50 protein-coding genes (2 of these 50 running past the window's edge) are annotated in these 57,671 nt (G+C 63.7%); 13 read left to right on the top strand and 37 right to left on the bottom strand.

Annotated elements, in window-relative coordinates; all coding sequences use genetic code 11:
- The 6 genes from FFS21_RS06685 to FFS21_RS06660 all read right to left on the bottom strand — a co-directional run.
- Positions 1-461 carry the 5' portion of an amino acid ABC transporter ATP-binding protein gene (locus FFS21_RS06685; protein ID WP_137924127.1) on the bottom strand. 274 nt of this gene lie to the left of the window's left edge, so the window shows 461 of its 735 coding nt (coding positions 1-461); it begins with the start codon at positions 459-461; its stop codon lies beyond the left edge, outside the window.
- Positions 458-1,141 (bottom strand): glutamate/aspartate ABC transporter permease GltK, encoded by a 684-nt coding sequence (gltK, locus tag FFS21_RS06680; protein ID WP_137924126.1) that lies wholly within the window; start codon positions 1,139-1,141, stop codon positions 458-460. Before gltK ends, FFS21_RS06685 begins: the two co-directional genes overlap by 4 nt.
- A gap of 11 nt (positions 1,142-1,152) precedes the next feature.
- The gene (locus tag FFS21_RS06675; protein WP_137924125.1) at positions 1,153-1,881 is read right to left on the bottom strand and encodes an amino acid ABC transporter permease; all 729 of its coding nucleotides are present in this window, start codon (positions 1,879-1,881) and stop codon (positions 1,153-1,155) included.
- A 65-nt stretch (positions 1,882-1,946) separates the two neighbouring features.
- Positions 1,947-2,846 (bottom strand): glutamate/aspartate ABC transporter substrate-binding protein, encoded by a 900-nt coding sequence (locus FFS21_RS06670; RefSeq protein WP_137924124.1) that lies wholly within the window; start codon positions 2,844-2,846, stop codon positions 1,947-1,949.
- A gap of 312 nt (positions 2,847-3,158) precedes the next feature.
- The gene (locus tag FFS21_RS06665) at positions 3,159-4,475 is read right to left on the bottom strand and encodes a Glu/Leu/Phe/Val family dehydrogenase (protein ID WP_137924123.1); all 1,317 of its coding nucleotides are present in this window, start codon (positions 4,473-4,475) and stop codon (positions 3,159-3,161) included.
- 137 nt (positions 4,476-4,612) lie between these two features.
- A complete protein-coding gene (locus FFS21_RS06660; protein WP_137924122.1) occupies positions 4,613-5,572 on the bottom strand; it encodes a LysR substrate-binding domain-containing protein in 960 nt (319 codons plus the stop codon).
- Positions 5,573-5,717: 145 nt separating this feature from the next.
- Between FFS21_RS06660 and FFS21_RS06655 the strand changes: the two genes are divergently transcribed.
- Positions 5,718-6,176 (top strand): Lrp/AsnC family transcriptional regulator, encoded by a 459-nt coding sequence (locus FFS21_RS06655; protein ID WP_137924121.1) that lies wholly within the window; start codon positions 5,718-5,720, stop codon positions 6,174-6,176.
- A gap of 10 nt (positions 6,177-6,186) precedes the next feature.
- On the opposite strand, the gene FFS21_RS06650 is transcribed toward FFS21_RS06655, so the two are convergent.
- The 4 genes from FFS21_RS06650 to FFS21_RS06635 form a co-directional block, all read right to left on the bottom strand.
- Entirely contained in the window at positions 6,187-6,960 is a 774-nt protein-coding gene (locus FFS21_RS06650; protein ID WP_137924120.1) for an ABC transporter permease, read from the bottom strand.
- A 2-nt stretch (positions 6,961-6,962) separates the two neighbouring features.
- Positions 6,963-7,820 carry an ABC transporter ATP-binding protein gene (locus FFS21_RS06645; protein ID WP_137924119.1) on the bottom strand — a complete coding sequence of 286 codons (858 nt, stop codon included), beginning with the start codon at positions 7,818-7,820 and terminating at the stop codon, positions 6,963-6,965.
- Positions 7,817-8,875: an ABC transporter substrate-binding protein gene (locus FFS21_RS06640; RefSeq protein ID WP_137924118.1), complete on the bottom strand. Its 1,059-nt coding sequence runs from the start codon at positions 8,873-8,875 to the stop codon at positions 7,817-7,819. Before FFS21_RS06640 ends, FFS21_RS06645 begins: the two co-directional genes overlap by 4 nt.
- A gap of 195 nt (positions 8,876-9,070) precedes the next feature.
- Positions 9,071-10,963 carry an ABCB family ABC transporter ATP-binding protein/permease gene (locus FFS21_RS06635; RefSeq protein ID WP_137924117.1) on the bottom strand — a complete coding sequence of 631 codons (1,893 nt, stop codon included), beginning with the start codon at positions 10,961-10,963 and terminating at the stop codon, positions 9,071-9,073.
- Positions 10,964-11,074: 111 nt separating this feature from the next.
- On the opposite strand from FFS21_RS06635, the gene FFS21_RS06630 reads away from it, so the two are divergent.
- Positions 11,075-11,479 (top strand): acyl-CoA thioesterase, encoded by a 405-nt coding sequence (locus FFS21_RS06630; protein WP_137924148.1) that lies wholly within the window; start codon positions 11,075-11,077, stop codon positions 11,477-11,479.
- Between the two features lie 73 nt (positions 11,480-11,552).
- On the opposite strand, the gene FFS21_RS06625 is transcribed toward FFS21_RS06630, so the two are convergent.
- From FFS21_RS06625 to clsB, 7 genes are all read right to left on the bottom strand, one after another.
- Entirely contained in the window at positions 11,553-12,329 is a 777-nt protein-coding gene (locus FFS21_RS06625; RefSeq protein WP_137924116.1) for an enoyl-CoA hydratase, read from the bottom strand.
- A 35-nt stretch (positions 12,330-12,364) separates the two neighbouring features.
- Positions 12,365-13,321, bottom strand: a complete 957-nt coding sequence (locus FFS21_RS06620) for a DegV family protein (RefSeq protein WP_137924115.1) — start codon at positions 13,319-13,321, stop codon at positions 12,365-12,367.
- A 124-nt stretch (positions 13,322-13,445) separates the two neighbouring features.
- The gene (locus FFS21_RS06615) at positions 13,446-14,645 is read right to left on the bottom strand and encodes an acetyl-CoA C-acyltransferase (RefSeq protein WP_137924147.1); all 1,200 of its coding nucleotides are present in this window, start codon (positions 14,643-14,645) and stop codon (positions 13,446-13,448) included.
- A gap of 20 nt (positions 14,646-14,665) precedes the next feature.
- Positions 14,666-17,092 carry a 3-hydroxyacyl-CoA dehydrogenase/enoyl-CoA hydratase family protein gene (locus tag FFS21_RS06610; protein WP_137924114.1) on the bottom strand — a complete coding sequence of 809 codons (2,427 nt, stop codon included), beginning with the start codon at positions 17,090-17,092 and terminating at the stop codon, positions 14,666-14,668.
- Between the two features lie 102 nt (positions 17,093-17,194).
- Entirely contained in the window at positions 17,195-18,982 is a 1,788-nt protein-coding gene (locus FFS21_RS06605) for an acyl-CoA dehydrogenase C-terminal domain-containing protein (protein WP_137924113.1), read from the bottom strand.
- A gap of 89 nt (positions 18,983-19,071) precedes the next feature.
- Positions 19,072-19,662 carry a TetR/AcrR family transcriptional regulator gene (locus tag FFS21_RS06600; RefSeq protein ID WP_130391262.1) on the bottom strand — a complete coding sequence of 197 codons (591 nt, stop codon included), beginning with the start codon at positions 19,660-19,662 and terminating at the stop codon, positions 19,072-19,074.
- Positions 19,663-20,028: 366 nt separating this feature from the next.
- Entirely contained in the window at positions 20,029-21,399 is a 1,371-nt protein-coding gene (gene clsB, locus FFS21_RS06595; RefSeq protein ID WP_137924112.1) for a cardiolipin synthase ClsB, read from the bottom strand.
- A gap of 93 nt (positions 21,400-21,492) precedes the next feature.
- Here clsB and mobB point away from each other — a divergent pair, with 93 nt between their 5' ends.
- A complete protein-coding gene (gene mobB / locus FFS21_RS06590) occupies positions 21,493-22,005 on the top strand; it encodes a molybdopterin-guanine dinucleotide biosynthesis protein B (protein WP_137924111.1) in 513 nt (170 codons plus the stop codon).
- 29 nt (positions 22,006-22,034) lie between these two features.
- On the opposite strand, the gene FFS21_RS06585 is transcribed toward mobB, so the two are convergent.
- The 16 genes from FFS21_RS06585 to FFS21_RS06510 all read right to left on the bottom strand — a co-directional run bounded on the left by FFS21_RS06585 (position 22,035) and on the right by FFS21_RS06510 (position 41,353).
- On the bottom strand, positions 22,035-22,790 hold the full coding sequence (locus FFS21_RS06585) for an endonuclease/exonuclease/phosphatase family protein (protein ID WP_137924110.1): 756 nt from the start codon (positions 22,788-22,790) through the stop codon (positions 22,035-22,037).
- A complete protein-coding gene (nudB, locus tag FFS21_RS06580; RefSeq protein WP_137924109.1) occupies positions 22,787-23,272 on the bottom strand; it encodes a dihydroneopterin triphosphate diphosphatase in 486 nt (161 codons plus the stop codon). The genes FFS21_RS06585 and nudB overlap by 4 nt, the downstream gene beginning before the upstream one ends.
- 107 nt (positions 23,273-23,379) lie before the next feature.
- Positions 23,380-24,345, bottom strand: a complete 966-nt coding sequence (locus FFS21_RS06575; protein WP_137924108.1) for a hypothetical protein — start codon at positions 24,343-24,345, stop codon at positions 23,380-23,382.
- Between the two features lie 200 nt (positions 24,346-24,545).
- Positions 24,546-26,354, bottom strand: a complete 1,809-nt coding sequence (gene aspS, locus FFS21_RS06570) for an aspartate--tRNA ligase (protein WP_137924107.1) — start codon at positions 26,352-26,354, stop codon at positions 24,546-24,548.
- Between the two features lie 49 nt (positions 26,355-26,403).
- A complete protein-coding gene (locus FFS21_RS06565; protein ID WP_137924106.1) occupies positions 26,404-27,099 on the bottom strand; it encodes a DUF502 domain-containing protein in 696 nt (231 codons plus the stop codon).
- A 13-nt stretch (positions 27,100-27,112) separates the two neighbouring features.
- The gene (locus FFS21_RS06560) at positions 27,113-27,433 is read right to left on the bottom strand and encodes an FmdB family zinc ribbon protein (RefSeq protein WP_137924105.1); all 321 of its coding nucleotides are present in this window, start codon (positions 27,431-27,433) and stop codon (positions 27,113-27,115) included.
- Positions 27,434-27,644: 211 nt separating this feature from the next.
- Entirely contained in the window at positions 27,645-29,081 is a 1,437-nt protein-coding gene (locus FFS21_RS06555) for a high affinity choline transporter 1 (RefSeq protein WP_137924104.1), read from the bottom strand.
- A 284-nt stretch (positions 29,082-29,365) separates the two neighbouring features.
- On the bottom strand, positions 29,366-30,943 hold the full coding sequence (gene ubiB, locus FFS21_RS06550) for a ubiquinone biosynthesis regulatory protein kinase UbiB (RefSeq protein ID WP_137924103.1): 1,578 nt from the start codon (positions 30,941-30,943) through the stop codon (positions 29,366-29,368).
- A 71-nt stretch (positions 30,944-31,014) separates the two neighbouring features.
- On the bottom strand, positions 31,015-31,686 hold the full coding sequence (locus FFS21_RS06545; protein WP_137924102.1) for a ubiquinone biosynthesis accessory factor UbiJ: 672 nt from the start codon (positions 31,684-31,686) through the stop codon (positions 31,015-31,017).
- A gap of 117 nt (positions 31,687-31,803) precedes the next feature.
- Positions 31,804-32,808 carry a Tim44 domain-containing protein gene (locus tag FFS21_RS06540; protein WP_137924101.1) on the bottom strand — a complete coding sequence of 335 codons (1,005 nt, stop codon included), beginning with the start codon at positions 32,806-32,808 and terminating at the stop codon, positions 31,804-31,806.
- Between the two features lie 50 nt (positions 32,809-32,858).
- Positions 32,859-33,590, bottom strand: a complete 732-nt coding sequence (gene ubiE / locus FFS21_RS06535) for a bifunctional demethylmenaquinone methyltransferase/2-methoxy-6-polyprenyl-1,4-benzoquinol methylase UbiE (protein WP_137924100.1) — start codon at positions 33,588-33,590, stop codon at positions 32,859-32,861.
- A 22-nt stretch (positions 33,591-33,612) separates the two neighbouring features.
- Complete coding sequence (locus tag FFS21_RS06530; protein WP_137924099.1) at positions 33,613-34,029, bottom strand: gamma-butyrobetaine hydroxylase family protein; 417 nt, start codon at positions 34,027-34,029, stop codon at positions 33,613-33,615.
- 21 nt (positions 34,030-34,050) lie between these two features.
- Positions 34,051-35,940 carry an ABC transporter ATP-binding protein/permease gene (locus FFS21_RS06525; RefSeq protein WP_137924098.1) on the bottom strand — a complete coding sequence of 630 codons (1,890 nt, stop codon included), beginning with the start codon at positions 35,938-35,940 and terminating at the stop codon, positions 34,051-34,053.
- Between the two features lie 160 nt (positions 35,941-36,100).
- Positions 36,101-36,535 (bottom strand): HIT family protein, encoded by a 435-nt coding sequence (locus FFS21_RS06520; RefSeq protein WP_137924097.1) that lies wholly within the window; start codon positions 36,533-36,535, stop codon positions 36,101-36,103.
- Between the two features lie 88 nt (positions 36,536-36,623).
- Positions 36,624-40,598: a DUF3683 domain-containing protein gene (locus FFS21_RS06515; RefSeq protein WP_137924096.1), complete on the bottom strand. Its 3,975-nt coding sequence runs from the start codon at positions 40,596-40,598 to the stop codon at positions 36,624-36,626.
- 176 nt (positions 40,599-40,774) lie between these two features.
- On the bottom strand, positions 40,775-41,353 hold the full coding sequence (locus tag FFS21_RS06510) for a YqaA family protein (protein ID WP_137924095.1): 579 nt from the start codon (positions 41,351-41,353) through the stop codon (positions 40,775-40,777).
- A 255-nt stretch (positions 41,354-41,608) separates the two neighbouring features.
- Here FFS21_RS06510 and FFS21_RS06505 point away from each other — a divergent pair, with 255 nt between their 5' ends.
- From FFS21_RS06505 to FFS21_RS06470, 8 genes are all read left to right on the top strand, one after another.
- Positions 41,609-42,103 (top strand): (2Fe-2S)-binding protein, encoded by a 495-nt coding sequence (locus FFS21_RS06505; protein ID WP_137924094.1) that lies wholly within the window; start codon positions 41,609-41,611, stop codon positions 42,101-42,103.
- A gap of 10 nt (positions 42,104-42,113) precedes the next feature.
- A complete protein-coding gene (locus tag FFS21_RS06500) occupies positions 42,114-44,498 on the top strand; it encodes a xanthine dehydrogenase family protein molybdopterin-binding subunit (RefSeq protein ID WP_137924093.1) in 2,385 nt (794 codons plus the stop codon).
- An 11-nt stretch (positions 44,499-44,509) separates the two neighbouring features.
- Positions 44,510-45,310 carry an FAD binding domain-containing protein gene (locus FFS21_RS06495; protein WP_137924092.1) on the top strand — a complete coding sequence of 267 codons (801 nt, stop codon included), beginning with the start codon at positions 44,510-44,512 and terminating at the stop codon, positions 45,308-45,310.
- Positions 45,311-45,500: 190 nt separating this feature from the next.
- Positions 45,501-46,394 (top strand): AAA family ATPase, encoded by an 894-nt coding sequence (locus FFS21_RS06490; protein ID WP_137924091.1) that lies wholly within the window; start codon positions 45,501-45,503, stop codon positions 46,392-46,394.
- Position 46,395: 1 nt separating this feature from the next.
- Positions 46,396-47,673, top strand: a complete 1,278-nt coding sequence (locus FFS21_RS06485) for a vWA domain-containing protein (protein WP_249359185.1) — start codon at positions 46,396-46,398, stop codon at positions 47,671-47,673.
- Positions 47,603-48,154 carry an SRPBCC family protein gene (locus FFS21_RS06480; RefSeq protein ID WP_137924089.1) on the top strand — a complete coding sequence of 184 codons (552 nt, stop codon included), beginning with the start codon at positions 47,603-47,605 and terminating at the stop codon, positions 48,152-48,154. Before FFS21_RS06485 ends, FFS21_RS06480 begins: the two co-directional genes overlap by 71 nt.
- Positions 48,127-49,182 (top strand): XdhC family protein, encoded by a 1,056-nt coding sequence (locus FFS21_RS06475; RefSeq protein WP_137924088.1) that lies wholly within the window; start codon positions 48,127-48,129, stop codon positions 49,180-49,182. The genes FFS21_RS06480 and FFS21_RS06475 overlap by 28 nt, the downstream gene beginning before the upstream one ends.
- Entirely contained in the window at positions 49,179-49,784 is a 606-nt protein-coding gene (locus FFS21_RS06470) for a nucleotidyltransferase family protein (protein WP_137924087.1), read from the top strand. Before FFS21_RS06475 ends, FFS21_RS06470 begins: the two co-directional genes overlap by 4 nt.
- Before the next feature lie 170 nt (positions 49,785-49,954).
- On the opposite strand, the gene otsA is transcribed toward FFS21_RS06470, so the two are convergent.
- The 3 genes from otsA to otsB all read right to left on the bottom strand — a co-directional run bounded on the left by otsA (position 49,955) and on the right by otsB (position 54,043).
- Positions 49,955-51,349 carry an alpha,alpha-trehalose-phosphate synthase (UDP-forming) gene (otsA, locus tag FFS21_RS06465; RefSeq protein WP_137924086.1) on the bottom strand — a complete coding sequence of 465 codons (1,395 nt, stop codon included), beginning with the start codon at positions 51,347-51,349 and terminating at the stop codon, positions 49,955-49,957.
- Positions 51,350-51,380: 31 nt separating this feature from the next.
- Complete coding sequence (locus FFS21_RS06460) at positions 51,381-53,138, bottom strand: glycoside hydrolase family 15 protein (RefSeq protein ID WP_137924146.1); 1,758 nt, start codon at positions 53,136-53,138, stop codon at positions 51,381-51,383.
- Positions 53,139-53,251: 113 nt separating this feature from the next.
- Positions 53,252-54,043, bottom strand: a complete 792-nt coding sequence (otsB, locus tag FFS21_RS06455; protein WP_137924085.1) for a trehalose-phosphatase — start codon at positions 54,041-54,043, stop codon at positions 53,252-53,254.
- 187 nt (positions 54,044-54,230) lie between these two features.
- On the opposite strand from otsB, the gene ilvA reads away from it, so the two are divergent.
- On the top strand, positions 54,231-55,766 hold the full coding sequence (gene ilvA, locus FFS21_RS06450) for a threonine ammonia-lyase, biosynthetic (RefSeq protein ID WP_137924084.1): 1,536 nt from the start codon (positions 54,231-54,233) through the stop codon (positions 55,764-55,766).
- 8 nt (positions 55,767-55,774) lie between these two features.
- Positions 55,775-56,608, top strand: coding sequence for an NADPH-dependent 7-cyano-7-deazaguanine reductase QueF (queF, locus tag FFS21_RS06445; protein ID WP_137924083.1), 834 nt, complete (start codon positions 55,775-55,777; stop codon positions 56,606-56,608).
- A 154-nt stretch (positions 56,609-56,762) separates the two neighbouring features.
- Here queF and FFS21_RS06440 read toward each other — a convergent pair whose 3' ends face one another.
- Positions 56,763-57,671, bottom strand: partial view of a carbohydrate porin gene (locus FFS21_RS06440; protein ID WP_502705155.1) — the 3' portion only. 393 nt of this gene lie beyond the right edge of the window; 909 of the gene's 1,302 nt are visible here — the last part of the coding sequence; its start codon lies beyond the right edge, outside the window; the stop codon is at positions 56,763-56,765.

The raw sequence follows: 57,671 nt of genomic DNA, 5'->3' as shown, positions 1-57,671 counted from the left end.
TCCATCGACAGCGCGCGCGCAATGGCCACTCGCTGCTGCTGGCCACCTGACAGTTGACCCGGATACTTGTCGGCCTGGCTCTTCAGACCCACGCGCTCCAGGTACTTCATGCCCTTGGCGTTGGCTTCGTCCTTCGAGCGGCCCAGCACCTTCATCTGCGCGATGGTCAGGTTCTCGGTGATCGACAGGTGCGGGAACAGTTCGAAGTTCTGGAACACCATGCCCACGCGCGAGCGCAGCTTGGGCAGGTTCGTCTTCGGGTTGCCCACCGACGTGCCATCCACGAGGATGTCGCCCTTCTGGAACGGCTCCAGCGCGTTCACGGTCTTGATCAGCGTCGACTTGCCCGAGCCCGACGGACCGCACACCACCACCACTTCGCCCTTGGCCACCTTGGTGGTGCAATCGGTCAGCACCTGGAAGGCGCCGTACCACTTGGAAACGTTATTAATTTCGATCATACGGCCACCTTTTTCTGATAACGCTTGACCAGCAGCGAAGCGGAAAAACAAATGATGAAGTACACGAGACCAGCAAACAACAGCATCTCCACGATGCGGCCGTCACGCTCGCCAATACCGTAAGCCTGGCCGAAGAAGTCTGCCAGCGCGCTCACGTAGACCAGCGACGTATCCTGGAACAGGATGATGCCTTGCGTCAGCAGCAGCGGCACCATGTTGCGGAACGCCTGCGGCAGGATCACCAGCCGCATGGTCTGACCATAGGTCATGCCCAGTGCCTGGGCCGCGAACATCTGGCCACGCGACACGCTCTGGATACCGGCGCGGATAATTTCCGAGTAGTACGCGGCCTCGAACAGCGAGAACGCGATCAGCGCGGAGGTCATGCGCAGGTCGGATGCCGCCGAGAGGTTGAACACCTTCTGCAGCAACTGCGGAATGATCAGGAAGAACCACAGCAGCACCATCACCAGCGGGATGGACCGAAACAGCGTCACGTACCCCTGTGCAAACCAGTTCAGTGCCTTGATCGACGACAAACGCATCATCGCCAGGATCGTGCCCCAGACGATGCCGACGATCACCGCCGTCACCGTGATCTTGAGCGAAACGGCCATACCCTCGCCCAGCACATGCAGCGTGGAGTAATTGATGGAGCTGAAATCGAATTCGTATGCCATGTTGCAGCTCCTTACTTCGTGCCGATGAAGCCCGGCACGCGGGTACGGCGTTCCACCCAGCGCATCAGGAACATCACCGTGAAGTTGATCAGCGCGTACAGCAGCGTGACCGCGATGAACGATTCATACGGACGCGCGGTGTAGTCCACCAGCTGGCGGCCCTGTGCGGCCAGTTCCAGCAGGCCGATCGTCGATGCCACGGCCGAGTTCTTGAAGATGTTCAGGAACTCGGAGGTGATCGGCGGCACGATGACGCGGAAGGCCATCGGCAGCAGCACGTGGCGGTACGTCTGCGCCAGCGTGAAACCCATGGCCAGGCCAGCGTTCTTCTGGCCGCGCGGCAGCGAATTGATCCCCGAGCGCACCTGTTCGCAAACCCGGGCGGCCGTGAAGGTGCCCAGGCAGATCATGGCTGCCAGGAACTGCTGGGTGAACGGGTTCATCTGCTTGATGGCTTCGCCGCCCGGCAGCAGCTCGGGTCCGACGAAGTACCAGATGAACAGCTGCACCAGCAGCGGAATATTTCGGAAGATTTCGACGTAAGTGGCGGCAAACCCCGACAGCCACTTGTTCGGGACCGTGCGCAGCACGCCCAGCACCGAGCCGAGAACAAGGGCGATCACCCACGACGACAGGCCCAGCGCGATCGTGACCTTGAGACCGGAAATCATCCAGTCCAGGTACGTCTCGTTGGAAGCGGCCTGCTCGAGGAAGACTCCCCAGTGAAAAGCGTAATCCATAGTGCGTCCTCAAAAAGAAACGGAAGGACTGCTCCTTCCGTTTCGCACTGCGCCAATCGCAACGATCAGTCGAGTGCCTTGTCGTTCGGGGTCTTGAAGAGCGCCTTCATATCTTCGGACAACGGGAAGTCCAGGTTCAGGCCCTTGGGCGGGACCGGTTGCTGGAACCACTTCGCGTACATCGTGTTGATCGAACCATCCTTCATCAGGCCGGCGATCACGGTGTCGGAGATCTTCTTGAACGGTGCGTCATCCTTGCGGATCATGCAGCCGTACGATTCACGCGACTGCGGCTTGCCCACGACGATCCAGTCTGCCGGGTTCTTGGCCTTGGCGCGTTCGCCGAACAGCAGCGCGTCGTCCATCATGAACGCCACGGCACGGCCCGATTCCAGCGTCAGGAACGACTGGCCATGGTCCTTGGTGCTGATGATATTCATGCCCAGCTTCTGGTCATCGTTCATCTTGCGCAGCAGGCGCTCGGACGTGGTGCCAGCGGTGGTCACCACGTTCTTGCCCTTCAGGTCGGCCCAGTCCTTGATGCCGCCGTCCTTCTTCACCATGATGCGCGTGCCGATGATGAAGATGCTGTTCGTGAACGATGCCTGCTTCTGGCGTTCCAGGTTGTTCGTGGTCGAGCCGCACTCGATATCGATCGTGCCGTTCTGCAGCAGCGTGATGCGGTTCTGCGACGTGATCGGAATTTCCTTGACCTGCAGGTTCGGCAGCTTCAACTGATCCTTGATGGCTTCCACGATCTTCATATTGATATCGTAGGAATACCCAACCTGACGGACACCGCCGAGGTTGTAGTTGAAGGGAATCGAGGAGTCCCGCACGCCCAGCGTGATGACACCCGTTTCCTTGATCTTCTGCAGCGTACCCGTCAGCGGCTCAGCTGCTTGCGCGCTTGCGCACAACACCCCTGCCGCAATCATCAGGCCTGCCAACTTGGCAACATTCATAACATCTCCTTGACCATGAAGAGAAAGGCGGGACTGTAACAGACTGCCCCACCGGCGAAACAGTATTGCTTAGCTCGTCACTCAAGACAACGGGTTTTTCCCCTAACTGGTGCCAATTCAGCGATGGTTTAGCTGCGTTGCGCCAAAATGAGACACAAGTGCGCACCGATTGTTGCCGCCGCTTCAAACCGTTGATGACAAAAAAACGCGGCAACCGGAGTCATCCGATCGCCGCGTTGCGGGCTTCACCGAAGCGGGGAATTTTGCTGCATTGCAGCAGCGTCAAATCCCGGCTTCATGAATCGTCCTCCATCAAGGATAGAGGCCGCGCATCTCGCGCGCCTGCAGGATCCGCGTGCAGGCGACGATGAACGCGGCCGTCCGCAGCGTGACCTTGTTGTCCTGGGCAACCTGCCAGATCGCCCGGAAAGCCTCTTGCATGATTCGTACCAGCCGGTCATTGATCTCCTCTTCGGTCCAGAAGAAGCTGGAGAAATCCTGCACCCATTCAAAATAGGACACGGTCACGCCGCCTGCATTGGCAATCACGTCCGGGCAAACCAGAATATTGCGCTCGCGCAGGATGTCGTCGGCCTGTGGAGTGGTCGGGCCGTTGGCGCCCTCGATCACCAGCTTGGCCGTGATGCGCGGTGCGTTCTCGGCGGTGATCTGGCCTTCCAGCGCGGCCGGGATCAGGATGTCGCACTCCACATCCCAGAACTGGTCACCCTTGAGGACTTCGGCCTGGAAGCCGTCGATCGTGCCGCTGTGCGATGCGTATTCCATCATTGCCGGCACGTCCAGACCCGCCGGGTTGAACAGCGTGGTGCGGTGATCCTGCACCGCCACCACCTTGGCGCCGGCTTCATGGAACAGCTTGGCGGCCACAGCGCCCACATTGCCGAAGCCCTGCACGGCCACGCGCGCACCCTTGACGTCCATGCCCAGGTTGCGGGCGGCTTCCGAACCCACCACGAACACGCCACGGCCGGTGGCTTCATGGCGGCCCAGCGAGCCACCCAGCGAGATCGGCTTGCCGGTCACCACGCCGGTGGCCGTGCTGCCCGAATTCATCGAATAGGTGTCCATCATCCAGGCCATGACCTGGGCGTTGGTATTCACGTCAGGCGCCGGAATGTCCTTGTTCGGACCGATGATGATGTTGATTTCACTGGTGTAGCGACGGGTCAGGCGTTCCAGCTCGCCGTGCGACAGCGTGCGCGGATCCACGCGGATGCCACCCTTGGCACCGCCGTAGGGCACGTTCACCGCCGCGTTCTTCACCGACATCCATGCCGACAGCGCCATCACCTCGGACAGCGTCACGTCCTGGTGGAAACGCACGCCGCCCTTGCCCGGGCCGCGCGACAGGTTGTGCTGCACCCGGTAACCCTCGTAGTGGGCGATGGTGCCGTTGTCCAGTTCGATGGGTACGTCGACGATCAGCGCGCGCTTGGGGCGCTTCAGCGTTTCCACCCAGCGCGCCAGCGAGCCCAGGTAGGGCGTGACACGATCGACTTGCTGCAGGTAGATGCCCCACGGGCCGAGGTCGTCGGCTTTCAGGTAGGAAGGCAGGGCGTGGGCATGCGAGACATTCGAGACGTTTTGCGTCGGTGCTGCGGAAGACATCGTTGAGTTCCGAGTGAAGGTGACACGGAGGATATCGGCGCTGCCCTGCCCCAATCCAATGCCGTTTCATCATCCCGCCTCCGCAGGTTATGCAAGCCTCGCATAACCTTGGCGCCCCTTCCTGGCACCTTGCGGTTTCACGCGTCCGACGCCGGCGCCGTCAGTGCGGCCCAGATGCGGTCCACGAACTGGCGTTTGCGGCGCGACTGGCCGCCGCGCCGTTCGGTCCCGTTATCGGAAGGTCGCTCGCGATAGAGCCGGATTTCCATATCGATCGATTGCGGCAGCCCGCGCGCCGCCTCGGCCCGCACCAGACGGCCGGCGGCCACGTCTTCACGCACCGTGCTTTCCGGCAAGAATGCCATGCCGTGTCCGGCCAGCGCCATCGCCTTGAGCGCCTCGGCCATATCGGTTTCGTAGCATTTGTCGAGCTTGAGCGTATCGGCGGACTCCGCCAGCAGCATGTCCACCATCCGGCCCAGAAACGCATTGGGCGTGTAACTCAGGAATGGCACTGGCTTCTTGTCCGTACCCGGCAGCCGGAACAGCGGGCGACCCGTGGCATCGGGCACGCTGTAAGGCGACAGCCGTTCGGTGCCGAGCACGAGCATGTCGTAGTGCGCCGGATCGAGCTGGATGGCCTGGCGCGGATGGTGATAGACCATGACGAGGTCGCAGCCGCCTTCCACCAGCATCAGCACCGCATCGTGGACATTGAGCGCGCGCAGGCGGCATGGCAGTGTGCCGACCTTGCGCTCCACGCCCTTGAGCCATTCGGGGAAGAACGTCAGCGACAACGTGTGCGGGACGGCGAATTCCAGCACCTGCGCATTGGCCGACCGCTGCCCGCGCATCAGCGCACGGGTCTCGCTGACCTGCGCCAGCATCGCCAGTGCCTGCTCGTAGAACACCTTGCCCGCCGAGGTCAGGCTCGTGGGGTAACTGGACCGGTCGATCAGCTCGGTGCCCACCCACGCCTCCAATGACTGGATGCGGCGCGAGAACGCCGGCTGCGTGACATGCCGCAGTTCCGCCGAGCGCGAGAAGCTGTGCGTCTCGGCCAGGCTGACGAAGTCTTCAAGCCATTTGATTTCCATGGCGCGGATTATCGCCTGCGTCCACGTCCCGCGCAGCACGGACGCCGCCATCGACAATATTTTTCTGCCTCCGCCCCCTCCGTTGGAACAGGATTACAATCTGCGCGGGTTTTGGATCGAAATTTTCAGGTTTGCAGGAAATCCCATGGACCGCTATGACCGCCAGATCCTGGAGATCCTCCAGGAAGATGCCGCTGTGCCTGTTGCCGAGATCGGCGAACGCGTGGGGCTGACGTCGACGCCATGCTGGCGCCGCATCCAGAAGCTCGAAGAATCCGGCGTCGTGCGAAAGCGCGTGGCGCTGCTCGATGCGGCCAAGCTCAATGTTGGCGTGACGGTTTTTGTCTCGATCCGCACCAACCAGCACAACGTGAAATGGCTCAAGGCGTTTCACGGACTCGTGGCATCGATTCCGGAAGTGACCGAGTTCTACCGCATGGCGGGCGATACCGACTACCTGTTGCGCGTGGTGGTGCCGGATATCGCCGCTTATGACACCGTGTACAAGAAACTGATCCAGGGCGTAGAACTGGCCGATGTCAGTTCGAGCTTCGCGATGGAACAGATCAAGTACACGACGGCGTTGCCGCTGGATTACGCCTGATCAACCACGGCTATCCACGATGGGCCCAGCTCGTCATGCGTTTTTCGAGCACGGCGAACAGTTCGTACATCAGCATCGCCATCACCGCGATCACGACGAGGCCGGCAAACGCCAGTGGCATTTTCATCGCGGAGCCGGCCGATACCAGCAGGTAGCCGATGCCTTCGTTCGCCGCGCTCATTTCCGAAACGGTCGTGCCGACGAAGGCCAGCGTGATCGCCACCTTGAGCGAGGCGAAGAAGAACGGCATCGCGCGGGGCAGACCCACCTTGATCAGCACATCGCGACGCTTGGCACCCAGCACGCGCAGCACGTCTTCAAGTTCCGGTTCGAGCGTGGCGAGACCCGTGGCAATGTTCACCATGATCGGGAAGAACGAGATCAGGAACGCCGTGATGATCGCGGGACCGGCACCGAGGCCGAGCCACACCACGAGGATCGGCACGAATGCGGCTTTCGGCAATGCATTGAACGCCGTCATCAGCGGATACGTGGCCGCGTAAGCGAGCCGCGACGATCCGAGCAGCATGCCCAGCAGTACGCCTACGACGATGGCGAGGCCGAAGCCCACCATGGTCGTCCAGAACGTGCGCCATGCATGCGTGGCGATCACGCCGCCGTACTCGCCCAGCGAAGCCACGATGGCCGACGGGCTCGGCAGGATGAAGTCCGAGACGTTGAAGATGAGGCATGCCCCCTGCCACAACAGCAGGAACGTACCCAGCAGAATCCACGGGGCCACGCGCTGCACGCGCCTGGCCTGAAGAGAGGACATCGTCGCCATGATCAGTGTTGTCCCCGGTTATGCCCGATCTTCTCGCGCAGTTCATGCACGCGTTCGGCAAAGGGTTCGGTGTAGGTGATGTCGAGCGGACGCGGACGCGGCAGGTCGATCTCGCGGCGCAGCAGAATACGGCCCGGACGCGGGCTCATCACGTAGACGGTATCGGCCAGGAACACGGCCTCGCGCAGATCGTGCGTGACGAGAATCACGTTGAAGCGCTGCGCCTGCCAGAGATCGCGCAGCACGCACCACAGCTCTTCTCGCGTGAAGGCATCTAGCGCACCGAACGGTTCATCGAGCAGCAGCATGCGCGGCTCGTGAATCAGCGCGCGGCAGATCGATGCGCGTTGCTGCATGCCACCTGACAGTTGCCACGGATACTTGTCCTCGTAGCCGGACAGGCCCACGGTCTTCAGCAGCATGCGCGCACGTTCCACGTACTCGTCGCGCTTCTTGCGCATGGTGGATCGATACGGCTCGACGATCTCCAGCGGCAGCATCACGTTGTCGAGCGTGGTGCGCCACGGCAGCAGCGTGGGCGCCTGGAATGCCATGCCCACCTGCTTGAGCGGGCCAGTGACCTTGGTGCCATTGATGCTGACCACGCCGCGCGTCGGCTGGCGCAAGCCGGTAGCGAGCTTCATGAACGTGGACTTGCCGCAGCCCGAGGGTCCCACGATGGCGATGAATTCACCTTCTGCAGCCTGCAGCGAAATATCCTCGACTGCGAACTCGCCGCGACGCGCGAGTTCATCGTCATAGGCCAGCCATACGCGATTGAAATCGACGAATGGCTGGCCGCCACCCGCATCGGCCGGTGACCCGCCCGAGGCGGGCATCAGTGCTTCTCTTGCCATCATCGCAGCACGTCCAGTTCGGCGGCAGACGGCAGATAGGCGTCGGTCCACAGCGTATCGGGATTGATACGGCCCTTGGTGCCGAAGGCATCGGCCACCTGCGAAGCCATCAGCGACAGGCGCGGCTTGTTCACGCGGCCAAAGCCCTCGGCCTTGGCATCCGGCGACTTCACCACGCTGTCGAGCGCCAACTTCAGGCGCTTGACCTCCAGCTTCTCGTCGATGATGCCGTCACGCGCCTTCACGGCCTTGATGCCTTCTTCCGGATGCGCGATCACGTCCTTGGCCGATTTCGCAAAGGCGCGCAGGAATGCCTTGACCGCTTCGGGGTTGCTCTTCAGGAACTGTTCCGATGCGATGATCGCGTTGCCGTAGAGCTTCACGCCGAACTGCGGATACGGCAGCACCACGATGTCCTCATCCTTCACGCCACGCGCGTTCAGGTTCAGGATCGACGTGAAAGAGAAACCGGTGATGGCATCGAGATCGCCACGCGTCAGCATCGTTTCGCGCAGCGTGGGGTCCATCGCCTGCCAGTTGAACGATGCCGCCTGCAGGCCGTTGGCCTTGGCGAAGATCGGGAAGGCACGACGGCCCGCGTCGAACACCGGCGCACCGAGCTTCTTGCCCGTCAGGTCCTTCGGCGCCTTGATGCCCGACTTCTTCAGCGCCAGCACGGCGGCGGGCGTGTTGTTGTAGACCATCATCACGGCCACTGGCTTGTTCTTGGCATCGGGGTTGTTGCCGTAGAACTCCATCACCGAAGCCAGGTCGGCAAAGCCCATGTCATACGTGCCCGATGCCACGCGGTTGACCACATTGCCCGAGCCGTTGCCCGCGTCGATCGACACATCGAGCTTCTCGTTCTTGAAGTAGCCCTTCTGCTCGCCGAGCAGGAACAGTGCGGCCGGACCTTCGAAACGCCAGTCGAGCTGGAAGCGGACTTTCGTCGCGGCTTGCGCCTGCGCGGTGCCCACGCAGAGTGTCGACAGCACCATCGCGGTGCCTGCCGTGGTGCACAGTTTCAGAAATTGGCGACGCAGAGCGAATTGCAGCATGGACCTTCTCCAGTTTTTATCTATCTGGAGGGTGCTTTTTGCAAGGGTCGTGCCAGCCTTTGCAGGGGGCATGCCGCACCGGCGCGATGCATGGGCGCGGTGCATTGACGACCCATGATTGTGCGCACGCATCTGTACGCGCAGGTTGCCGTCATCGATTGTCGACAATCGATGACGGCGCGCTTCAGAGAAACGTCAGGCGTCCTGCGTCTCGTCGCCTGCGTCGATGGCGAGCGCATCGGCATCGGGCACACCCTGCGCGGCATTACGCGCCTGGATCTGCCACATGCCTGCATAGCGGCCATTGGCGCGCATCAGTTCGGCGTGCGTGCCGCGCTCGACGATGCGGCCATGATCCATCACCAGGATCTGATCGGCATGCACCACCGTCGACAACCGATGCGCGATCAGCAGCGTGGTGCGGTTCTGCGCCAGGCGCATCAGTTCGGACTGGATGGCCTGTTCGGTGCGCGAATCCAGCGCCGAGGTGGCTTCGTCGAACACCAGGATCGGCGGATTCTTGAGCAGCGTGCGCGCGATGGCCACGCGTTGCTTCTCGCCACCGGACAGCTTGAGCCCACGCTCGCCCACAGGTGTGTCGTACCCCTGCGGCAACTCGCTGATGAAATGATCGATCTGCGCGGCGCGCGCGGCCTCGATTACCTCGTCGCGCGTGGCTTCGGGCCGGCCATAGGCAATGTTGTAGTAGATGCTGTCGTTGAACAGCACGGTGTCTTGCGGCACGATGCCGATCGATGCGCGCAGGCTCGCTTGCGTGACCTTGCGGGTATCCTGCCCATCGATCTCGATCCCACCCCGACTCACGTCATAGAAGCGGAACAGCAGCCGCGCCAGCGTGGACTTGCCCGAGCCACTGTGCCCGACCACCGCCGTGGTGGTGCCCGCGGCAATCGTGAAATCCACATCGTCGAGAATCGTGCGGTTCGACTCGTAGCCAAACCCCACATGGCGGAAGCGCACTTCCGCACCGTCCACGCGCAGCGGTGCGGCACCGGGGGCATCGGCCACTTCCTGGTTCGTACCCAGCAGCACGAACATGCGATCCATGTCGGTGGTGGCCTGCTTGATTTCGCGATAGATCACACCAAGGAAATTCAGCGGGATATAAAGCTGGATCATCAACGTGTTGACCAGCACGAGGTCGCCCAGCGTCAGCTTGCCCGCCGCCACGCCCACCGTGGCACGCCACAGGATCAGGATCAGCCCGACGGCGATGATCGTCTGCTGACCGAAATTCAGCAGCGACAGCGAGTTCTGCGAGCGGATGGCGGCCGTGCGATACGTGCGCAGGTTTTCGTCGTAGCGGCGCGCCTCGTATTCCTCGTTACCGAAGTATTTGACGGTTTCAAAGTTCAGCAGCGAATCGATGGCCTTCTGGTTGGCGCGCGAGTCCAGCTCGTTCATCTTGCGGCGGAAGTGCGTGCGCCACTCGGTCACGATGATCGTGAACGCGATATACGCCACCAGCGCGCACAGCGTAATCGCCGCGAACCAGATGTCGTAGTGCAGCAGCAGAAAGCCGATGACCAGCGACATCTCCACCAGCGTGGGCAGGATGCTGTACAGCGAGTACGAGATCAGCGACTGGATGCCGCGCGTGCCGCGCTCGATATCGCGGCTCATGCCGCCCGTCTGCCGGTCCAGGTGGAATCGCAGCGACAGCGCATGCAGATGGCGGAACACCTGCAACGCGATTTCGCGCACCGCGCTCTGCGTGACCTTGGCAAAGAGGATCTCGCGCAACTCGGTGAACAACGTGCCGGAGAGACGCAGCATGCCGTACGCGACGATCAGCCCGGCGGGCACCACGAGCAGCGCCGTGGCGTTGCCCGGCGCGATGTTCATCGTATCGACGAGCTTCTTCATCAACACGGGCACGCCGAGGTTGGCAACCTTGGCGGCAACCAGGCAGGTCAGCGCCAGGATCACTCGCCACTTGTAGTGCCAGACGTAAGGCAGCAGGTTGCGAACGGTCTGCCAGTCGCTGCGGGGCGCGCCAGCGCCCTTGAACAGGGAGTTTGCCGGCTCGGCGGGGGCGGGCTCGGCGGTCGTGGAATAGCGGCGCATACGTTAGAATTCAGGCCAATGCCGCGATTGTCGCAGAGATCGTCAGGTCCGGCAGTTCATCGTCACTGCCTCATGAATTCGCCGTACTTCCCGCTTTCCGCCATCGCCGACATGTCCACATCCGCCCCCATCTCCGAATTGCCCGCCGGCAAGAACCCCGCTCTGCGCGTCGTCCCCATGCCCGCCGATGCCAATGTGCACGGCGACGTGTTCGGCGGCTGGATCATGGCGCAGGTCGATATCGCCGGTTCGATTCCCGCCGTCGAACGTGCCCAGGGCCGCGTGGCCACGGTGGCCGTCAACTCGTTCCTGTTCAAGCACCCCGTGTTCGTGGGCGATCTGGTCAGCTTCTACGCCGACGTGGTCAAGACCGGCCGCACATCGATCACGGTGGAAGTGGCCGTCTACGCGCAACGCATGCGCCACAGCCATGAGATCGTCAAGGTGACGGAAGCCACGCTGACGTATGTGGCAACGGATGAGAGCCGGATGCCGCGGGTGTTGCCTACGGCTTGAGGTGGGATTGATTTGTTCCCCTCTCCCGCAAGGCGGGAGAGGGGCGAACGCCGAGCGGTAGTTTCAAACCGCCTCAATCAAACTTCGAAAAATCCGGCTTCCTCTTCTCGAAGAATGCCGTGAATGCTTCCTTGGCTTCCGGTGCCAGCAGCATGCGGCGGAACACCTCGCCTTCCTCGTTCATTTTCTTCTCGACAGCCGGTACGTCGTCGCCCTTCATCAGCCGCTTGGTCTCACGCAGCGACGATGCAGGCAGCGCGGCGAGCTTGCCCGCTTGCTGGCGCACATAGTCCGACAGCTCGGCAACCGGCAACACCTTCGTGACGAGTCCGATGGCATGCGCTTCCTGCGCGCTGAATGCCTCGCCCAGCAGCAGCTTTTCGGCGGCGCGCTGGTAACCCAGCAAACGCGGCAGCAGCAGGCTCGATGCGGCTTCCGGGCACAGGCCCAGTTGCGCGAACGGCAGCGACAGCTTGGCCGTCTCCGATGCATAGACCAGATCGCAATGCAGCAGCAGCGTGGTGCCGATGCCCACTGCCGCGCCGCTGACCGATGCCACCACCGGCTTGGTGGCGTGGCTGATGGCGTGCAGGAACTGGAACACCGGTGCGGGTGCGCCGCCTTCGCCGTGGGTCGGCGGGCGTTTCATGAAGTCTTCGAGGTCGTTGCCGGCCGTGAAGATCTCCGGCTTGCCTTCGATCACGATCACGCGCACGGCGTTGTCGGTCTCGGCGGCGCGCAGCGCGTCGGCCATGGTCTGGTACATCGCGGCCGTGATCGCGTTCTTCTTGTCGATGCGGTCGAAACCAATGGTCAGGACGCCCTGTTCGATGCGGGTGGCAATGCTCATGTCTTCCTCGTCTCGTCGGTATCAGGTTGCGCCGCTCACACAAACGGTGGCGGCATGTCGGAAAGATAACTGAGTCCGAACGCGCCGGCGCCCACATTGAGCGCAACAGTCAGACTCATCGGCGCGAGCATCAGCTCCACGCCATGTCGTTTGGCAGTATTGGCCAGCGATTGCCACGCGGGCCACGACTCCACCTCGTCGATATCGCCCGCATACGCGGCACCTACCGCCGGCGTCAGCAAGGCACCGGCGCGGATGCAGGCTTCCACATGGCCCAGCAGGCGGCGAATGCCATCCTCGGAGCCGCGCACCTTGGCAATGGCATCGGTCTCGCCGCGATGCATATGGATCACGGGCCGGATATTGAACGCGCTGCCGAGCATGTAGCGGCCCCACGTGATGCTGTTCTCGCCCTTCAGCTTGGCGCGCGTGTACATGTACAGCAGTTCGTTCGGGATCAGGAACATGTGCGCGGCATCGCGCAATCGATTCTCCACCGCATCCACCACGGCGGCGGCACTCGCGCCCTCGGCCAGCATGCGCGCGGCCTCGCGCACGATCAACGCCTGTCCCGGCCCGATGGCGCCGGTATCGATCACGGTCAGGTCGAACAGCCCGCTGCGGCCCGCGTCCTTGCGCAGCTTGAAACTGCGCGCCACAGTACCCACCACGGCGCCATTGGCGTTTGCGTAAAACTTGCTGCGGCTGCTCGCAATCGTCAGCAGGATCGCGCGATCGCAACCGGCCACCACATTGCGCAGCAAATGGTCTTCAAGCTCGCGTTCGAGCAGCGGAATGGATTCGGCATAGTGGTCCTGCTTGCCGACCAGATATTGCCGATACAGATCGGGCAGTGCAACTTCATCGCGCGTATCGGCGATGAACTGATCCCCCGCGCGGATGCGAAAGGGAATGGTGCGGACGCCAAGCGCGTCCATCATCGCGCGCGGCATGTCGCATGCCGCGTCGGCCAGAATGGCTGTCTCCTGCATATTGTTATGTTCCTCCGGGTCAGTGCGTCAACGTGTTGGCATCTTCGTGTCCATACATTTCTTCATCTGATCGAAGGTAGGGGCGAATCTCATCACTGCCTTGAGATTCGCCCCACTGGCGCGTTTAAACGCGCTCGAAGATTCCGGCTGCGCCCATGCCCGTACCGACGCACATGGTCACCATGCCGTACTTGAGGTTGTGGCGACGCAGCGCGTGCACTACGGTGGCCGAACGGATTGCACCGGTGGCACCCAGCGGATGGCCCAACGCAATCGCACCGCCCATACGGTTCACGCGCGACGGATCGAGTTCCAGGTCACGCATCACTGCCAGCGACTGCGCAGCGAATGCCTCGTTCAGTTCGATCCACTCGATCTGGTCCTGCGTCAGGCCACCGGCCTTCAGTGCCGCAGGAATCGCAGCCTTCGGACCAATCCCCATGATCTCCGGCGGCACACCACGCACCGCGAACGATACGAAGCGGGCCAGCGGCACGAGGTTGAACTGCTTGAGGATCTTCTCGGAAACCAGGATCAGCGCGCCAGCACCATCCGATGTCTGCGAGCTGTTGCCAGCCGTGACGCTGCCCTTGTTGGCGAACACCGCACGCAGCTTGCCCAGTCCTTCCACCGACGTGTCGGGACGCGGACCTTCGTCGAGCGATACCGTGCGTGTCTTCACACCCACCTGGCCCGAAGCCAGATCCGGGAATTTCTCGACGACTTCGATCGGCGTGATCTCGTCGTTGAACTCGCCAGCCTGTTGCGCGGCGATGGCTTTCTGGTGCGACGCCAGCGAGAACGCGTCCTGATCTTCGCGGCTCACCTTCCACTGCGTGGCAACCTTCTCGGCGGTCAGGCCCATGCCGTAGGCAATGCCCACGTTCTCGTCGCGCTCGAAGATCGACGGCGACATCGACGGCGAGTTGCCCATCATCGGCACCATGCTCATCGATTCCACGCCTGCGGCGATCATCACATCGGACTCGCCCACGCGGATGCGGTCAGCCGCCATTGCCACAGCCGACAGGCCCGAGGCGCAGAAACGGTTCACGGTGATGCCGCCCACCGTATTCGGCAGGCCAGCCAGCAGCGCGCCGATACGCGCCACGTTCAGGCCCTGCTGCGCTTCAGGAATCGCGCAGCCAACAATGGCGTCTTCGATCAGCGCCGGGTCCAGGTTCGGCACCTGTGCCACGGCAGCCTTCAGGATGGTGGCAAGCAGGTCGTCGGGACGGGTGTTGCGGAAGGCGCCCTTGGGAGCCTTGCCAATCGGCGAACGGGTAGCCGCAACGATATACGCGTCTTGCAGTTGTTTCATGATGTCGGTTCCTCGTTGGCGGATTAGTTGCGCACTGGCTTGCCGGTCTGCAGCATGCCCATGACGCGCTCCTGCGTCTTGCCCGTGCCCAGCAGGTCGATGAAGGCCTTGCGTTCCAGCGCCAGCAGCCACTCTTCGCTCACCAGCGAGCCCGCCTCCACATCACCGCCGCACACCACTTCCGCGATGCGCGAGGCGATCGTGAAATCGTGCGCCGAGATGAAGTTGCCGTCGCGCATGTTCACCAGCGATGCCTTGATCGTGGCGATGCCCGAACGGCCCGCCACCGGAATCAACTGGCCCGGCAGCGGCGCACGATAACCGGCGTTAGCCATTGCGCGCACTTCGCTCTGTGCCACGTACAGCAGTTCGTGCACGTTGTAGACGATGGTGTCCGTGGGCTGCACGTAGCCGATCTTCTGCGCGTCCAGCGCCGAGGTCGAGACCTTGGCCATCGCCGCCGCCTGGAAGCGGTTGGTCAGGAAGTTCAGGTAGTTCGTGCTGCCAGCTGCCTGCGCAGCCTTGGCCGCGGCAATCGCGGCTTCCTTGAGGCCACCACCGGCCGGCACCAGACCCACGCCCACTTCCACCAGGCCGACATAGCTTTCCAGCGCCACCACGCGCTTGGCCGAATGCAGCATCAGTTCGCAGCCGCCGCCGAGCGCGATGCCCGACACCGCCGGAATCACCGGCACTGCCGCGTACTTCACGCGCATCAGCGTGTCCTGGAATTTCTTCACGAACGGTTCGATGCCCTTGGCACCGCCCATCATGAATTGCGGCATGGCCGATTCCAGATTGGCACCGGCCGAGAACGGACCACCGGGTGCGCCGAGCTGCAGCGACGTGGGCTGCCACACGACCAGACCCTTGTATTCGGCTTCGGCCAGTTCCACGGCGCGCACGAGCGAGTCGAGCACATCCGGGCCAATCGTGTTCATCTTGCTCTTGAACGAGATGATCAGCACATCGTCGGCACCATCGCTGGTCCAGATACGCGCACCGTCGTTCTCTTCGATCGTCTTGCCCGACTTGCGCGGATCTGCGGCGTCCGTGCCCTTGAGCGCGGCACGGAACACCTGGCGCTCGTACACGGGCAGCGCGGCGCGCTTGACGAAGCTGCTCGTCGCCGGCGACCACGAACCTTGCGCACCGTGCACACCGCCGTTGTCGGCGACGGCACCATCGAATACCCATGCGGGCAGCGGCACGTTAGCGAGTGCCTTGCCGGCTTCGATATCTTCCTTGACCCACTGCGCCACCTGCTTCCAGCCGGCAGCCTGCCAGTCTTCGAACGGACCCGAGTTCCAGCCGAAGCCCCAGCGAATCGCCAGGTCCACATCGGCGGCCGAACCGGCGATCTGTTCGAGGTAGACGGCGATGTACTGGAACACATCGCGGAACACGCTCCACAGGAACTGCGCCTGCGGATTGGTGGATTCGCGAAGCAGCTTGATGCGCTCGGCCGGTTCCTTCTTGAGCATGCGCACGACGATCTCGTCGGCCTTCTTGCCCGATTCCACATACTGGCCGGTCTTGGCGTCGAGCACCTTGATGGCCTTGCCATCCTTCTTGTAGAAACCCGCGCCAGTCTTCTGGCCCAGCGCGCCCGCATCGACCAGCCCCTTTAGCACGGCCGGCGTCTTGTACACGGAGGCAAACGGATCGCCGCCCAGGCCATCCTGCATCGTCTTGATGACGTGCGCCATCGTGTCCAGGCCCACCACGTCGGCGGTGCGGAACGTGGCGGACTTGGCACGGCCCAGCTTGGTGCCGGTCAGGTCATCGACGATATCGAACGGAATGCCGAACTTTTCGGCTTCGGCAAACACGGCCAGGATCGAGAAGATCCCCACGCGGTTGGCGATGAAGTTGGGCGTGTCCTTGGCACGCACCACACCCTTGCCGAGCGTGGTGGTCAGGAACGATTCCAGGCGGTCCAGGATCGCGGGCTGCGTCGTCGCAGTCGGGATCAGTTCCACCAGATGCATGTAGCGCGGCGGGTTGAAGAAGTGCACACCGCAGAAGCGCGACTTCAGTTCCGCATCGAAGCCATCGGACAGCGACGTGATCGACAAACCCGACGTATTGGTCGCGAAGATCGCGTGCGGTGCCAGATGCGGCGCTACCTTCTTGTAGAGGTCGTGCTTCCAGTCCATGCGCTCGGCGATCGCTTCGATCACCACATCGCATTCCTTGAGCAGTTCGACGTCGTCTTCGTAGTTGGCCGCGCGGATCAGGCCCGCTTCGTCCTTGATGCCGAGCGGTGCCGGCGACAGCTTCTTGAGATTCTCGATGGCGCGAAGGGCAATGCCACTCTTCGGGCCTTCCTTCGCGGGCAGGTCGAACAGCACCACGGGCACGCGGGCGTTGACGAGGTGGGCCGCAATCTGTGCACCCATGACGCCGGCGCCGAGTACGGCAACCTTCTTGACGATGAAATTGGACATGCGCGCTCCTTGGGTATCGTGAGCGTTTTGAGGAGAGAGTCGCGTTATTCCCCTCTCCCGCCTTGCGGGAGAGGGGAGCAAACCGTCAGGAGAAGAAACGTCTTAGAACAAATCCGCGTCCAGCGCCATCAGCGTGGCCGAACCGGCGCGGGCCTTGCGGATTTCGCCGGCGGTTTCGGGCAGCAGCTTGGCAAAGTAGAAGCGTGCCGTGGCCAGCTTGGTCACGTAGAACTTGTCGCCGCTGTCTTGCTTCTCCAGCGCGATCTTGGCCATGCGGGCCCAGAAGTAGGCAAAGACCAGGTGACCCACCACGCGCAGGTACGGCACGGCTGCGGCGCCCACTTCGTCAGGGTTGCCCATGGCCTTCATGCCGATTTCCATGGTCAGCTTCTGCACCTTGTCGCCGATGTCGGCCAGCGGGTTCACAAACTCCTGCATGGCTTCATTCGTGCCTTCCTCTTCCACGAACTGCTGCACGATCTTGCCGAACACCTTCATCTTGGCGCCCATGTCGCCCAGGATCTTGCGGCCCAGCAGATCCAGTGCCTGGATCGTGTTGGTGCCTTCGTAGATCATGTTGATGCGGGCATCGCGCACGTACTGCTCCATGCCCCACTCGGAGATGTAGCCGTGGCCGCCGAAGATCTGCATGCCTTCGTTCGTCGACGTGAATGCATTGTCGGTCAGGAAGGCCTTGATGACCGGGGTCAGCAGCGCCACGAGGTCACCAGCTTCCTTGCGCACGGCGGCATCGGGGTGCGACAGTTCGCGGTCGATCTGCAGCGCGGTCCAGTAGCTGAACGCGCGGCCACCTTCGGCATACGCTTTCTGCGTCAGCAGCATGCGACGCACGTCCGGGTGAACGATGATCGGGTCGGCGGCCTTGTCCGGCGCCTTCGGGCCCGTCAACGCGCGCATCTGCAGGCGGTCCTTCGCGTAGGCCAGCGAGTTCTGGTAGGCCACTTCGGTCAGGCCCAAGCCCTGCGCGCCCACGCCCAGGCGTGCGGCGTTCATCATCACGAACATCGCGTTCAGGCCCTTGTTGGCCTCGCCCACCAGCCAGCCGCGCGCGCCATCCAGGTTCATCACGCAAGTAGCGTTGCCGTGGATGCCCATCTTGTGTTCGATCGAGCCGCACTTGATACCGTTGCGCTCGCCCGGATTGCCGCTGGCATCGGGGATGAACTTCGGCACGACGAACAGCGAGATGCCCTTGGTGCCTTGCGGCGCGTCCGGCAGACGGGCCAGCACCAGGTGGATGATGTTCTCGGCCAGGTCGTGTTCGCCTGCCGAGATGAAGATCTTGGTGCCCGAGATGGCGTACGAGCCATCGGCCTGCGGCTCGGCCTTCGAGCGCAACATGCCGAGGTCCGTGCCGCAATGCGGTTCGGTCAGGCACATCGTGCCCGTCCACACACCGGATACCAGCTTGGTCAGGTAGGTCTGCTTGAGTTCCGGCGTGCCGTGCGCATGCAGCGCTTCATACGCGCCGTGCGAGAGACCCGGGTACATCGTCCACGCCTGGCCTGCCGAGTTCAGCATCTCGTACAGCGCGTTGTTGATGATGATGGGCAGGCCCTGGCCGCCGTATTCCGGATCGCAGGCCAGTGCGGGCCAGCCGGCTTCCACGTACTGCTGGTAGGCTTCCTTGAAGCCCTTGGGCGCGCGCACCACGCCATCGCCCACGTACGTGCAACCTTCGCGGTCGCCCGGCTGGTTCAGCGGGAACACCACGTCGGCGCAGAACTTGCCGGCTTCCTCGATGACCTGGTTGATGGTGTCCGCGTCGATGTCCGCGTGTTGCGGCATCGCCTTGAGTTCGGCTTCGGCGCCGAGCATTTCGTGGAGCACGAACTGCATGTCGCGCAACGGTGCGGTGTACTGGCCCATCAAAGACTCCTTGGAGGTTTTCAATGCCGCCACACGCGCATGCCGCACGCCCCTTGAAGAGGCGGTTGCGACCGTTGCCCGGGGGCGGCTCAGGTTCGGTAGGACTGAATCAGTTTATTGAGCGCGACCATGGCAAGCTCGGCACTGTCCGGCAGGCGCAGGAAACGAGCGTCGTGATGCAAGCCTAGTTCAAGGCTGTACATCTCGAACAGCATCAGTCGCGGATCGCAATCCGCGCGCAGGTGCCCCTCTTCCCTTGCCTGGTCGATCGCACGCATCAGCGCGGCCCGCCAGATCGTGACGCTCTTGACGAGCTCGTCACGTACCGGGCTTTCCGCGCGATCGTCGTACTCGACCGCCCCGCTGATGTAGATGCAACCCGTGGTCACTTCCTGGATGCGCTTTTCCATCCAGCGACGCACCATCGACCACAGGCGAGGCAAACCACGCGGCTCCAGCAGCGAGGGATAGAACACCTCCTGCTCGAACCGGCGGTGATACTCGCGCACCACTTCCACCTGCAGGTCTTCGCGCGAACCAAAATGCGCGAACACGCCGCTCTTGCTCATCTGCATGCGTTCCGCGAGCAGGCCGATGGTCAGCCCTTCCAGCCCGTCGCGGGACGACAGTTCCAGTGCGGCATCGAGAATCGCCACGCGCGTCATCTCGCCCTTGCGCAAGGGCGCGGGCGCGGCGGCGGATTCAAGACGAACTGACTGGTGTCGCATGGTTATCTCTCCGTTCTCGACAACACCCACCTGGGTGCTGCCTTTTTCAGCCCAACTCTGCCTGAGGCAGGCATCACGACAGCGTCGAGCCATCGTAATTGCACGAAGTCTAAGCCAAAAAAGAACGGTCGTTCAGATTATTCTGGCGGGGCCGACTGGCATCAAGCTTTTAATTAGATCGGGGTTTCTAAACGCCCGGCATCGCGCGCTTAATTTGCGGCGCAATGCAGCAATTGCTGAAAACCCCGTGGATTCAGGGCCGGCACGCCGACGTTTTCTTCGCGGTGTGCGGCAGGGCAGCATGTTACCGCGATGCCTTCAATAACGCCCCGTGACCCCGGCAATCACGACGCCCAGACGCAACACGTAGTAGGCCGCCCAATTGGCAAATCGCCGCACACGCGGCAGCCTGGCGTGTACCTCGGGCACCACACGCGCACTGCGTTGCGCCATGGCCCGCTCCAGCCGCTCGCGCAGTTCGTTCGCAAACCCCGCGTCATAAACGGCCACGTTGGCCTCGCGCGCCAGCAGCAGGCTGAAGGGGTCCATGTTGCTGGATCCGACCGTCGCCCAGATATCGTCCACCACGGCCACCTTGGCGTGCAGGAAACTCTCTTCGTACTCGTAGATTTCCACACCGGCTTCCAGCAGCGTGGCGTAGAGCGCGTGCGTGGCGTAGTGCTGCAGCTTGTACTCGACCATGCCCTGCAACAGCAGCCGCACGCGCACACCGCGCTTGCGGCAGGCCAGGAGCGCACGGCGCATCTTGTGGCCGGGCAGGAAATACGCGTTGGCCAGAATCACGTCATGGCGTGCGGCACCCAGCGCATAGAGGTATTCGCGCTCGATGGTGCGTCGGTTGCGCAGGTTGTCGCGCATCAGCAGCGATGCCGCCACCCCATCCGGCTGGATATCGCCGCGCGCGTGCCGAGCCGCGCGGGCCAGTGTCTCGACCTCGGAAAACGCGCTAGCGGTCTCGCGCAGCCCCCTGCGCTGTGCGATGCGGAACCAGAGCCGCGCCGCCGCCAGTGCGATCTGCGACACCAGCGGGCCGCGCACGCGCACTGCAAAGTCGAAGCGTGGCCCCAGGTCCGGGAGATGGATCGGGCCGTGGTTGTGATCGTCGATGATGTTGATGCCGCCGACGAAGGCCATCTTGCCGTCGATGATGGCCAGCTTGCGATGCAGCCGGCGCAGATGCCGCCGCGCCAGTTTGAAACCGCGCAGCGGTCCGTACACTTCCAGCTTCACGCCGCCGTCGCGCAAGCGCTGAACGAGCGCGACGGGCATGTCTCCGGCGCCGAAGCCATCGACGATCAACCGCGTATCCACGCCTCGCTGCGCCGCCGCAACCAGCGCGTCGGTCACCCGGGCACCGATGTCGTCATCGGCATAGATATAGGTTTCGATCACGACGTGGACCTGCGCGGCTTCGATGGCCTCGATCAGTGCGGGGAAGAAGTCTGTCCCGTTGCAGAGCAGATCCACCCGGTTGCCCGGTACGGGGCTGCCGCGCCGCCGCATCCAGTGCATGAGCCGGGCCTTGGCCCGGGCGCCAGCGGCGCCGATCTCGTGAACGGATGTGGGAATGCCTGCCGGCGATGGGGCATGCGGCCCTGGCGCGTCCGGAATTTCGGACGGGGGCGTCTTCGGCGAATCGGATTCGGCGCGATCGTAGATCCGTGACATGGCTCGATTATCGACCAATGGGCGGCTCCTGCACATGGCCCGTGCCAACTCTGCTATTGTCAGTGCATTCTGACGCCCAAAAGAGAACGCATTGTGAAGGTATTCGGTATCACGGGTTCATCGGGCAGCGGCAAGACCACGCTGCTGGACCAGCTGATTCCCCGTTTCGTGGCCGATGGCCTGCGCGTGGCGGGCATCAAGCATACGCACCATGGTTTCGATCCCGACACGCCGGGCAAGGATTCGTGGCGCATGCGCCAGGGCGGTTGCGAGAACGTGGTACTGGTAGGCGCGCGGCACCTGACGTTGATGCGGCACTACCCCGAAGACAAACCCTCGCCAGAGATTGGCGAGGCGCTGGCCGTGCTCCCGCCAGACACCGATCTCGTCGTGGTCGAAGGCTACAAGTGGAGCGATTTCCCCAAGCTCGAAATCTATCGGCCCGCCAACGGCAAGGCGCCCCTGTGGACCGAAGTGCCCGGCGTGGTGGCCGTTGCCACCGATGCGCAAGCCGAGGTCGAAACACAGACCACGCTACCCGTGATCGACCTGAGCGACGTGGACGCGATCTATCACTGGATTCGCGACTACCTGGCGTCGCACTAAGCTCGCACCAGGCTCGCACTGACGGGGCGCTACGCCTCGGGTATCGCCATGCGATGGGCCAGTTCCGCCATCAACGGCACATGGTCCGAGCGCTCCGCCCATTCGCGGCCGGTCAGCGCCTGCGTTCGCTCGATCGCAAACCCGCGCACGTAGATGCGGTCGAGTTGCCACCACGGCATATGGCTCGGGAACGTGTGGATGCGTCCGTTCTTGGCGTGCGCGGACTCCACGGCATTGAGCGTATTGCAGATCTTGGCGTCGAGCCGGTGATTCCAGTCGTTGAAGTCGCCCGCGATCACCAGCGGCGCGGTGTCCGGCACCACGGCACGCACGCGCTCGACCAATGCACTGGCCTGCCTTACGCGGCTACGCGCGAACAGTCCGAAATGGACGCAGATCAGGTGCGCCTCCACCCCGTTGATATCCGCCACCGCATGCAGTAGCCCGCGCTGCTCGAAGCGATGGTCCGAGATATCGAGGTTCTCCGACATCAGGATCGGATGGCGCGACAGGATCGCATTGCCATGATGGCCGTGCTCATACACTGCGTTGCGTCCATAGACCGAGTGCGGGTAGGCATCCGTGGCAAGGTAGTTGAGCTGGGTGTGGTCGGGATCGAATAGTTCGGCTGCAATCAACCGGTCATTGCGGTCCTGCACTTCCTGCAGGAAGACGATGTCGGCGTCCATGGCCTGCAGCCCAGTGCGCACGCTCTGGATGCGTGGCTTGCCGGAGAAGCCCTTCACGCCCTTGTGGATGTTGTAGGTGACGACGCGCAGCTTCATCGCGCCACCCCGCCTTCCAGCGTGCGGTCAAGCTTGCCGGCCTGCGTGCGCCACGCCAGTTGCCGCACCGCCTCTGCATTGCTGCTCGAAAAACAGCGCTCGGCAGCGGTTTGCCAGGGCAGCCACTCATACCGGGTATGTTCGCGCGGCGCCAGTGTTACCGGCACCGGTGCCGGCACGCACAAGCCAAACCAGTGCTCGGTATTGCGCACAATGCCGGAGGCGTAGCGATGGCGCCACTGCGGATAGATTTCGTAGTCGATCGTGTGGTGCCAGTCGGTCAGTTCGAAGCTCGCGGCCACGATGCCGGTTTCCTCGGCCACCTCGCGAGCGGCCGTGACAGCCAGCGGTTCGTCGTCGGCATCAAGGCTGCCCGTGACCGATTGCCAGAAACCAGGCCGGTCGGCACGCTCGATCAACAGGACTTGCAGGTCTGGCGTATGAATGACGACCAGTACCGATTCGGGAATCTTGTAGCGCATGGGGCGGCGGAAGAGACAGACCCCAAGCATAGCGCAGCGGCGCTGGGTTGGTGTGTAGGCGCCTGTCCGATTACTGTCTAGTTACCGCGATGTGGAATGGCGACGCCTCAGGCCGCAGTCTGTTCGCCCGGCTGGCGCGGCGACAGATAGTGGGTATCAGACGCCGCAGGCGGTTGACGCGGCACTTCGCTCTCGGTGCCCGCCCCCTCATGCAGCCAGGTATCAAAGACCTGGGGTGAATCGCCATGGCCCCATGCCGCCCGCAGTTGCTGCATCAGCGGTGCCAGCGTCCGGGTATAGCGCTGGGACGCCACGTGCGCATGCTGGGCCAGCGCATCCGTGCTTTCGCGCACCTGCGCGGCGAGTTCCGCACGTTCCTGGGCGATTTCCTTTTCGCGCACGCCAAGCTGGTTGTACTTCTGGATCAGGAAGCGCTGGTAGTCGCCCGCCTCCACACCCTGTGCGGCCTGGGCGTTGACCTGCTCGAACCGCATCACGATGCTGGCCGTTTCCTGTTCGACATGCGCGGCCTCGGCAATCCGCTCCTGCAATGCGTCCTGCAGACGCAGGGCTTCGCGGCGATGGGTCTGCAGACGCGTGGCTTCGTCGTCGAACGTGCGCTGTGCGCCCAGGTAAGCCTGCACCACGGGCTGCGGCGCCACTACCAGCAGCGGATCGGCACCGCCGGCGCGGCGTCCCGAAAGCAGTGCATCCTCAGGCAGGCGCAGGTTGCCGACATCTTCCAGCCACCGGCCGCGCGCCATCACCGTGGCAACGGTGTCCAGCGCCAGCTTGCGCAGTGCCTCGGCACGCTGTGCCTCCACCGGTTCGCCGTCCCGATCTGCGTCGGCGGCCACGGCATTCGCCCCCTGCACGGCATGGGCGATGTCAGGCACACATGCGGCCACGGTGGTGGCCACCGATTCCGACATGGCCTGTGCGGACCTGCGCACCGCGCGGCGCAGTTCGAAGCGCGCCACCAGCATTACCAGCAGGCCGGCCACGAGCCAGGTCAGAATGGTCTCGGCATGGGCCAGAAGAAAGGCCCGGATCAGTTCGGTATCGAGTTGCATTGGTCTTGTCCTCCCACGTCGCGGCTGGCCTTTCGGGTGGGCCGGCTTCGCGCGTATCCGGGGAGAAGACATTCACCGTCGCAGCTTCGTTCCTGCTGGTAACAAATGGAAACGCATCCTTGCGCGGAAAACAAAAAAGCCGCGCAGTAGCGCGGCTTTCCTGTCAGCGGATGAAACACAGGGCCGATACCCGATTCGCCTTAGGCCGTGGTCTTCGGCTCCTGCGCGCGCAGGCGGATATGCAGCTCGCGCAGTTGCTTCTCGTCGACCGAGCTCGGGGCCTGCGTCAGCAGATCCTGGGCGCGCTGCGTCTTCGGGAAGGCGATCACGTCGCGGATCGAATCGGCGCCAGCCATCATCGTCACGATACGGTCCAGGCCGAAGGCCAGGCCACCGTGCGGCGGCGCGCCATATTGCAGCGCGTCGAGCAGGTAGCCAAACTTGGCGCGGGCTTCCTCGGCACCGATCTTCAGTGCGCGGAACACCTTGCTCTGCACGTCTTCACGGTAGATACGGACCGAACCGCCGCCCATTTCCCAACCGTTCAGCACCATGTCGTAAGCCTTGGCGATGCACTTGCCCGGATCGGTTTCCAGGTATTGCATGTGCTCGTCCTTCGGGCTCGTGAACGGGTGGTGCATCGCCACCCAGCGTGCGTCTTCCTCGTCGTACTCGAACATCGGGAAATCGATCACCCACAGCGGCTTCCAGGTGTCCTCGAACAGGCCCGTGCTCTTGCCGAATTCCGAATGGCCGATCTTCAGGCGCAGCGCGCCGATGGCGTCGTTCACCACCTTGGCCTTGTCTGCGCCAAAGAAGATGATGTCGCCGTCCTGGGCGCCGGTGCGCTTCAGGATTTCGGCAAGCGCCGCATCGTGCAGGTTCTTCACGATCGGCGATTGCAGGCCGTCGCGGCCCTTGGCCACTTCGTTCACCTTGATCCACGCCAGGCCCTTGGCGCCATAGATCGCCACGAACTGCGTGTAGGCATCGATTTCACCGCGCGAGATGGCGTGGCCACCCGGCACGCGCAGACCCACCACGCGACCGTTATCGCTGTTGGCCGGACCCGAGAACACCTTGAAGTCGACGTCCTTCATCACTTCGGTCAGCTCGGTGAATTCCAGCTTCACGCGCAGGTCCGGCTTGTCCGAACCGAAGCGGGCCATGGCTTCGCGGAACTCCATCACCGGGAACTTGGAAACCAGGTCCACGTCGATGGTGTTCTTGAACACCGTGCGCATCATGTCCTCGAACAGGTCGCGAATCTCCTGCTCGGTCAGGAACGACGTTTCGCAGTCGATCTGCGTGAATTCAGGCTGGCGGTCGGCGCGCAGGTCTTCGTCGCGGAAGCACTTGGTGATCTGGTAGTAGCGGTCGAAGCCCGAGACCATCAGCATCTGCTTGAAGATCTGCGGCGACTGCGGCAGCGCGAAGAAGTGGCCCGGGTTCACGCGCGACGGCACCAGGTAGTCACGGGCGCCTTCCGGCGTGCTCTTGCCGAGCATCGGCGTTTCGATATCGATGAAGCCCTGGGCGTCCAGGTACTTGCGCACTTCCATCGCCACCTTGTAGCGCAGGCGCAGGTTGTATTGCATCTGCGGACGGCGCAGATCCAGCACGCGGTGCGTGAGGCGCGTCGTCTCCGACAGGTTGTCGTCGTCCAGCTGGAACGGCGGCGTGACCGACGGGTTCAGCACCGACAGCTCATGGCACAGCACTTCGATCTTGCCCGAGGTCAGGTTGCTGTTCTCGGTGCCGGCCGGACGCGGACGCACCTTGCCCACCACGCGGATGCAGAACTCGTTGCGGATCTCTTCGGCGGCCTTGAACATTTCCGGACGGTCCGGATCGCACACCACCTGCACCAGGCCCTCGCGATCGCGCAGGTCGACGAAGATCACGCCACCGTGATCGCGGCGGCGCTGCACCCAGCCGGTCAGGGCCACTTCCTGGCCGATCAGTTGTTCGGTCACCAGACCGCAGTAGTGAGTACGCATGGAGGACATAGGAGGAATTCCCTGTAAAGCGCGGCCGCAAGGCGCGGGCCGCGCGCAATCAATTGGTTTGCGTGTCGGCGACTTCGTCGCGGGCCAGTTCGGCGTGTCCCTCGCGGGTATCGTCGTTCGGCTTGCGGGGCAGGTCCGTCGGGGCCACCACGCCCATCGACACGATGTACTTGAGGGCCGCGTCGACCGTCATGTCGAGCTCGATCGTATCGGCCTTCGGCATCATCAGGAAGAAGCCCGAGGTCGGGTTCGGCGTCGTCGGGACATAGACGCTGACGTACTCGCCCTGGAGGTGATTCTGCACATCGCCGCCCGGCCGGCCCGTCAGGAACGCGATGGTCCACGACCCCTCGCGCGGATACTGCACCAGCAACGCCTTGCGGAATGCATTGCCCGACGAGGACAGCAGCGTGTCAGATACCTGCTTCACGCTGGTGTAGATCGGACCCACCACCGGGATATGGCCCAGCAGCGCTTCCCACCAGCGCACCAGCCGCTGGCCGATGAAGTTGTGGGTCAGCACCCCGACCAGCAGGATGAACAGCAGCGTGAGGATCGCGCCCAGACCGGGAATGCGGCGCCCGAACAGGTTCTCGGGCTGCCATGCCACGGGCAGCAGCGCCATGCTCTGGTCCATCGTGCCGATGATCAGGTTGAGCACCCACAGCGTGATGCCCAGCGGCACGAGGACGAGCAGGCCGGTCAGGAACCAGGTCTTGACGGCGGAAGTTTTCTTGGCGACCACGTCGTGCCCGCGCTTATTGGCTGGCCGACGAGCCAGCGGCGGGCGCAGCCGCTGCCGGGGTCGAAGCCGATGCGTCGGAAGTGGCCGCCGGCGCAGCCGCTGCGGCCGCGCTGTCGCCCGACTTGGCCGGTGCGCTGGTGCCGCCGCTGCCGCCGCGGAAGTCCGTGACGTACCAGCCCGAGCCCTTGAGCTGGAAGCCGGCTGCGGTCAGTTGCTTCTTGTAGGTGCCGGTGGCACCGCAGGATGGGCAGTCCGTGAGCGGGGCATCGCTCATTTTCTGCAGCACATCGCGCCCTTGGCCGCAGGCGTCGCAACGGTAGGCATAGATCGGCATGGTTATTTCGTGAAAATCGGAACGTAAAGCGGGTAGATGGCACCGTCGCCGGAAACCACAAGGGCGACCATCATGTCGACGGGCATACAGATGTGCCGGACGCGTGACGATGCAAAGCCTCGGATTATAAACCGTCGTCAACCCGTATACCGGCAGGAATTGCGGTCATTCGGAGCCCCATTCGTCACGAACGGGCCAATTTCTCCAAATGTTACGCGATATGCACTTCTTGCGTAGGAGGCCGGTCACTGATCAGTTGTGGCAGCAGCGATCCGAACACCATGCCGCCAATCGAGAACAGCAGCCCCACCATTTGCGGCGGCACTGCAGCATCGGCATAGCCCACCTCGCAGATCAGCCAGGAGGACAGGCCCAGGACGATGGCCAGCAATCCGCCCTGGCGTGTTGCCGGCTTCCAGAACAGGCCAAAGGCCAGCGGCACGAACGACGACACCAGCGTCACCTTGTAGGCGTTCTCGACCATATGGAAGATCGACAGGTGCGAATTCAGCGCGAACAGCGTGACCAGCACCGTGAAGACCAGCACCACTGCCTGCATCACGCGCAGGAACTGCTTGTCGGTCAGATGGCGAAAGTACGGGCGCAGGATGTTCTCGGCAAACGTCACCGACGGCGCCAGCAGCGTGGCCGACGCGCAGCTCTTGATGGCCGAAAGCAGTGCGCCGAAGAACATCACCTGCGCGAACATCGGCGCGTGCGTCAGGATCAGTTGCGGCAGGATCAGTTGCGAATCCGTGTCGATGTATTTCTGCACCATCTGCGGATCGATCATCGTGGCCGAGTACGCCAGGAACATCGGGATGAATGCGAAGAAGAAGTAGAGCACGCCGCCCAGCACCGAGGCGCGGCCCGCGATCTGTTCGGTCTTCGAAGATGTCACGCGCTGGAACACGTCCTGCTGCGGAATCGACCCGAGCATCATCGTGAACAGCGCCGCCGCGAACCCGATGATCTGCACCAGGTCCAGCGATGGCCAGAATTCGAACTTGCCCGCCGCCGCCGCATGCGAGACCACGGCCGAGACGCCACCCGCCTGGCCGCCCACCTCGTACCCGATATAGACCAGGCCGATCACGATGATGATCATCTGGATGAAGTCGGTAATCGCCACCGACCACATGCCGCCGAACAGCGTATAGACCAGCACGCTGGCCGCGCCGATCATCATGCCGGCGTCCTGTGACAGCGCACCATCGGACACGGTGTAGAACACCAGTCCCAGCGCCTTGATCTGCGCCGCCACCCAGCCCAGGTACGACACCACGATGCAAAGCGTGGTCAGCACCTCGGCCAGCCGGCCATAACGGTTGTGATAGTAGTCGCCGATGGTGAGCAGGTTCATCCGGTACAGCGGCCGGGCGAAGAACAAACCCACGAGGATCAGGCAGAGGGAGGAGCCGAAGGGGTCGGACACCACGCCCGACAGGCCCTCCTTGAGGAACACGGCCGGGATGCCGAGCACGGTTTCGGAGCCGAACCATGTGGCAAAGACTGTCGCGGTGACGATATGGAATGGCAGGCTGCGGCCCGCCACGGCAAAGTCTGCGGTGCCCTTGACGCGCAGCGCCGCCCACAGGCCGATACCGACCGAAATGACCCAATAAGCGATGACGAACCAGATCAGCATGCCGCTGCCCTATCCCAAAATGCCAGAAATGCCCTGGTGGCGAGAAACCGAATGCCGGCGAGCGCTGCATCGTGGCAACGCCCTGCCGGTGTCCAATTCATCGGTCGGGGCCGCGGGCGCCCGGCGGGGGGCATGAGCGGTCGTAGCCGAATCAAAACGCGGATTATAGCGATGGAGACTGGCGGGGTCGAAAAAAAATCCCGCCACCCGGAGAAATGCCCGTATTGGGGCACTTCGTGTTGTTTTGCTGACGTTGGCGGATAGTCCGCCGGACGCTGTGCCGCTTACCAGTACCCTGCCCAGGCCATCGCCTGGACGATCACGATGCCAGCAAGGAAGCCGCCCATCAGCATCAGCGCCGTAGACAGGCGCCGGTTGGTACGGCGCTGTTCGTGGACCAACTGCGCCAGCAGCCGCTCCTGATCGCCGTTGTGGACCATGGCACGGCGCTCCAGGAACTGGTGCGCCAGGCGCGGAAAGTCAGGCAGCATCTTGGCCCATTGCGGCGCCTCGACCTTGACGCGTTCCCAGGCGCCCTGCCAGCCAACCTGCTCGTACATCCACTTCTCCAGGAAGGGCTTGGCCGTCTTCCAGAGGTCGAGGTCCGGATCGAGCTGGCGCCCGAGCCCTTCAATATTGAGCAGCGTCTTCTGCAGCAGCACCAGTTGTGGCTGAATCTCCACATTGAAGCGTCGCGACGTCTGGAAGAGTCGCATCAGCACCATGCCCAGCGAAATCTCGCGTAGCGGTTTGTCGAAGTAAGGCTCGCAGCATGCGCGGACGGCGGACTCCAGTTCCTCGACGCGCGTCGAGGCTGGGACCCAGCCCGATTCCACGTGCAGCAGCGCCACGCGGTGGTAGTCGCGGCGGAAGAAGGCGATGAAGTTCTGCGCCAGATAGTTCTTGTCGAATTCAGACAGCGCCCCGACGATGCCGAAGTCCAGCGCGATATACCGCCCAAAGGTCTCCGGCTGGACCGACACCAGGATGTTGCCCGGGTGCATGTCCGCATGGAAGAACCCGTCGCGGAACACCTGCGTGAAGAAGATTTCCACGCCCTCCTCGGCCAGCTTGTGCATGTCCACGCCGGCCGCCTTGAGCGATTCGGTGCGCGAGATCGGGATGCCATGCATCCGCTCCATCGTGAACACCGAACTCGTACACCAGTCCCAGAACACCTCGGGCACGCACAGCAGTTCGCTGTCGGCAAAGTTGCGGCGCAACTGGCTGGCGTTGGCTGCCTCGATCATCAAGTCGAGTTCGTCATGCAGGTACTTGTCGAACTCGGCGACCACCTCGCGCGGCTTGAGGCGCCGGCCGTCCACCCAGACTCGCTCCAGCCACGTGGCCATGTCGGCCATCAGCGCCAGATCGCTGTCGATCACCGGCAGCATGCCGGGCCGCAGCACCTTCACCGCCACCTCGCGGCCATGGTTCGGGCCGCCGCGCAGCGTGGCGAAGTGCACCTGCGCAATCGACGCGCTGGCCACCGGCTGGTGCTCGAAGTTGTCGAACAGATCGTCCACCCGCCTGCCGAGCGATTTCTCGATGATGCGCACGGCCAGTGCCGAGTCGAACGGCGGCACCTGGTCCTGGAGCATGGCCAGTTCGTCGGCAATATCCGGCGGCATCAGGTCGCGCCGCGTGGACAGCACCTGTCCGAACTTGACGAAGATCGGGCCCAGGGTGGTCAGCGCCAGCCGCAGCCGGACACCGCGCGGCTGTTCGAGCTTGCGCCCAATGGTGATCACGCGCACCAGGAACTTGATCCGGCGGCTCTTGAAGCCCGACAGCACGAGTTCGTCGAGCCCGTAATACAGGATGACAAAAATAATCTTGCAGAGACGCAGCAGGCGGGTCATGCGAAATCTTCAGGGTGTGCGCCGCTCTGGGCGGCGACGGGAGGCAACATGGCGGAAAGCATCTGCCAGGATCAGCGGTGGGCCGAAGGCAGCGGGGCTGGGGCTCCTCCATCGGCCGACCGCTCGAGGCGGTCCAGCTTCTTTTCGAGGCGTGCCAGGTCGTCGCGCAGGCGCGCCACATCAGTACTGAAACCGTCGAGCGCGGCATGGCGGACCAGCGTTGGCTGCTCGTCGAGCAGGTATTCGGTCACGTTATCGAGCAGCGCCCGACCCACGCGCGTGGCCCCCTCATGCACTTGCCGCGCGCCATCGACCATGCGCTGCGCCACGCTGTCACTGACCGGGCCGCCCATCACGCCCCGCAATGCGCGCGACAGGTCTTCGGCCGCATCCCAACGGAGGTTACGCGCCAACGTGGACACGGCATTGGCAAACTCGGCGTCACCCTCGATCCGCACGTGGCGCATGGCAGCGGCTTGACCGCCCTCGGCCACATCGGCCACCACGAGCGGCCATTGCTGCAGCGGCACCAGCAGCGTTACCGCCGGCGTCTCCGTGGCAGGCGCCTGCTCGATGCAGCCCTGCCCCGTCACGCGCAGCGACAAGGCGAACGCCGCGGCGTCAAAGACGATCACGCGGCCAGCGAACGGCGCCAGCAGGCTGCATGCCCAGGGTTCCTGTTCGATCAGGTGATTCAACGCGGCGACGATCGGTGCAGCCAGCGGGGTCGGCAAAGCGTTCATGGCGTCCGGGAGTTCGGGCTTGGCCCAACAAAAAAGGCCCACGCGTACGTGGGCCTCCATTCTAAGCTACTCGCCCGCCGCTTCATGTCATCGTCGCGGCCAGGAGCGTGTCAGCGATCAGGACTCCTGCTGGATACCAGCCAGTTGCCAGCCGCCGGTGCCGGAAGTCGCCTTCGCCAGATTCCAGACCTCGCCAAACGGCTGGGCGGCCTCGTCGGCCTTCTCGCGGATCATGCCGGAGAAGCGCACGCTCGCGATGTACTGGGTGGCGGTGGTCTCGATACCCAGCAGTTGGGCGTCGAGCGTGACCACATCGGTCTTGTTGACTTCGCCGGCCGGACGTTCGGCCAGATCCATCTTTAGTTCGGCAAACATTTCCGGCGTCGAGAACTCGCGGATATCGTCGAGATTGCCCGCGTCCCAGGCAGCCTGCAGGCGCACATAGTGAACCTTGGCATTGCGCACGAAGGACTCGACATCGAAGTCCGCCGGCACGCCCCACGGTTGCTGCACTGCCGCAGCAACCGCGACACCCGCCGCTGCACCACCCATCACCGGATTGGCAGCCGCACCGCCGAAACTCGGCGAGGCATCCTGCTGACGCAGCGTCGGTTCTGCCTCACGGTTCATGCCGCCGAACGGGTTGTTGCTACCGTTGCTGGCGTTGCCCATGCCGGCGAAGGCCGGTTGCTGTCCCGAAGTCTTCGAGCCACGGAACTTGCGGAACAGCCAGACGGCGACCAGTGCGATCAGGCCGAACAGGATGATGTTGCTCAGGATGCTGGCCGCTGCGCCACCGAGACCGAAGTGCGACAGCAGGTAGCCGATACCCAGGCCCGCCGCGAGGCCGCCGAGCATGCCGCCCCAGTTACGCTTCGGTGCCGCAGCTGCTGCACCACCCGCCGCACCCGCTGCTGCCGGTGCCGCCGCGTTCTGGGCCGGCTGGCCCGGAGCGGTGTTCTGCTGCGGAGGCGTGGCCTGGCGTTGCTGCGTCACGTTCGACGATTGCTTGCCGACGCTGCGCGAACCGCCCATGCGCTTGGCTTCGGCATCCATTGCCGCCCCGAACGCCACCGTCGCAATCAGCGCGAGGGCGAGGAATTTTCCACGAAAAGAAGTCATATGCAGTGATCCCCTGTCATTTCCGGCCTTTTTTATCCGGATATGGCGAATTAGTACTTTCTACCGACGTGGAGCGCCACGACTCCGGCCGTCAGATTGAAGTATTCGACCTTTTCGAGGCCCACTTGTTCCATCAAGCGTACAAGTGAACCCTGGTCTGGATGCATTCTGATCGATTCCGCGAGATAGCGATAGCTAGGGGCATCCCCGGCCACGCGTTCGCCCAGCCATGGAAGCACCTTGAACGAGTAAACATCGTAGGCTTTTTCGAGCGGCTTCCAGACCTTGGAGAACTCCAGCACCATGACCTTGCCACCCGGCTTGGTCACCCGGCGCATTTCCGCGAGTGCCTTGTCCTTGTGCGTCATGTTGCGCAGGCCGAACGCCACCGTCACCAGATCGAAGTAGTTATCGGGGAACGGAATCTTCTCGGCATCGCACAGCGCCACGGGCGTGACCACACCCTTGTCCAGCAGACGGTCGCGGCCCACGCGCAGCATCGACTCGTTGATGTCGGTCAGCCAGACTTCGCCGGTCGGGCCGGCGCGCTTGGCGAATGCCTTAGCCAGATCGCCCGTGCCGCCGGCGATATCCAGCACCTTCTGGCCGGGCCGCACATTGGCCTGGGCGATGGTGAACACCTTCCAGAGCCGGTGCATGCCACCGGACATCAGGTCGTTCATCACGTCGTACTTGCTTGCCACCGAATGGAAAACGCCGGCTACCTTGCCGGCCTTTTCCCGTTCGTCGACTTTCTCGAACCCGAAGTGGGTTTCGCTCATTCTCTGACTCCAGGTACTGAATTCAATGATGGTGGCCGCAACCGTGACCACCCGGGGCGGCCATCGGCGTATCGCGATTGGCGCCGGCGGCTTCGAGCCGCTTCAGGTAGTCCGCCCAGAGTGCGTCCTGATCGTCGCCCAGCCGGTACAGCAGGTCCCACGTATAGATGCCGGTGTCGTGGCCGTCATCGAAACGGATCAGGATCGCGTAGTTGCCCACCGGCTCCACCGCCGCGATACCGACGCCGCGCTTGCCGGTCTGCAGCGTTTCCTGCCCGGGTCCGTGGCCCTTGACCTCGGCGGAAGGCGAATACACGCGCAGCAGCTCGAAAGGCAGCCGCCAGGTGCGGCCATTGTCGAAACCGACTTCAAGCACGCGCGACTGCGTGTGAACGGTCAGCGCGGTGGGGTGCGGGGTGTCTTTGTCCAGGCCAGCCATGTTAGGGGCGCGACGTCGCCGTCACGCATCTTGTATGACCCGATAGCTTACTCCACCGCCCTCGCCTTGCCCATCCGCCCCCACCGGTACGTATTTCAGGCGCCGGCCGTGGAACGCCGCCACGGTGCTGCGGTGGGCGATGCTGACGATGGTCGCGTCCGGGAGGGAATCGACCATCAACTGGTACATCGCCGCTTCGGTTTCCTCGTCGAGCGCGCTGGTGGCCTCGTCCAGGAACAGGAAATCGGGCTTCTGGAGCAATGCCCGCGCAAAGGCCAGCCGCTGTTGCTCGCCCGGCGACAGCCGCAGCGACCAGTTGGTAGACACATCCAGATGCGGAACCAGCATGCCGAGCCGTGCCTGCTGCAAGACTTCGACGAGCGCCTCGCGCGTATGCGCCGTGCCGACGTCGGGATACGACAGCGCGTCGGCCAGCGTGCCCATCGGCAGGTAGCTGCGCTGCGGCAGGAACAGCGACCGCGCGCGCGGCATGGCGATGCGCCCGCTGCCATACGGCCAGATTCCGGCCAGGGCGCGGAACAGCACGCTCTTGCCGCATCCCGACGGACCGTTCACCAGCCAGCGTTCGCCGGGGCCGATTGACAGCGAGAACGGCGCCACGAGGGGTCGCAGGCCGGGATGACCCAGCGGATCGATCCCCACGTCGTCGGCATCCAGGCCACTGCGCACCGGCAGGGCGAGAGCCAGGTCCGAGATCGCGATATGCCGATCCGTCGCGCTGGCCGACTCCACCACCTCGATGTCGCCGGGGCCCTCGTGGGTCAGGTCCTCGCGCTCGGCCAGGCGAATGGCTTCCTGAAAATCGATCAGACGGTTCGCGGCGGCTTTCCAGCCCACCAGCGTGGAGTAGCTGTCGACGAACCACGACAACGCGCCCTGCACCTGGCCGAACGCCGAGTTGATCTGCATGAGTCCGCCCAGCGTGAGCTTGCCCGAGAAGTAGCGCGGCGCGGCCACGAGGAACGGGAAGATGATCGCGAACTGGCCATAGCCCGAACTCACGAACGTGAGCCGCCGCGTGTAGCGCATCAGTTGGCTCCAGTTGGCGCGAATCCGTTCGAAGCGTCCGCGCAGCCCGGCCTGCTCGGTGGGTTCGCCCCGGTATAGCGCCACCGGCTCGCTGTTTTCGCGCAAGCGCACAAGCATGAAACGGAAATTTGCCTCGTACTGTTCCTGCTGGAACGACAGCCCGATCAGCGGCCGCCCGACGAAGTGAATGATGATGGAGCCGACGATCGCATAGCCAATGGCGAACCACACCATGTAGCCGGGAATCGTCACGTCTACGCCGCCCAGCACGAAACTGATCGGACCGGACACGACCCACAGGATGCCGATGAACGAGACCAGCGTGACCACCGAGTTCAGCAGCCCCATCGACAACGTCAGCGCACCGTCGGTGAACTGGCGGAGATCGTCGGCCAGCCGTTGGTCGGGGTTGTCGGTGGAGTGGGTCTGCTCGATGCGGTAGTACGCCTGATGCCCGAGCCAGCGCTGCATGAATTTTCCAGTCATCCACGTCCGCCAGCGCATCTGCAGCATCAACTGGTAATACTGCCGGAAGATCGCGAGGACGATGAAGGCCGCGGCGATCCACGAAAACCGCAGCAGCAGCGCCTTGAACGAGACGTAGTCGTGCTGCTCGATAGCGTTGTAGAACACGCGGTTCCACTCGTTGAGCAGCACGTTGATGTAGACGATGCCGAGGTTGAGCGCCACCACCAGCAGCAGGAGTCCGAGCCCGGCCTTGCGGTCCTCGGATTTCCAGTATGGCTTGATCAGTGCCCAGGTGGCCGCCAGCCGAAGCTGGCTTTGCGCCTTGAGTGCCTGGATCGGGACAGCCGGACCGGGCACGGTGACAGACGACGGGGTGGACGGGGTGGATGACATGGCGCCAGCGGGTTGGCCTGCCGGGGCCGCAGCCAGGCAGGCATGTTGTTGTTCGACCGGAGTCAGACGTCCCGCCGCGCGGGAGGGTTCCGTACCAGACGGTTACGGCACTTTACCAAGCTGTGGAAAACCGTGCGGCGACGAAATCCGTCGGCGCTTCTCAGTCCGCACGCTCCAGCGCCGACAGTGCGGCGCGCAGGGTCGGCAGCCGGCTGGCAAGCTCGGCGACCCGCGCCGGCTCGACATTGCGCTGCGGGGCGGCCCAGATGGCCTCGGGGAAATGCGTGTCCCAGCGATAGCGCGGGATGATGTGCCAGTGCAGGTGCGGCACCATGTTGCCAAACGCCGCCAGGTTGACCTTGTCTGGCGTCATCACTTCACGCACCACCCGCTCGATCCGCGCCACGAGCCGCATCAGCCAGGCCTGGTCGGCCTCGTCGAGATCGGTCAGTTCCGATGCATGGTCGTTCCAGACCACGCGGCAGAAACCGGGAAAGCGATCCTGCTCGACAAGGATCACGCGCGCGCGATCCCCCATCCAGACCAGTTCGCCGCCATCGGCTTCGCAAAGGGGGCAGTTGGGGTGTCGGTGCATGGCGTTGGCGTGAAAATTTCAGGGAGTGTGCTCCCCTCTCCCACTTACGCGGGAGAGGGGAGCGCATAACAGAGGGTATAGGTAGCTTTTAAACCAGCACCCGCTCGATCCCGCCCGAATTCGCCTTGGCCACGTACTCCGGCATCCAGTTTTCACCGAGCAGGTGCTTGGCCATTTCGACGACGATGTAATCGGCGGTGACCGTCGCATCTTCGTTGTAACGCGACAAACCCTGCAGGCAAGACGGGCAGCTCGTCAGAATCTTCACGTCGCCGTTGAATTCGTCGGTACGCAGCTTGTCGGCGCCGCGGCGCATTTCCTCTTCCTTGCGGAAGCGGATCTGCGTGGAGATGTCCGGCCGCGTCACGGCCAGCGTGCCCGATTCACCGCAGCAGCGCTCGTTCTTCTCGATCTTGCCGCCACCCTGGTTGCCGCCCATCAGGTCGTTCACCAGCTTGGTCGGGTCCATCGTCTTGATCGGCGTATGGCAGGGGTCGTGGTACATGTAGCGCGTACCGGTGACGCCCTCCAGCTTCACGCCCTTTTCGAGCAGGTACTCGTGGATGTCGATGATGCGGCAGCCGGGGAAGATCTTGTCGAATTCGTAGCCTGCGAGCTGGTCATAGCACGTGCCGCAACTGACCACCACGGTCTTGATGTCGAGGTAGTTCAGCGTATTGGCCACGCGGTGGAACAGCACGCGGTTGTCGCTGACCATCTTCTCGGCCTTGTCGTACTGGCCGGCGCCGCGTTGCGGATAACCGCAGCACAGGTAGCCCGGCGGCAGCACGGTTTGCACGCCAACGTGCCACAGCATCGCTTGCGTCGCCAGTCCCACCTGCGAGAACAGCCGCTCCGAGCCGCAGCCCGGGAAGTAGAACACGGCTTCGGTCTCGGCCGTGGTCGTCTTCGGGTTGCGGATGATCGGCACGATCTCGTTGTCTTCGATATCGAGCAACGCGCGCGCGGTCTTCTTGGGCAGGTTGCCCGGCATCTTCTTGTTGATGAAGTGGATCACCTGCTCCTGCACCGGCGGCTTGCCAACCGTTGCAGGCGGATGCTGGGTCTGCTTCTTCGCGAATTTCTTGAGCACCTCGTTGCCCAGACGCTGCGCCTTGTAGCCCACGCCCATCATCGCGGTACGCGCGAGGTTGATGGTCTGTGGATTCGTCGCGTTGAGGAAGAACATCGACGCGGCGGCGCCCGGGTTGAATTTCTTCTGGCCCATCTTGCGCAGCAGGTTGCGCATGTTCATCGACACGTCGCCGAAGTCGATCTTGACCGGGCATGGCGTCACGCACTTGTGGCAGACCGTGCAGTGGTCGGCCACATCCGAGAACTCGTCCCAGTGCTTGATCGATACGCCACGGCGCGTCTGCTCTTCGTACAGGAACGCTTCCACCAGCAGCGACGTTGCCAGGATCTTGTTGCGCGGGCTGTACAGCAGGTTGGCGCGCGGTACGTGCGTGGCGCACACCGGCTTGCACTTGCCGCAGCGCAGGCAGTCCTTCACGCTGTCGGCAATCGCGCCGATATCGCTCTGCTGCATGATGATGGACTCGTGTCCCATCAGGCCGAACGATGGCGTGTACGCATTGCGCAGGTCCGCGCCCGGCAGCAGCTTGCCCTTGTTGAAGCGGCCCTGCGGGTCCACACGCTGCTTGTACGCGCGGAATTCGCCGATCTCGTCTTCGGTCAGGAATTCCAGCTTGGTGATGCCGATGCCGTGCTCGCCCGAGATCACGCCGTCCAGCGAACGCGCGAGATCCATGATGCGGGCCACCGCGACGTGCGCGTCCTGCAGCATCGCGTAGTCATCGGAATTGACCGGCAGGTTCGTGTGCACGTTGCCGTCGCCGGCGTGCATGTGCAGCGCCACAAAAACGCGGCCGCGCAGCACCTGCTTGTGGATCTTCTGCGCCTCGTCGAGGATGGGCTTGAACTCGCCGCCGTTGAAGATCTTGCGCAGTTCGGCGCGCAGCTCCTGCTTCCAGCTCACGCGGATCGTGCGGTCCTGCAGCAGATGAAATACGTTGGCGTCCGGCTGCGCCTGCAGGCGCTGCTCGAATGCCGGACCCAGCAGGCCCAGGCCGTGACCGATCAGCGAATCCTTGGCCATCTGCAGCGGCGTATCGAGATGCCCCTGCAGGTAGAGCCAGCGCGAGCGCACTTCGCGCAGCAGCGTCAGCGCATGCTGCACGCGATCTTCGAGCAGTTCGGCGCTGGGAATCTCATTGGCATCGTCGCTGCGGCCCAGCGGCAGGTTGCCGCGTGCGAAGAACGCTTCGAGTTCGTCGGTCAGCTTGAGCTTGTTCTTGATCGACAGCTCGATGTTGATGCGCTCGATGCCGTCGGTGTACTCGCCCATGCGCGGCAGCGGAATCACCACGTCTTCGTTGATCTTGAAGGCGTTGGTGTGGCGCGCGATGGCGGCGGTACGCGAACGGTCGAGCCAGAACTTCTTGCGCGCTTCCGGGCTCACGGCGATGAAACCTTCGCCGCTCTTGCCGTTGGCCATGCGGATCACTTCCGAGGTGGCGCGTGCCACGGCGTCTTCATCGTCACCGACGATATCGCCAATCAGCACCATCTTCGGGAACGCGTTGCGCTTGCTCTTGGTGGCATAGCCCACCGCGCGCAGATAGCGTTCGTCGAGGTGTTCCAGGCCAGCGAGAATCGCACCGCCTTCGCGCTTCGACTCGCCGTCCAGGAAGTCCTTGATTTCGACGATGCTCGGAATCGCATCGCGCGGCTGGCCAAAGAACTCCAGGCAGACCGTGCGGATGTGCTTGGGCATGCGATGCAGAATCCAGCGTGCGCTCGTGATGATGCCGTCGCAACCTTCCTTCTGCACGCCGGGCAGACCGGCCAGGAACTTGTCGGTGACGTCCTTGCCGAGACCTTCCTTGCGGAACTTGCGGCCTTCGATGGCCAGCGTCTCGGTGCGCAGCACCTTTTCGCCCGGGCGGCGATCGCCATCGGACCATTTCAGTTCGAACGTGGCCACCGGCACATCGTGAATCTTGCCGAGGTTGTGGTCCATGCGGGTGATCTCGAGCCAGTTGCCCCCGGGATCGACCATGCGCCACCACGCCAGGTTATCCAGCGCCGTACCCCACAGCACGGCCTTCTTGCCGCCCGCGTTCATCGCCACGTTGCCGCCGATGCACGAGGCATCGATCGACGTCGGGTCCACGGCGAAGACCAGACCCGCCTTGTCGGCGGCATCGGCCACGCGGCGCGTGACCACGCCGGCGCCCGAGAAGATCGTCGCCACCTTGTGCGGCACGTTGGGCAGGTCGGTCATTTCGACCGCATCGAGCCGTTCGAGCTTTTCGGTATTGATGACGGCCGAGAATGGCGTCAACGGCACGGCGCCGCCGGTGTAGCCAGTGCCACCTCCGCGCGGGATGATCGTCAGGCCCAGTTCGAAGCAGCCCTTCACCATGCCGGCGATTTCTTCCTCGGTGTCGGGCGTCAGCACGACAAACGGGTATTCCACGCGCCAGTCGGTGGCGTCGGTTACGTGCGAGACGCGCGACAGGCCATCGAACTTGATGTTGTCCTTCTGCGTGATGCGGCCCAGCACGCGCTGGGTGCGCTTGCGCAGCGCATAGGCATCGGCAAATTCCTGCTTGAACGATTCGATCGCCTGCTTGGCGAAGACCACCAATTGCTCCACGCGATGCGAGCGATCCTCGGCGGCCGGTTCGGCATGCTCGGCGCGGTCGGCGGCGCGGCGCTTCTCGATTTCGGCAAGGCGGTGATGCAGCGCATCCACCAGCATCTGGCGGCGCTTGGGATTTTCGAGCAGGTCGTCCTGCAGGTAGGGATTGCGTCGGACCACCCAGATATCGCCGAGCACCTCGTAGAGCATGCGGGCGGAGCGGCCGGTGCGGCGTTCGCCGCGCAGTTCGTCCAGGATGCGCCAGGCTTCCTCGCCGAGCAGACGGATAACAATCTCGCGATCTGAAAACGACGTGTAGTTATAGGGGATCTCGCGCAGGCGCGGCGGGGCGTCCTGCGCTGCGAGTTTGGCGTCGAGCACGAGTGGGGCGTTCATGGGCGGGACCGCTTTGAAGCAGCGCACGGGGACGGTGCGCAATTTATCGTCAGTTAAGACGCGATTGTACTGCAACGCCCCGTTTTGCCGCGCCGCAACATAATCACTTGACGACAATAACCGCCAAAAACATCAGGAAATCCCCCCGGTTTCGGCATTTTCGTGCGGATTGAGAATCAGAACCACTGCCGGATAGCGTCACCCACGCCATGCCAGAACGAATCGGGAATCCATAGCAGGCTCGCCGTCATCACCAGATAGCGCAGGAACTTGCCGATCCCCATATAGAAGACGCTCTGCCAGAACGGCAGCCGCAGCCAACCGCCTAATGTGCACAGTGGATCACCGATAACCGGTAGCCACGACACCAGCATCGTGGGCGGGCCCCAGCGTTTCATCCACCGGAAATACTTGGCATCGAGCTTCGGCTTGTGCTGCTTGCGCGGGTGGGGCCGATGCTGGGCGTGCTCCACCTCATGCTCATGGTGCTGGCGGCGTTGGCGATAGCGCACCACGGCCAGCTTGGCCGCGTAGCCGAGCCACCAGTCGATGGCACCGCCCACGGTGTTGCCCGCCGTGGCCACGAGGATGGCCGGCCAGAACATCCCGGGATTGAGCTTGATGTAGCCGAATACGGCCGGCTCCGATCCCAGCGGCAGCAGCGTGGCACTGATCAGGCTGACCACGAAGATGGCGGGCAGCCCCACCTTGGGCAAGGCAACCGTATCGAACAGCCAGTCGGTAAAAGCTTCCATTGGGCAGGCAGGGGCGGGGTCGCACGCGGCAGGGGAAACCGCATGGCGAGTCCGGGGGATTTGTGATTAACTGTTAGAGCCTGTCGCGGCGATTCGTTCACTGCGCCGACATTACCGGCAAACCCGCAGCACCAATATCACGAAATAGCCGTCCCAACCAAGCGGCAGTACCGCGTCGTGGCCCGTCCCGCGCAGTGTCATTCGGGATTGTCGTCGGAGCTGGCCATGCGCGTTCCACCCACAATGGAGACAAGCATGGCGATTTCCCTCCGCCTGACGGTCAATGGCAAGCCCGTTGACGTCCAGGTCGAACCCCACACCCTTCTGGTCCAGCTTCTGCGCGAGCAGTTGCGACTCACCGGCACGCACGTGGGCTGCGATACCGCGCAGTGCGGCGCCTGCACCGTCCACATGGACGGCCGCGCCGTGAAGTCCTGCAACATGCTGGCCCTCCAGGCGGACGGCGCCAGCGTCACCACCATCGAAGGACTGGCGACCAACGGCGAGATGCATCCGATGCAGCAGGCGTTTCGTGAATGCCACGGCCTGCAATGCGGCTTCTGCACGCCCGGCATGGTGATGGCCGCCACATCCCTGCTGGCCCAGCAGCCCAACGCCGATGCCCACGCCATCCGCGAGCAGCTCGACGGCAACCTGTGTCGCTGCACCGGTTATCACAACATCGTGCGTGCAGTGCAGCAAGGGCAGGCCGCGATGCAGGGCAACGTGGCCACGGCCAGCGCCGAATAAGGAGGCCGCCATGAACGCACCCGAGAAACATTCGCTGATTGGCGCGCCGGTCAAGCGCAAGGAAGACTATCGCTTCCTCACCGGCAACGGCCAGTACACCGACGATGTCACGCTGCCGCACCAGAGCTACGGCTACTTCGTGCGCTCGCCACATGCGCATGCACGCATCCGCTCGATCGATACCGCGCAGGCAGTGGCCGCGCCCGGTGTGATCGCCGTGCTCACTGGCGACGACATGGCCGGCGACAAGGTGGGCGGCCTGCCGTGTGGCTGGCTGATCCACAGCATCGACGGCTCGCCGATGAAGGAGCCGCCCCACCCTGCCCTGGCGCACGGCAAGGCCCGGCACGTAGGCGATCAGGTGGCACTGGTCATCGCCGAATCGCTGCAGCAGGCGCGCGATGCTGCCGAACTGGTCGATGTCGACTACGAAGAGTTGCCCGCCGTGGTCAGCCCGGCCGATGCCGCTGCGGCCTCCACGCTGGTGCATGACGATGTGCCCGACAACACCTGCTACACCTGGGGCCACGGCGACAAGGCCGCCACCGATGCTGCGTTCGCCCGCGCCGCGCACGTGACCACGCTGGATATCGTCAACAACCGGCTGATCCCCAACGCGATCGAACCGCGCGCGGTCAACGCCAGCTATACGCGGCAGGACGATGGCTACACGGTCTACGTCTCGAACCAGAACCCGCACGTCGAACGGCTACTGATGGGCGCCTTCGTGCTCGGACTGCCCGAATCGCGGCTGCGCATTATCGCGCCCGATGTCGGCGGCGGCTTCGGCTCGAAGATCTTCCTGTATCCCGAGGATGTGGCGCTGACCTGGGCATCGAAGAAGGTAGGCCGCCCGATCAAGTGGACCGCCGAGCGTTCCGAATCCTTCCTCACCGATGCGCATGGCCGCGACCACGTGACCCGCGCCGAACTGGCGATGGATGCCGATGGCAAGTTCCTCGCCATGCGCGTGCACACGGTGGCCAACATGGGCGCGTACCTGTCCACGTTCGCCAGCAGCGTGCCGACGATTCTCTACGCCACGCTGCTCGCCGGCCAGTACGCCACGCCTGCGATCTATGCCGAGGTGAAAGCCGTGTTCACGAATACGGCACCCGTCGATGCGTATCGCGGTGCGGGGCGTCCGGAAGCCACCTATGTCGTCGAGCGTCTGGTCGAAGCTGCCGCACGTGAACTGGGCACCGACCCCGCCGCGCTGCGACGCAAGAACTTCATCCGCAGCTTCCCGTATGCCACGCCTGTTGGCCTGACCTATGACACCGGCGACTACGAACCATGCCTCGCACGCGCGCAGGAACTGGCCGATGTAGCAGGCTTCCCCGCGCGTCGTGAAGCGGCGAAGCAGCAAGGCAAGCTGCGCGGACTCGGCTACTCCTGCTACATCGAAGCATGCGGGCTGGCGCCATCGAACATCGCGGGTGCGCTCGGTGCTCGGGCTGGACTGTTCGAAGTAGGCGAGGTGCGCGTGCATCCCACCGGCACCGTCACCGTGTTCACCGGATCGCACAGCCACGGGCAAGGCCACGAAACCACGTTCGCGCAGATCGTGGCGCAGCGGCTCGGCATTGCGCTGGACGCCGTGGAGATCGTGCACGGCGACACCGGACGCGTACCGTTCGGCATGGGCACCTATGGCTCGCGTTCGCTGGCGGTCGGTGGATCGGCCATCATGAAGGCGCTCGACAAGATCGAAACCAAGGCCAAGAAGATCGCCGCGCACTTGCTGGAAGCCTCGGACGCGGACATCGAGTTCAGCGACGGCGTGTTCCGCGTGGCCGGCACCGATCGCACGAAGACGTTCGGGGAGGTGGCGCTGACCGCCTACGTGCCGCACAACTATCCGCTCGACAAACTCGAACCGGGTCTCAACGAAAACGCGTTCTACGATCCCACGAACTTCACGTATCCATCCGGCGCCTATATCTGCGAGGTCGAGGTCGATCCCGACACCGGCGCGTCGCAGGTCGTCAAGTTCACGGCCGTGGACGATTTCGGCAACGTGATCAATCCGATGATCGTCGAAGGACAGGTGCATGGCGGTATCGGACAGGGCCTGGGTCAGGCCATGTTCGAACAGTGCATCTACGATCCCGACAGCGGCCAGTTGCTGACCGGCTCCTACATGGACTACGCGATGCCACGCGCTGGCGACTTGCCCGACTACACGGTGGAAACGTCATCAGGCACGCCATGCACGCACAATCCGCTCGGCGTGAAGGGTTGCGGCGAAGCGGGCGCCATTGGCTCGCCACCTGCGTTCATCAACGCACTGGTCGATGCGCTCGCACCACTCGGCGTGCGCGACATGCAGATGCCGGCCACGCCGCACCGCGTGTGGCAGGCGATTCAGGCCGCGCAAGCTACCAAGGCATAAGGGGACACGACATGTACGCATTCCAGTTCGAACGCGCCACCGATGCCCAGGCAGCCGTGGCGAAACTCAAGGCCGATGGCGACGCCAAGTTTCTAGCCGGCGGACAAAGCCTGCTTGCCGCGATGAAGCTGCGACTGGCTTCGCCATCGATGCTTGTCGATGTGGCGCGCATTCCCGGCATGGCTGATATCAAGGTGCAGGGCGATGCCGTGGTCATCGGTGCCGCAGCACGTCATGCCGATGTGGCGGCCAACGCGGAAGTCATGCGCCGCATTCCGGGGCTGGCGTCGCTGGCACTCGGCATCGGCGACCGTCAGGTGCGCGCGATGGGCACGCTCGGCGGCTCGCTCGCCAACGATGATCCTGCTGCGGACTATCCCGCTGCGGTGCTCGCGCTGAACGCTACGGTCGTGACGGATCGTCGCGAGATTCCTGCCGACAGCTTCTTCAAGGGCTTGTACGAAACCGCGCTCGCACCCGACGAGCTGATCACGGCCGTGCGCTTTCCCGTGCCCGATCAGTCCGGCTATGTGAAGTTCCGCAATCCAGCCTCGCGCTTCGCGCTGGTCGGCGTGATGGTGGCGCGCAGCGGCAAGACGGTGCGCGTGGCTGTGACTGGCGCGGCCGATAGCGTGTTTCGCGCACCGGCACTGGAACAGGCATTGACGGCGAGCTTTACGCCGGCTGCGGCGAGAGCGGTGAAGGTGGATGCGTCGGGACTCAATGCCGATCTGCATGCATCGCCGGAGTATCGGGCGCATCTGATTCCGGTGCTGGCAAGCCGTGCGGTGGAACAGGCGTTGAAAGGCTAGGTAGGTAATTTAACGCGCCGCCCTATGCTATGCGCTCCCCTCTCCCGCGTAAGTGGGAGAGGGGTGGGGGTGAGGGCATGAGGTGCAATCGCTGACTAGTCTCATTTGAACCGCCTGCCCTCACCCCCAGCCCCTCTCCCGCTCGCGGGAGAGGGGAGCAAGACAAACGGTGGGTTTCGCCGACATCCAAATGCTTCCAACCTCCATCGACACCACCCTCACCCAACTCGCCGCGCAGCAATACTTCGCCGATCGCGAGACCGCCACGGTGCTCTACCTTGCACTGCGCATGCAGCGGCCGTTGTTTCTCGAAGGCGAGCCCGGTGTCGGCAAGACCGCGCTTGCACATGCGATGGCCGCGATGCTCGGCACGCGCCTGTTGCGGCTGCAATGCTACGAAGGACTCGACGCGGCCAGTGCACTCTATGAGTGGGACTATCCGCGCCAGATCATGGCGTTGCGTCTGGCCGAAGCGCGTGGGGAACGTCCCGAGCAGCAGTCGCTCTATCGCGACGAATTCCTGCTCAAGCGGCCCTTGCTCGAATCGCTGATGCCCGATCCCGCTGCACCGGGTGTGCCGCGTGTGCTGCTGATCGACGAGATCGACCGTGCCGACGAGCCGTTCGAAGCGTTCCTGCTCGAAGTGCTTTCCGAATATCAGGTATCGATTCCCGAAATCGGCGTGCTGCGCGCGGAGACGCCGCCGCTGATCATCATCACGTCGAACCGTACGCGCGAAGTGCATGACGCGCTCAAGCGTCGCTGTCTGTATCAATGGATGGGTTATCCATCGCGCGACCGCGAATTGCAGATCGTGGCTGCGCGCGCACCCGAAGCGGCCGAAGCATTGCAGCGGCAGGCCGTCGATTTCATCCATCGCCTGCGTGGCATCGACTTGTTCAAGGCGCCGGGCATTGCCGAAGCCATCGACTGGAGTCGCGCACTCGCGGCGCTCGGTGTGACAGAACTCGATCCGCAATCCGTGCGCGATACGTTGGGCGTGCTGCTCAAGTATCAGGACGATCTGGCCCGCGCCGATGGTCCGACCATCGCCGAGTTACTCGCCGGCACCACGCCCGCCTGATATGTCATCCCGTCCGCTGCCGATGCTGGCGCGCAACGTTACCCACTTCATGCGGCTGCTGCGCGATGCGGGCTTCGCCCTCTCGCCCGCGCATGCCGTCGATGCACTGACCGCACTGCACCACGTGAACATCGGTGCGCGCGATGAGGTGCGCGCCGCGCTGGCCGCACTGGTCCTCTCCGGTCCTGACCAGCGCCCACTGTTCGATGCGGCATTCGACCTGTTCTGGCGCGATCCCGATTGGGAAGGCAAATTGCGCGCGATGCTGTTGCCGCGCGTCGATGCCGGTGCGCCGCCACCGAAACGCAGCAACCGTCTGGCCGATGCGCTCGCCGCGCGCCAGCCTACGCCATCGACACCGAAAGGCCCGATGCGCGAGGAACGCTTCACCGCGCCGCTGACCTTCTCCGATCAGGAGCGCCTGGCCAGCCGCGACTTTGAAACACTCTCCGCCGAGGAGTGGCGCGCGCTCCAGCATCTGGTTCGCACGCGGCGCGCGCATCTTGCATTGCAGCGTACGCGCCGTCTGAAACCTGCGGCCACGGGCACGCATGCCGATATGCGCGCGAGTGCCCGGCTTGCGGTCCGCCAGCATGGCGAATGGATGCAATGGAAATACCGCCGCCATGCGCAGCGCAAGCCGCCCGTGGTGTTGCTGCTCGATATCTCCGGATCGATGAGCCAGTATTCGCGCGCGGTGCTCTACTTCTGCCACGCGCTGATGCAGGGCCGCGAGCGCATGCATGTGTTCCTGTTCGGCACGCGGCTCACCAACGTGACGCGCGCACTGCGCGAACGCGATCCCGATGAGGCCGTGACGCTGATCACCGAACAGGTGCGCGACTGGGCAGGCGGCACGCGCATCGGCACGGCACTGGCCACGTTCAACCGCCAATGGGCGCGCCGCACGCTGTCGGGCCGCGCCACGGTGCTGTTCGTCAGTGACGGCATCGACCTCGAACAGATCGACCTGCTGGCCGACGAGATGGCGCGCCTGCGCCGCTTCGCGCATCGCATCGTCTGGCTGAACCCGCTGCTGCGCTATGCGGGTTTTTCACCGCAGGCGCGTGGCATGCAGGCCATCCTGCCGCATGTCGATGCCCTGCACCCTGCACATAACCTGGACAGCCTGTTCGCGCTCGAAGCGCTGCTGGCCGATACGCAAACCACCACGGTTTCACCTATAAAACAATTCGGAGGACGCCCCCATGGAAATGACCCAGACCCAGCGCCTGCCCGTGCCGCAGCAGGTAGCGTGGGACGCGCTGAACGACGTTGAGCTGCTCAAGCAATGTATTCCCGGATGTGAGAGCATCGAGCCCGATGGCGAAAACGCCTACCTGCTCGCACTGACTGCGGCGGTCGGTCCGGTCAAGGCGCGCTTCAAGGGCCGCATGGCCTTGCTCGATATCGCGGCGCCCGACAGTTACACGATCCAGTTCGACGGACAGGGTGGCGCGGCGGGTTTCGGCAAGGGATCGGCAAAGGTCACGCTGGCAGCCGAGGGCGACGAAACACTGCTGACGTATGCGGTGCAGGCGCAGGTAGGCGGCAAGATCGCGCAGATCGGCTCGCGGCTGGTGGATGCCGCCGCGCGCAAGATGGCCGATGCGTTTTTCGCACGATTCACCGAGGCCGTGAGCGGCCCGGACGAGCAGGACAATAACGATACCCAGAGCGATGAGGCTGCCGGCGACACTGGCGGCGATGAAGACAAGAAGCGGAAACGATCATGGACAGCGTGGATCTCGAAGTCCTGAAGAGCAGCGTCAAGTGGCAGCAGGAAGGTCACGGCGTGTTGCTGGTGACGGTAGTGCGGACGTGGGGCTCGTCGCCCCGTCCTGAAGGTGCGATGCTGGCGGTGCGCGACGACGGACTCGTCGCCGGCTCCGTATCGGGCGGATGCATCGAAGACGACATCATTTATCGCGTACATCGCGAAGGCATCAAATCGAAGGTGCCCGAGGGCATGAAGTACGGCATCAGTGCCGAGGAAGCGCATCGCTTCGGCCTGCCCTGCGGTGGCACCATCGAACTGGTGGCGGAACCATTGGCGCCCCACAGCGGCATCGTCGAATTGCTGCAGGCCGTGGAAAACGGCAAGCTCGTGACGCGCACGCTCGATATGGCGACGGGTCGCGCATCGCTCGGTCATGCGGAAGCTGCCGATGGATTGTCGTTCGATGGCGCGACGCTGCGAACCATCCATGGTCCGCGCTATCGCATGCTCGTCATCGGCGCGGGGCAGTTGTCGAAGTACCTGTGCCAGATTGCGGTGGGACTCGGCTTCCAGGTCACGGTCTGCGATCCGCGCGAGGAATACACGGAGACGTGGGACATCCCCGGCGTGACGATGGTGCGCACGATGCCTGACGACACCGTGGAAGCGATGAAGCTCGACGAGCGTTGCGCCGTGATCGCGCTCACGCATGATCCCAAGCTCGACGATCTCGCGTTGATGGAAGCACTGCGCACGCCCGCGTTCTATGTGGGCGCGCTCGGTTCGCGCCGCAACAACCAGGCGCGACGCGAGCGGCTCAAGGAATTCGATCTCACCGATCAGCAACTGGCCCGCCTGCATGGTCCGGTCGGTATCTACATCGGCAGCCGCACACCGCCCGAGATTGCGATCTCGGTACTGGCCGAAGTGATCGCTGCGAAGAACCATGTCTCGCTGCCCGACATCCTCCAGGTGGAAGGCGCCAAGGCCGCGCGAGAAATCGCAGCCGGCGAGGCCGAGTGTCCGATTTTGCCTGCTGGTCAGGCTATCACCGCCGCACAGCCATGACGAAGCCCTCACGCGCCCCGCTTACGCAGACCGATCTGCCTACCGGCATCCTGCTGGCTGCCGGCTTCGGCCGCCGCTTCGATCCGGCCGGCCTGCGCAACAAGCTCATGGAGAAGATGGCCGATGGCCGCACTGTGGCGTGGCGCAGCGCGCGCACACTGGCGGCGGGCCTGCCGTATTCGATTGCGGTGGTGCGTCCCGGCCATCCCGAACTCGCCGAGGAATTGCGGCGCGGTGGCTGCAAGGTGATCGAGTCCGTTGAAGCGGAAGCCGGAATGGGCGCGGCGTTGCGCGCGGGTGTGGCCGCGAGTCCCGATGCGCGCGGCTGGGTGGTGGCGCTCGCGGACATGCCGTGGCTGTCGATGGAACTGGTACGCGCGGTCGCGCTGACGATCACGGCGCGCAACACAATTGCCGCCCCGTGGCGCGATGGCAAGCGTGGGCATCCTGTGGGATTTGGTGCGGCGTGGCGCGATGAATTGCTGAAGCTCGATGGCGATGAAGGCGCGCGCGAGTTGCTGAAGTCGCAGCCGGTGACGCGGATTCTGACCGAGGACGATGGACCGTTCAGGGATGTGGATTTGCCGGGGGATCTGGTTTGAGCGCGCTCGGGATTTGATGCGCCAGCCCTCTCCCCCGGCCCCTCTCCCGCTTTGCGGGAGAGGGGAGCAAACCAGCAGCGGTCGATATCCCGTCGGTGTTCGCCCCTCTCCCGCGAGCGGGAGAGGGGCGGGGGAGAGGGCCAGCCTCTCAGCATCGACCACGTTGGAAATTACCCCCCCTCCAACTCCATCAACGTCCGCAGATACTCGCTACTCCACCAATGCACATCCTGCTGGCGTATCCGCTCCAGCAGCTTCTGGTGCCGCGTGCGTCGTTCGGCCAGCGGCATGTGCAGCGCCTGCTGCACGGCCTGCGCCGTGGCGCGTGTGTCGTAGGGATTGACCAGCAGCGCCTCCTTCAACTGCTCGGCCGCACCCGCGAAACGCGACAGCACCAGCACACCCGGATCGTCAGGATCTTGCGCGGCGATGTATTCCTTCGCCACCAGATTCATCCCGTCACGCAGCGGCGTCACCAGCGCCACGCTGCTCGCACGACACAGGCCCGGCAAACGCTTGCGTGACGTGGAGCGATGGATGTACCGCACGGGCATCCAGTCCAGTTCGCCGTACTCGCTGTTGATCGCACCCGTAATGCCTTCCATCTCGCGCCGCAGGTCGGCGTACGCATCCACCGATTCGCGCGACGGCGCGGCAATCTGGATCAACGTGGCGCTCGATCGATTTTCGGGATACTCGGCCAGCAGCGTCTGGAACGATTTGAGCCGCTGCGGCAGCCCCTTCGAATAGTCGAGCCGGTCGATGCCCAGCAGCAGCCGGCGCCGCGCGTACTGGTGACGCATCATCTCGTAGGTCTCGCGCGCCTCGTCCTGTTGGCCAAGGCCGATGAATTCATCGACATCGATGCCAATCGGAAACGCCTGCGCGCGCACCGTGCGATGGAATGCGCGGAAGCGATACTCGCCCATCGGCTCCGCGCCCGCCTCGCCCTGCACGTAGCGCGAGAAGTGATCGAGATCGGCCTGGCTCTGAAAGCCGATCAGGTCGTACGCGAACATCGCGCGCATCAGCCATTCGTGCTGCGGAATGGCTGCGAGGATCAGCGGCGGAGGCAGCGGGATATGCAGGAAGAAGCCGATCTTCTGCCCGCAGCCAATGGCGCGCAGTTCTGCCGCGAGCGGGATCAGGTGATAGTCGTGAATCCAGATCACGTCATCCGGCTTCAGCAGCGGTGCCAGCTTGCGCGCGAACAACTGGTTCACGCGCCGATAGGCATTGAGGTTGCCGCCTGCATCGAAATCCGCCAGGTCCACACGGTAGTGGAACACGGGCCAGAGCACGCCGTTGCTGTAGCCGAGGTAGTACGCGTCGTAATCGTCCTGGCTCAAGTCCACCGTGGCCAGCGTGACATTGCCGGCCTGGGTCTGGTGGAACTCGCCCTCGCCCGGTGTGCCGCCGTGGGCCGCGTCCACCACCTTGCCGCTCCAGCCGAACCACAGGCCGCCTGTCTTGTTCAGCGCTTCGGAAAGCGCCACGGCAAGGCCGCCCGCCGCGTGGTTGCGGGGGTCCGCAACCCGGTTCGATACCGCTACTAGTCTGCCCATATATCACTTGTTGTTGTGGCCAATCCTTTCCTCAGATCACGGTGTCCCAGGGTGCCGACAAACGCATGGCACCGTTGATCAGGCCGACCATCGAATAAGTCTGCGGGAAATTGCCCCACATCTCTCCGGTGATCGGGTGGGTGTCTTCCGACAGCAGCCCCAGCGGGTTGCGCGCGGCAAGCATCGACTCGAAGATCTCGCGCGCTTCCTCGCGGCGGCCGATGCGCGCCAGCGCGTCGATGCGCCAGAACGTGCAGATGTTGAACGCGGTCTCGGGCTTGCCGAAATCGTCGGGCGCTTCGTAGCGCCGCATGTAGGGACCATCGCAGAGCGTTTCCTCCAGCGCCTTGACGGTGGAGACAAAGCGCGGGTCCTTGGGATCGATGAAGTTGACCTCCGCCATCAGCAACACGCTGGCGTCGAGTTCCTTGCCGCCGAAGCTCTCGGCAAACGCCTGCCGCTGCTCGTTCCACGACTCGTCCAGGATGCGTTGCTTCATGCGATGCGCATGGTCGTGCCAGTACGCGGCCCGCGCCGGTTGTTCGAGTTTCTCGGCGATCTTGGCCAGACGGTCGCACGCCACCCAGCTCATCAGCGCCGATGACGTGTGGATGCGTGCACGCGTGCGCAACTCCCACATGCCCGCGTCGGGCGTACCGAATACGCGCACGGCCTGCTCGCCCACGTCTTCGAGCTTGGCAAATTCCGCCGGGCCACCGCGATGCAGCAGCCGGTGATCGTGGAATGCCTGCGCGGCGGCCAGCACCACGTTGCCGTACACATCGTGCTGGAAATGCTCCTGCGCCTGGTTGCCCACACGCACCGGACCCATGCCGCGATAGCCGCTCAGATGATCGAGCATGCTTTCCGGCAGCTCGCGCTCCAGCCCGATACCGTACAGCGGCTGGATGTGCCCGTCCTGCGATTGCATCACCACGTTCGACAGCCAGCGCAGATAGTCCTCCATCGTGCCAACTTCCGACAGGCTATTCAGTGCGCGCACCACGAAGAACGCGTCGCGCAGCCAGCAGTAGCGGTAGTCCCAGTTGCGCTGGCTGCCCGGCGCTTCAGGAATACTCGTGGTCATCGCCGCCACGATGGCGCCGGTTTCCTCGTACAGCGACAGCTTCAACGTAATGGCCGCGCGAATCACGGCGTCCTGCCACTCGCGCGGCACGGCCAGGCGGCGGCTCCAGAGTTTCCAGTACGCGGTGGTTTCCTGCTCGAAGTCGCGCGCGATATCTTCCACGCCGGCCGAGAGCGTTTCATCGGGACCGAGGATGAAGTTGTAGCCGCGCGTGACCAGGAACGGTGTGTGCGACAACACATAGGCCAGCGGCGCATCGGTGGTCAGGCGCAGTGTTTGATCCTCGCCCACATAGCGCGCATGGCTGCTGCCGCGCGTGATTTTTGGCTCCGTGCGGCCCCAGTTGAAACGCGGCGCCAGCGTGACGCGCACGCGCGGTGCGCCACTGACTGGCTTGATCCGTCGCACCAGTGTCAGTGGTCGGAAGTAACGACCCAGGCGGAAGAAGCGCGGGCAGAAATCGGTGATCTCCAGAATGCTGCCGTGCTTGTCGATCAGGTGCGTGCGCAGGATGGCCGTGTTCGGCTCGTACCACTGCGTGGCTTCGTGAAAATCCTCGATCTCGATATTGAAATGGCCGGCGTTGTCGTTCGGCTCCAGCAATGCGTTGAAGACCGGATCGCCATCGAAGCGCGGCATGCAGCACCAGACGATGCGGCCGCGGCCATCCACCAGTGCAGAGAAGCTGCAATTGCCGATCATGCCGAGTGCCAGCGATGGGTTGGCGTGGCGGCTGGCAGCGTTCGAATCCGTATTGACGGCGGGCGCTTCGCGCGCGATTTCTGGCGACACCTGGGCAGAGGTGGCAGGTTCACTCACAGCGGGTCCTCCCTTTGTGGCGATGGATGTTGGGCAGCGGCATCGCGCTGCGCGATGAAATGGGTCAGCGCGCGCGCCGATTCGTGCAGCCAGTCGCGCAACGCGGCGGGCGCAGGCACGCTGACGGTGGCCGCCGTGGCGCGATTGCCAACCAGCACGCCCACGCCGCCGAGTTCGCGCACCACCGAGAAGCCGGCTTCGTCGGTCACATCGTCACCGGCGAACAGCGGGAGGCGGCCCGCGAATGGCGACGAACGCATGAACGCGGCAATCGCATCGCCCTTGTCCACACCCGCAGGCTTGATCTCGACCACCATCTTGCCGGGCAACGCATCGAGCCCCACGGCATCGCGCAACACATCTGCTACCGCAGCGCGCACCAGCGGCTCCAGCTCCGGTGCCTGCCGATAGTGGATGGCCACGGCCACCGACTTGCGTTCCAGCATCAGGCCCGGATGCCGCGCCACGAGCGCTTCCAGTTGCGGCAGCAAGGGACCGATACCCGGCGCGGGCGGCGTGACGATGCGCGCCGCACCATTGCGGAATTCGGCGCCATGCACGCCCGCGGAAGGCAGGCGCAACGGTTGCAGGAAATGGTCGAGTTCGGCCACGGGCCGGCCCGAGACAATGGCGAGCGCGCCGTCCAGACAGGTATGCAACGCACGCAGCGTGCCAACCAGTTCGGGCTCGACCTGCACCAGCTCGGGGCTCGGTGCCAGATCGGCCAGCGTGCCGTCGAAGTCCAGGAACAGCGCGGTGTGGGGTTCGATGAGAGGTAGGAGAGGCATCGCGTAAAACCGTAACACGTGATTTTGACAGGCGTCCACCGGGCGCTGTCCTACAACAGTGGCTTTTCCTGCACCCAGACGCCGCGACGACCGTAGCAGGGTCCGTGTGGGCGCCATCCATTATCATTGGCGGTTTCCGCCGATTTTTCCGGCTTTTTTTGCCACGGCTGCGTGGCAACCGCAGACAATGACCCGCACCCCCGCCAAGCCCGACTACCTGAAGAAGATCCTGACCGCCAAGGTGTACGACGTGGCCCAGGAGACCGAGCTGACCTACGCCGCAGCGCTCTCGGCCCGCACGAACAATGCCGTGTGGTTCAAGCGCGAGGACACCCAGCCCGTGTTCTCGTTCAAGCTACGCGGCGCCTACAACAAGATGGCGTCGCTCTCTCCGGAAGAACTCAAGCGCGGCGTGATCGCCGCATCGGCTGGCAACCACGCACAGGGCGTGGCCCTCTCCGCTGCACGGTTGCAGTGCAAGGCCATCATCTGCATGCCCACCACCACGCCGCAGGTGAAGATCGATGCCGTGCGCGAACGCGGTGGCGAGTGGGTCAAGATCGTGCTGCATGGTGATTCCTACAGCGATGCCTACGTGCATGCCGCCGAGCTGGAAGCCAAGCAGAAGCTGACGTTCATCCATCCGTTCGACGATCCCGAAGTCATCGCCGGGCAGGGCACCATCGCCATGGAAATCCTGCGCCAGCACCCCGGTCCGATCCACGCGATCTTCGTGGCCATCGGCGGCGGCGGCCTGATTTCCGGCATCGCGTCCTACGTCAAGGCCGTGCGCCCGGACATCAAGGTGATCGGCGTGCAGACGATGGATTCGGACGCCATGAAGCGCTCGGTGGATGCCGGCAAGCGCGTGGAACTCAAGGATGTGGGCCTGTTCTCGGACGGCACTGCGGTGAAGCTCGTCGGCAAGGAGACGTTCCGCATCACGCGCGAACTCGTCGACGAAATCATCCTGGTCGATACGGATGCCATCTGTGCCGGCCTGAAGGATGTGTTCCAGGACACGCGCAGCATTCTCGAACCGGCGGGTGCACTGGCCGTGGCGGGTCTCAAGGCATATGCCGAGCGCGAGAAGCTCAAGGGCCAGCACCTCGTGGCGATTGCCTGCGGCGCGAACATGAATTTCGACCGCCTGCGCTTTGTGGCCGAGCGTGCCGAAGTGGGCGAGGCGCGCGAAGCCGTGTTCGCCGTGACCATCCCCGAGGAGCGCGGCAGCTTCAAGCGTTTCTGCGAACAGGTGGGCACACGCAGCGTGACGGAGTTCAACTACCGTATCGCCGACAAGGGCGTGGCGCATATCTTCGTGGGCCTGCAGATTGCGTCGCGCAGCGAGAACGACAAGATCGCCGCGAACTTCCGCCGCCATGGGTTCGACACGCTGGACCTGTCCAACGACGAACTGGCCAAGCAGCATATCCGCTACATGGTGGGCGGCCATTCGCCGCTGGCGCACGACGAACTGCTGTATCGCTTTGAATTCCCGGAGCGTCCGGGCGCGCTGATGAAGTTCCTCTCCAGCATGAGCCCGAACTGGAATATCAGCCTGTTCCACTACCGGAACCAGGGCGCCGACACATCGAACATCCTCGTGGGGATTCAGGTGCCGAAGAACGAGAAGCGCGATTTCCGCACCTTCCTTTCCACGCTCGGTTACGTACACTGGGATGAAACCGACAATCCCGTCTACAAGCTGTTCCTGGCCTGAATCTCACTATGACGCTTCCTGAGCACTCGCCGCTGGGCAAGCCCTCGGCCTACAAGACCGAGTACGACCCGTCGCTGCTGTTCCCCATTCCGCGCCAGCCCAAGCGCACCGAGATCGGACTCGCCGAAGGCAAGGCCCTGCCCTTCTTCGGCGTGGATATCTGGAATGCCTACGAACTTTCGTGGCTGAACCTCAAGGGCAAACCGCAGGTGGCGCTGGCCGCGTTCGTGATTCCCGCCGATACGCCGAACATCGTCGAATCGAAATCGTTCAAGCTGTACCTGAACTCGTTCAACCAGAGCCGCATCGCATCGCCCGAGGCTGTGCAGCAGTTGCTGCATCACGACCTGTCCGAAGCGACGGGCGGCACCGTGCAGGTACGTCTGGTGCCGGAAGCGGATCTCGGCACGCAGAAGATGGGCGAGCTGGATGGCATGCTGCTGGACCGGCTCGATATCGAAACCGATATCTACGAACCCGATCCGTCGCTGCTGAAGGCCGATCAGGATCAGTCACCGGTGGAGGAATCGCTGGTGTCGCACCTGCTGAAGTCGAACTGCCTCGTCACCGGTCAGCCCGACTGGGGCAGCGTGCAGATCCGCTACGTCGGCGCGCCCATCGATCAGGAGGGGCTGCTCAAGTACCTGATCTCGTTCCGCAATCACAACGAGTTCCACGAGCAATGCGTGGAGCGGATCTTCACGGACGTGATGCGCATGTGCAAACCGGTGAAGCTGGCGGTGTATGCGCGATATACGCGGCGCGGCGGGCTGGATATCAATCCGTTCCGCACGAACTACAACACGCCGTGGCCGGATAATCGGCGGAATGCGCGGCAGTGATGAGTTTTCTCCCCTCTCCCTTTGGGAGAGGGGCGGGGGAGAGGGCAAGCCGTTCAAATTGCGGCACGGTCGGCAAGCAGAGCCTCCGGCCCTCTCCCCTAACCCCTCTCCCGCAAGGCGGGAGAGGGGAACAAACAAGCAGGAAGCGGAAGAATCAAAACTCCGCGTGCGCCCTCACCCCGATAAACTTCGCCGGACCTCGATCGCGGTTATACCCAGGGTTCCGGATGTACTGAAAATCCGGGCTCAGACTCAGCGTCTTCCACACGGCAAAGCTGTAATACACCTCGAACACCTGCTCCGGCCCATACCGTAGCGCGCCATCGCCAAGGAAGGCGCCGAGGCCGCCAGCGGCCAGATAGTTGCGATGCCCGGAGCCGAGCATGTTCACGGCCACGGCCATCCCGAGTTCATCGTTCGGACGTCCCCACGCGCGGCCCTTGATCGTGCCGCCACCTGCTACCTGCCTGCCGATTTCGGTGAACGCGTAGGTCTCGGTCTTGTCATCGGACCAGTTCGCACGGAAGAACACGCCCGCGTCGTTCGTCACCTCCTGCATGAACGCGAGTCCCACGCCTACCTTGCTGTGCTCGCGCTGTACGTCGCCAACGCTCGGCGTTACGCCATTGGCCTGCCCGAACGCGATGGCGTCGTTGAACGCGCCCATCTTCGCCTTGTTGCGCCAGAGCAGCAGCCGCGCCTGACCGGGACGTCCGCCAATCGCATAGCGCTTCTCAAGCTCCAGCATCTGACCGTAGTGCTCGAACAAACGCGTATCGAGTTCGCGCCCATTCGATTGGATCGGCTGCAGGAAATGGCCGAAGCGTGCCGACCAACCCTCGCCGATGTATTCGAGCGCCGCGCCCCAGTTGTAGCCGCGCGAATCAGCCGGGTAATCCCACGAGCCATGCGTCAGGAACGACCAGTTCATGAACTGCGTGCGCGGATCGGAGCCGTAGGGGTTTTGATCGAACACGTCGAGCACGCCGAAGTTGCCAGCGGTCAGCACCACACGCTTCTTGTCGAGCGTGCGCGCGAACTGGTTGAAATCGGATTCGAGCGT

The sequence above is a fragment of the Cupriavidus sp. 2SB genome (assembly GCF_005503625.1).
Classification (GTDB): Bacteria; Pseudomonadota; Gammaproteobacteria; order Burkholderiales; family Burkholderiaceae; genus Cupriavidus.
The sequence above is the reverse complement of the archived record's forward strand: the minus strand, read 5'-3'. Positions and strand labels throughout refer to the sequence as shown.

Excerpts from the sequence above, each read along its gene's own strand:
- gltK (WP_137924126.1), bottom strand. The coding sequence starts at position 1,141 with ATGGCATACGAATTCGATTTCAGCTCCATCAATTACTCCACGCTGCAT.
- FFS21_RS06675 (WP_137924125.1), bottom strand. The coding sequence starts at position 1,881 with ATGGATTACGCTTTTCACTGGGGAGTCTTCCTCGAGCAGGCCGCTTCC.
- FFS21_RS06670 (WP_137924124.1), bottom strand. The coding sequence starts at position 2,846 with ATGAATGTTGCCAAGTTGGCAGGCCTGATGATTGCGGCAGGGGTGTTG.
- FFS21_RS06665 (WP_137924123.1), bottom strand. The coding sequence starts at position 4,475 with ATGTCTTCCGCAGCACCGACGCAAAACGTCTCGAATGTCTCGCATGCC.
- FFS21_RS06660 (WP_137924122.1), bottom strand. The coding sequence starts at position 5,572 with ATGGAAATCAAATGGCTTGAAGACTTCGTCAGCCTGGCCGAGACGCAC.
- FFS21_RS06655 (WP_137924121.1), top strand. The coding sequence starts at position 5,718 with ATGGACCGCTATGACCGCCAGATCCTGGAGATCCTCCAGGAAGATGCC.
- FFS21_RS06650 (WP_137924120.1), bottom strand. The coding sequence starts at position 6,960 with ATGGCGACGATGTCCTCTCTTCAGGCCAGGCGCGTGCAGCGCGTGGCC.
- FFS21_RS06645 (WP_137924119.1), bottom strand. The coding sequence starts at position 7,820 with ATGATGGCAAGAGAAGCACTGATGCCCGCCTCGGGCGGGTCACCGGCC.
- FFS21_RS06640 (WP_137924118.1), bottom strand. The coding sequence starts at position 8,875 with ATGCTGCAATTCGCTCTGCGTCGCCAATTTCTGAAACTGTGCACCACG.
- FFS21_RS06635 (WP_137924117.1), bottom strand. The coding sequence starts at position 10,963 with ATGCGCCGCTATTCCACGACCGCCGAGCCCGCCCCCGCCGAGCCGGCA.
- FFS21_RS06630 (WP_137924148.1), top strand. The coding sequence starts at position 11,075 with ATGTCCACATCCGCCCCCATCTCCGAATTGCCCGCCGGCAAGAACCCC.
- FFS21_RS06625 (WP_137924116.1), bottom strand. The coding sequence starts at position 12,329 with ATGAGCATTGCCACCCGCATCGAACAGGGCGTCCTGACCATTGGTTTC.
- FFS21_RS06620 (WP_137924115.1), bottom strand. The coding sequence starts at position 13,321 with ATGCAGGAGACAGCCATTCTGGCCGACGCGGCATGCGACATGCCGCGC.
- FFS21_RS06610 (WP_137924114.1), bottom strand. The coding sequence starts at position 17,092 with ATGTCCAATTTCATCGTCAAGAAGGTTGCCGTACTCGGCGCCGGCGTC.
- FFS21_RS06605 (WP_137924113.1), bottom strand. The coding sequence starts at position 18,982 with ATGGGCCAGTACACCGCACCGTTGCGCGACATGCAGTTCGTGCTCCAC.
- clsB (WP_137924112.1), bottom strand. The coding sequence starts at position 21,399 with ATGTCACGGATCTACGATCGCGCCGAATCCGATTCGCCGAAGACGCCC.
- FFS21_RS06585 (WP_137924110.1), bottom strand. The coding sequence starts at position 22,790 with ATGAAGCTGCGCGTCGTCACCTACAACATCCACAAGGGCGTGAAGGGC.
- nudB (WP_137924109.1), bottom strand. The coding sequence starts at position 23,272 with ATGCGCTACAAGATTCCCGAATCGGTACTGGTCGTCATTCATACGCCA.
- FFS21_RS06575 (WP_137924108.1), bottom strand. The coding sequence starts at position 24,345 with ATGCAACTCGATACCGAACTGATCCGGGCCTTTCTTCTGGCCCATGCC.
- aspS (WP_137924107.1), bottom strand. The coding sequence starts at position 26,354 with ATGTCCTCCATGCGTACTCACTACTGCGGTCTGGTGACCGAACAACTG.
- FFS21_RS06560 (WP_137924105.1), bottom strand. The coding sequence starts at position 27,433 with ATGCCGATCTATGCCTACCGTTGCGACGCCTGCGGCCAAGGGCGCGAT.
- FFS21_RS06555 (WP_137924104.1), bottom strand. The coding sequence starts at position 29,081 with ATGCTGATCTGGTTCGTCATCGCTTATTGGGTCATTTCGGTCGGTATC.
- ubiB (WP_137924103.1), bottom strand. The coding sequence starts at position 30,943 with ATGACCCGCCTGCTGCGTCTCTGCAAGATTATTTTTGTCATCCTGTAT.
- FFS21_RS06545 (WP_137924102.1), bottom strand. The coding sequence starts at position 31,686 with ATGAACGCTTTGCCGACCCCGCTGGCTGCACCGATCGTCGCCGCGTTG.
- FFS21_RS06540 (WP_137924101.1), bottom strand. The coding sequence starts at position 32,808 with ATGACTTCTTTTCGTGGAAAATTCCTCGCCCTCGCGCTGATTGCGACG.
- ubiE (WP_137924100.1), bottom strand. The coding sequence starts at position 33,590 with ATGAGCGAAACCCACTTCGGGTTCGAGAAAGTCGACGAACGGGAAAAG.
- FFS21_RS06530 (WP_137924099.1), bottom strand. The coding sequence starts at position 34,029 with ATGGCTGGCCTGGACAAAGACACCCCGCACCCCACCGCGCTGACCGTT.
- FFS21_RS06525 (WP_137924098.1), bottom strand. The coding sequence starts at position 35,940 with ATGTCATCCACCCCGTCCACCCCGTCGTCTGTCACCGTGCCCGGTCCG.
- FFS21_RS06520 (WP_137924097.1), bottom strand. The coding sequence starts at position 36,535 with ATGCACCGACACCCCAACTGCCCCCTTTGCGAAGCCGATGGCGGCGAA.
- FFS21_RS06515 (WP_137924096.1), bottom strand. The coding sequence starts at position 40,598 with ATGAACGCCCCACTCGTGCTCGACGCCAAACTCGCAGCGCAGGACGCC.
- FFS21_RS06510 (WP_137924095.1), bottom strand. The coding sequence starts at position 41,353 with ATGGAAGCTTTTACCGACTGGCTGTTCGATACGGTTGCCTTGCCCAAG.
- FFS21_RS06505 (WP_137924094.1), top strand. The coding sequence starts at position 41,609 with ATGGCGATTTCCCTCCGCCTGACGGTCAATGGCAAGCCCGTTGACGTC.
- FFS21_RS06500 (WP_137924093.1), top strand. The coding sequence starts at position 42,114 with ATGAACGCACCCGAGAAACATTCGCTGATTGGCGCGCCGGTCAAGCGC.
- FFS21_RS06495 (WP_137924092.1), top strand. The coding sequence starts at position 44,510 with ATGTACGCATTCCAGTTCGAACGCGCCACCGATGCCCAGGCAGCCGTG.
- FFS21_RS06490 (WP_137924091.1), top strand. The coding sequence starts at position 45,501 with ATGCTTCCAACCTCCATCGACACCACCCTCACCCAACTCGCCGCGCAG.
- FFS21_RS06485 (WP_249359185.1), top strand. The coding sequence starts at position 46,396 with ATGTCATCCCGTCCGCTGCCGATGCTGGCGCGCAACGTTACCCACTTC.
- FFS21_RS06480 (WP_137924089.1), top strand. The coding sequence starts at position 47,603 with ATGGAAATGACCCAGACCCAGCGCCTGCCCGTGCCGCAGCAGGTAGCG.
- FFS21_RS06475 (WP_137924088.1), top strand. The coding sequence starts at position 48,127 with ATGGACAGCGTGGATCTCGAAGTCCTGAAGAGCAGCGTCAAGTGGCAG.
- FFS21_RS06470 (WP_137924087.1), top strand. The coding sequence starts at position 49,179 with ATGACGAAGCCCTCACGCGCCCCGCTTACGCAGACCGATCTGCCTACC.
- otsA (WP_137924086.1), bottom strand. The coding sequence starts at position 51,349 with ATGGGCAGACTAGTAGCGGTATCGAACCGGGTTGCGGACCCCCGCAAC.
- FFS21_RS06460 (WP_137924146.1), bottom strand. The coding sequence starts at position 53,138 with ATGATCGGCAATTGCAGCTTCTCTGCACTGGTGGATGGCCGCGGCCGC.
- otsB (WP_137924085.1), bottom strand. The coding sequence starts at position 54,043 with ATGCCTCTCCTACCTCTCATCGAACCCCACACCGCGCTGTTCCTGGAC.
- ilvA (WP_137924084.1), top strand. The coding sequence starts at position 54,231 with ATGACCCGCACCCCCGCCAAGCCCGACTACCTGAAGAAGATCCTGACC.
- queF (WP_137924083.1), top strand. The coding sequence starts at position 55,775 with ATGACGCTTCCTGAGCACTCGCCGCTGGGCAAGCCCTCGGCCTACAAG.